Annotated in this window: 51 protein-coding genes and 1 tRNA gene (2 of these 52 cut by a window edge); 28 read left to right on the forward strand and 24 right to left on the reverse strand. The window is 65.6% G+C overall.

Features of this window, described 5'->3' with window-relative positions; translation table 11 throughout:
• From NUW51_RS08745 to NUW51_RS08765, 5 genes are all read left to right on the forward strand, one after another.
• Positions 1-291 carry the 3' portion of a peptide MFS transporter gene (locus NUW51_RS08745; RefSeq protein WP_265587138.1) on the forward strand. 1,143 nt of this gene lie to the left of the window's left edge, so only the last 291 of its 1,434 coding nucleotides appear in the window; its start codon lies beyond the left edge, outside the window; its stop codon occupies positions 289-291.
• A gap of 9 nt (positions 292-300) precedes the next feature.
• Complete coding sequence (locus NUW51_RS08750) at positions 301-747, forward strand: DUF3617 domain-containing protein (protein ID WP_265587139.1); 447 nt, start codon at positions 301-303, stop codon at positions 745-747.
• Positions 748-754: 7 nt separating this feature from the next.
• Complete coding sequence (locus tag NUW51_RS08755) at positions 755-1,054, forward strand: HNH endonuclease (RefSeq protein ID WP_265587140.1); 300 nt, start codon at positions 755-757, stop codon at positions 1,052-1,054.
• 85 nt (positions 1,055-1,139) lie between these two features.
• Positions 1,140-1,694, forward strand: coding sequence for a DUF3617 domain-containing protein (locus NUW51_RS08760; protein WP_265587141.1), 555 nt, complete (start codon positions 1,140-1,142; stop codon positions 1,692-1,694).
• Positions 1,695-1,735: 41 nt separating this feature from the next.
• Entirely contained in the window at positions 1,736-2,266 is a 531-nt protein-coding gene (locus tag NUW51_RS08765; protein ID WP_265587142.1) for a DUF3617 domain-containing protein, read from the forward strand.
• Between the two features lie 73 nt (positions 2,267-2,339).
• Here the strand turns inward: NUW51_RS08765 and NUW51_RS08770 are convergent, their stop codons facing one another.
• The 5 genes from NUW51_RS08770 to NUW51_RS08790 form a co-directional block, all read right to left on the reverse strand.
• Positions 2,340-3,077 carry a carbonic anhydrase gene (locus tag NUW51_RS08770; RefSeq protein ID WP_265587143.1) on the reverse strand — a complete coding sequence of 246 codons (738 nt, stop codon included), beginning with the start codon at positions 3,075-3,077 and terminating at the stop codon, positions 2,340-2,342.
• Entirely contained in the window at positions 3,074-4,120 is a 1,047-nt protein-coding gene (locus NUW51_RS08775; RefSeq protein ID WP_265587144.1) for a TerC family protein, read from the reverse strand. Before NUW51_RS08775 ends, NUW51_RS08770 begins: the two co-directional genes overlap by 4 nt.
• Positions 4,113-5,327 carry a Na+/H+ antiporter NhaA gene (gene nhaA / locus NUW51_RS08780; RefSeq protein ID WP_265587145.1) on the reverse strand — a complete coding sequence of 405 codons (1,215 nt, stop codon included), beginning with the start codon at positions 5,325-5,327 and terminating at the stop codon, positions 4,113-4,115. The genes NUW51_RS08775 and nhaA overlap by 8 nt, the downstream gene beginning before the upstream one ends.
• Before the next feature lie 114 nt (positions 5,328-5,441).
• Complete coding sequence (locus NUW51_RS08785; RefSeq protein WP_265587146.1) at positions 5,442-5,627, reverse strand: DUF465 domain-containing protein; 186 nt, start codon at positions 5,625-5,627, stop codon at positions 5,442-5,444.
• Positions 5,628-5,883: 256 nt separating this feature from the next.
• Positions 5,884-6,381 carry a YybH family protein gene (locus tag NUW51_RS08790; protein WP_265587147.1) on the reverse strand — a complete coding sequence of 166 codons (498 nt, stop codon included), beginning with the start codon at positions 6,379-6,381 and terminating at the stop codon, positions 5,884-5,886.
• 490 nt (positions 6,382-6,871) lie between these two features.
• On the opposite strand from NUW51_RS08790, the gene NUW51_RS08795 reads away from it, so the two are divergent.
• The 5 genes from NUW51_RS08795 to NUW51_RS08815 all read left to right on the forward strand — a co-directional run bounded on the left by NUW51_RS08795 (position 6,872) and on the right by NUW51_RS08815 (position 11,899).
• Positions 6,872-8,734 (forward strand): ribonucleoside-diphosphate reductase subunit alpha, encoded by a 1,863-nt coding sequence (locus NUW51_RS08795; protein WP_265587148.1) that lies wholly within the window; start codon positions 6,872-6,874, stop codon positions 8,732-8,734.
• A gap of 51 nt (positions 8,735-8,785) precedes the next feature.
• Entirely contained in the window at positions 8,786-9,826 is a 1,041-nt protein-coding gene (locus NUW51_RS08800) for a ribonucleotide-diphosphate reductase subunit beta (protein ID WP_265587149.1), read from the forward strand.
• 2 nt (positions 9,827-9,828) lie between these two features.
• Entirely contained in the window at positions 9,829-10,884 is a 1,056-nt protein-coding gene (locus NUW51_RS08805; protein ID WP_265587150.1) for a ParA family protein, read from the forward strand.
• A complete protein-coding gene (locus NUW51_RS08810; protein WP_265587151.1) occupies positions 10,885-11,541 on the forward strand; it encodes a hypothetical protein in 657 nt (218 codons plus the stop codon). It begins immediately after the preceding gene.
• Positions 11,542-11,677: 136 nt separating this feature from the next.
• Positions 11,678-11,899 (forward strand): DUF2188 domain-containing protein, encoded by a 222-nt coding sequence (locus tag NUW51_RS08815; protein WP_265587152.1) that lies wholly within the window; start codon positions 11,678-11,680, stop codon positions 11,897-11,899.
• Positions 11,900-11,921: 22 nt separating this feature from the next.
• Here NUW51_RS08815 and NUW51_RS08820 read toward each other — a convergent pair whose 3' ends face one another.
• Together NUW51_RS08820 and NUW51_RS08825 are read right to left on the reverse strand one after the other, a co-directional pair.
• Positions 11,922-13,277: a hypothetical protein gene (locus NUW51_RS08820; protein WP_265587153.1), complete on the reverse strand. Its 1,356-nt coding sequence runs from the start codon at positions 13,275-13,277 to the stop codon at positions 11,922-11,924.
• 231 nt (positions 13,278-13,508) lie between these two features.
• Positions 13,509-13,790: a hypothetical protein gene (locus NUW51_RS08825; protein ID WP_265587154.1), complete on the reverse strand. Its 282-nt coding sequence runs from the start codon at positions 13,788-13,790 to the stop codon at positions 13,509-13,511.
• Positions 13,791-14,013: 223 nt separating this feature from the next.
• Here NUW51_RS08825 and NUW51_RS08830 point away from each other — a divergent pair, with 223 nt between their 5' ends.
• The gene (locus NUW51_RS08830; protein WP_265587155.1) at positions 14,014-14,181 is read left to right on the forward strand and encodes a hypothetical protein; all 168 of its coding nucleotides are present in this window, start codon (positions 14,014-14,016) and stop codon (positions 14,179-14,181) included.
• On the opposite strand, the gene NUW51_RS08835 is transcribed toward NUW51_RS08830, so the two are convergent.
• The 3 genes from NUW51_RS08835 to ppk2 form a co-directional block, all read right to left on the reverse strand.
• The gene (locus tag NUW51_RS08835) at positions 14,178-14,480 is read right to left on the reverse strand and encodes a ribosomal L7/L12 family protein (RefSeq protein WP_265587156.1); all 303 of its coding nucleotides are present in this window, start codon (positions 14,478-14,480) and stop codon (positions 14,178-14,180) included. The two genes, NUW51_RS08830 and NUW51_RS08835, sit on opposite strands and share 4 nt — an antisense overlap.
• 49 nt (positions 14,481-14,529) lie before the next feature.
• Positions 14,530-15,330 carry a hypothetical protein gene (locus NUW51_RS08840; protein WP_265587157.1) on the reverse strand — a complete coding sequence of 267 codons (801 nt, stop codon included), beginning with the start codon at positions 15,328-15,330 and terminating at the stop codon, positions 14,530-14,532.
• An 86-nt stretch (positions 15,331-15,416) separates the two neighbouring features.
• On the reverse strand, positions 15,417-16,202 hold the full coding sequence (gene ppk2 / locus NUW51_RS08845) for a polyphosphate kinase 2 (protein WP_265587158.1): 786 nt from the start codon (positions 16,200-16,202) through the stop codon (positions 15,417-15,419).
• An 82-nt stretch (positions 16,203-16,284) separates the two neighbouring features.
• Between ppk2 and NUW51_RS08850 the strand changes: the two genes are divergently transcribed.
• The 3 genes from NUW51_RS08850 to NUW51_RS08860 all read left to right on the forward strand — a co-directional run bounded on the left by NUW51_RS08850 (position 16,285) and on the right by NUW51_RS08860 (position 17,567).
• On the forward strand, positions 16,285-16,794 hold the full coding sequence (locus NUW51_RS08850; RefSeq protein ID WP_265587159.1) for a nuclear transport factor 2 family protein: 510 nt from the start codon (positions 16,285-16,287) through the stop codon (positions 16,792-16,794).
• 3 nt (positions 16,795-16,797) lie between these two features.
• On the forward strand, positions 16,798-17,322 hold the full coding sequence (locus NUW51_RS08855; RefSeq protein WP_265587160.1) for a DsrE family protein: 525 nt from the start codon (positions 16,798-16,800) through the stop codon (positions 17,320-17,322).
• Positions 17,323-17,411: 89 nt separating this feature from the next.
• Positions 17,412-17,567, forward strand: coding sequence for a hypothetical protein (locus tag NUW51_RS08860; protein WP_265587161.1), 156 nt, complete (start codon positions 17,412-17,414; stop codon positions 17,565-17,567).
• A gap of 8 nt (positions 17,568-17,575) precedes the next feature.
• Here NUW51_RS08860 and NUW51_RS08865 read toward each other — a convergent pair whose 3' ends face one another.
• Entirely contained in the window at positions 17,576-17,998 is a 423-nt protein-coding gene (locus NUW51_RS08865; protein ID WP_265587162.1) for a thermonuclease family protein, read from the reverse strand.
• A 282-nt stretch (positions 17,999-18,280) separates the two neighbouring features.
• On the opposite strand from NUW51_RS08865, the gene NUW51_RS08870 reads away from it, so the two are divergent.
• The 3 genes from NUW51_RS08870 to pepN are packed head-to-tail and all read left to right on the forward strand — an operon-like array spanning position 18,281 to position 22,846.
• Positions 18,281-19,282, forward strand: a complete 1,002-nt coding sequence (locus NUW51_RS08870; RefSeq protein WP_265587163.1) for a threonine aldolase family protein — start codon at positions 18,281-18,283, stop codon at positions 19,280-19,282.
• Positions 19,279-20,214 (forward strand): DMT family transporter, encoded by a 936-nt coding sequence (locus NUW51_RS08875; RefSeq protein WP_265587164.1) that lies wholly within the window; start codon positions 19,279-19,281, stop codon positions 20,212-20,214. Before NUW51_RS08870 ends, NUW51_RS08875 begins: the two co-directional genes overlap by 4 nt.
• Positions 20,215-20,236: 22 nt before the next feature.
• Positions 20,237-22,846, forward strand: a complete 2,610-nt coding sequence (gene pepN / locus NUW51_RS08880) for an aminopeptidase N (protein WP_265587165.1) — start codon at positions 20,237-20,239, stop codon at positions 22,844-22,846.
• Between the two features lie 107 nt (positions 22,847-22,953).
• Here pepN and NUW51_RS08885 read toward each other — a convergent pair whose 3' ends face one another.
• From NUW51_RS08885 to NUW51_RS08900, 4 genes are read right to left on the reverse strand one after another with little or no spacing between them, the layout of a single operon-like run.
• Entirely contained in the window at positions 22,954-23,532 is a 579-nt protein-coding gene (locus tag NUW51_RS08885) for an ABC-type transport auxiliary lipoprotein family protein (RefSeq protein ID WP_265587166.1), read from the reverse strand.
• Positions 23,529-24,482: an MlaD family protein gene (locus NUW51_RS08890; protein WP_265587167.1), complete on the reverse strand. Its 954-nt coding sequence runs from the start codon at positions 24,480-24,482 to the stop codon at positions 23,529-23,531. The genes NUW51_RS08885 and NUW51_RS08890 overlap by 4 nt, the downstream gene beginning before the upstream one ends.
• 9 nt (positions 24,483-24,491) lie before the next feature.
• Positions 24,492-25,283 carry an ABC transporter ATP-binding protein gene (locus NUW51_RS08895; RefSeq protein ID WP_265587168.1) on the reverse strand — a complete coding sequence of 264 codons (792 nt, stop codon included), beginning with the start codon at positions 25,281-25,283 and terminating at the stop codon, positions 24,492-24,494.
• Positions 25,283-26,386, reverse strand: a complete 1,104-nt coding sequence (locus NUW51_RS08900; protein WP_265587169.1) for an MlaE family lipid ABC transporter permease subunit — start codon at positions 26,384-26,386, stop codon at positions 25,283-25,285. The genes NUW51_RS08895 and NUW51_RS08900 overlap by 1 nt, the downstream gene beginning before the upstream one ends.
• A gap of 95 nt (positions 26,387-26,481) precedes the next feature.
• Here NUW51_RS08900 and NUW51_RS08905 point away from each other — a divergent pair, with 95 nt between their 5' ends.
• Complete coding sequence (locus NUW51_RS08905) at positions 26,482-27,657, forward strand: CDP-alcohol phosphatidyltransferase family protein (RefSeq protein ID WP_265587170.1); 1,176 nt, start codon at positions 26,482-26,484, stop codon at positions 27,655-27,657.
• Positions 27,654-28,322: an HAD family hydrolase gene (locus tag NUW51_RS08910; RefSeq protein WP_265587171.1), complete on the forward strand. Its 669-nt coding sequence runs from the start codon at positions 27,654-27,656 to the stop codon at positions 28,320-28,322. Before NUW51_RS08905 ends, NUW51_RS08910 begins: the two co-directional genes overlap by 4 nt.
• A 131-nt stretch (positions 28,323-28,453) precedes the next feature.
• Here NUW51_RS08910 and NUW51_RS08915 read toward each other — a convergent pair whose 3' ends face one another.
• Genes NUW51_RS08915 through lgt form a run of 4 tightly spaced genes read right to left on the reverse strand, consistent with a single transcriptional unit; the run spans position 28,454 to position 32,456 of the window.
• A complete protein-coding gene (locus NUW51_RS08915) occupies positions 28,454-29,728 on the reverse strand; it encodes a cystathionine gamma-synthase family protein (RefSeq protein ID WP_265587172.1) in 1,275 nt (424 codons plus the stop codon).
• A gap of 33 nt (positions 29,729-29,761) precedes the next feature.
• Complete coding sequence (pgeF, locus tag NUW51_RS08920; RefSeq protein ID WP_265587173.1) at positions 29,762-30,538, reverse strand: peptidoglycan editing factor PgeF; 777 nt, start codon at positions 30,536-30,538, stop codon at positions 29,762-29,764.
• Positions 30,535-31,518: a class I SAM-dependent methyltransferase gene (locus tag NUW51_RS08925; protein ID WP_265587174.1), complete on the reverse strand. Its 984-nt coding sequence runs from the start codon at positions 31,516-31,518 to the stop codon at positions 30,535-30,537. Before NUW51_RS08925 ends, pgeF begins: the two co-directional genes overlap by 4 nt.
• Positions 31,515-32,456, reverse strand: a complete 942-nt coding sequence (lgt, locus tag NUW51_RS08930) for a prolipoprotein diacylglyceryl transferase (protein ID WP_265587175.1) — start codon at positions 32,454-32,456, stop codon at positions 31,515-31,517. Before lgt ends, NUW51_RS08925 begins: the two co-directional genes overlap by 4 nt.
• A gap of 66 nt (positions 32,457-32,522) precedes the next feature.
• On the opposite strand from lgt, the gene NUW51_RS08935 reads away from it, so the two are divergent.
• From NUW51_RS08935 to NUW51_RS08955, 5 genes are all read left to right on the forward strand, one after another.
• Positions 32,523-34,184 (forward strand): class I adenylate-forming enzyme family protein, encoded by a 1,662-nt coding sequence (locus NUW51_RS08935; RefSeq protein WP_265587176.1) that lies wholly within the window; start codon positions 32,523-32,525, stop codon positions 34,182-34,184.
• A gap of 24 nt (positions 34,185-34,208) precedes the next feature.
• The gene (locus NUW51_RS08940) at positions 34,209-36,323 is read left to right on the forward strand and encodes a molybdopterin cofactor-binding domain-containing protein (RefSeq protein ID WP_265587177.1); all 2,115 of its coding nucleotides are present in this window, start codon (positions 34,209-34,211) and stop codon (positions 36,321-36,323) included.
• A 4-nt stretch (positions 36,324-36,327) separates the two neighbouring features.
• A complete protein-coding gene (gene hemH / locus NUW51_RS08945) occupies positions 36,328-37,326 on the forward strand; it encodes a ferrochelatase (protein ID WP_265587178.1) in 999 nt (332 codons plus the stop codon).
• A gap of 19 nt (positions 37,327-37,345) precedes the next feature.
• Complete coding sequence (phbB, locus tag NUW51_RS08950; protein ID WP_265587179.1) at positions 37,346-38,071, forward strand: acetoacetyl-CoA reductase; 726 nt, start codon at positions 37,346-37,348, stop codon at positions 38,069-38,071.
• Positions 38,072-38,215: 144 nt separating this feature from the next.
• A complete protein-coding gene (locus NUW51_RS08955) occupies positions 38,216-38,467 on the forward strand; it encodes a ribbon-helix-helix domain-containing protein (protein ID WP_265587180.1) in 252 nt (83 codons plus the stop codon).
• 1 nt (position 38,468) lies between these two features.
• Here the strand turns inward: NUW51_RS08955 and NUW51_RS08960 are convergent, their stop codons facing one another.
• From NUW51_RS08960 to NUW51_RS08970, 3 genes are all read right to left on the reverse strand, one after another.
• A complete protein-coding gene (locus NUW51_RS08960; RefSeq protein WP_265587181.1) occupies positions 38,469-39,320 on the reverse strand; it encodes an ATP-grasp domain-containing protein in 852 nt (283 codons plus the stop codon).
• 8 nt (positions 39,321-39,328) lie between these two features.
• A complete protein-coding gene (locus tag NUW51_RS08965) occupies positions 39,329-43,972 on the reverse strand; it encodes an NAD-glutamate dehydrogenase (RefSeq protein WP_265587182.1) in 4,644 nt (1,547 codons plus the stop codon).
• 94 nt (positions 43,973-44,066) lie between these two features.
• Positions 44,067-46,625: a hypothetical protein gene (locus tag NUW51_RS08970; protein ID WP_265587183.1), complete on the reverse strand. Its 2,559-nt coding sequence runs from the start codon at positions 46,623-46,625 to the stop codon at positions 44,067-44,069.
• A gap of 167 nt (positions 46,626-46,792) precedes the next feature.
• On the opposite strand from NUW51_RS08970, the gene NUW51_RS08975 reads away from it, so the two are divergent.
• Positions 46,793-46,868, forward strand: a tRNA-Thr gene (locus NUW51_RS08975).
• Between the two features lie 136 nt (positions 46,869-47,004).
• Here NUW51_RS08975 and NUW51_RS08980 read toward each other — a convergent pair.
• Positions 47,005-50,217 (reverse strand): TonB-dependent receptor, encoded by a 3,213-nt coding sequence (locus NUW51_RS08980; protein ID WP_265587962.1) that lies wholly within the window; start codon positions 50,215-50,217, stop codon positions 47,005-47,007.
• A 230-nt stretch (positions 50,218-50,447) separates the two neighbouring features.
• On the opposite strand from NUW51_RS08980, the gene NUW51_RS08985 reads away from it, so the two are divergent.
• Positions 50,448-51,950 (forward strand): tryptophan halogenase family protein, encoded by a 1,503-nt coding sequence (locus NUW51_RS08985; protein WP_265587184.1) that lies wholly within the window; start codon positions 50,448-50,450, stop codon positions 51,948-51,950.
• 82 nt (positions 51,951-52,032) lie between these two features.
• Here the strand turns inward: NUW51_RS08985 and NUW51_RS08990 are convergent, their stop codons facing one another.
• A complete protein-coding gene (locus NUW51_RS08990; protein WP_265587185.1) occupies positions 52,033-54,414 on the reverse strand; it encodes a glycoside hydrolase family 3 protein in 2,382 nt (793 codons plus the stop codon).
• A gap of 272 nt (positions 54,415-54,686) precedes the next feature.
• On the opposite strand from NUW51_RS08990, the gene NUW51_RS08995 reads away from it, so the two are divergent.
• Both NUW51_RS08995 and NUW51_RS09000 read left to right on the forward strand, forming a co-directional pair.
• The gene (locus NUW51_RS08995) at positions 54,687-55,733 is read left to right on the forward strand and encodes a LacI family DNA-binding transcriptional regulator (protein ID WP_265587186.1); all 1,047 of its coding nucleotides are present in this window, start codon (positions 54,687-54,689) and stop codon (positions 55,731-55,733) included.
• On the forward strand, positions 55,730-56,112 hold the 5' end (the start) of the coding sequence (locus tag NUW51_RS09000; protein ID WP_265587187.1) for an MFS transporter. Its footprint extends 847 nt past the window's final position; the window shows 383 of its 1,230 coding nt (coding positions 1-383); the start codon lies at positions 55,730-55,732; its stop codon lies off the right edge, out of view. The genes NUW51_RS08995 and NUW51_RS09000 overlap by 4 nt, the downstream gene beginning before the upstream one ends.

Below are 56,112 nucleotides of genomic sequence, written 5' to 3' on the forward strand. Positions count from 1 at the left end.
CCGACGATGCTCGCGATGGTGTCGCGCCGCGCCCCCCGCGCCATCAATGCGCGGATGATGGCGGCGGCCTATCTCGTCGCCTTCGTCTCCAACATCGTCGCCGGTTTCCTCGCCCGCTTCTACGAGCCGCTCGGCCCCGCGGGCTTCTTTGCGATGATGGCGGTCATCTCGCTCACCGGCGCGCTGCTGGTCTTCCTCTTCGGACGCCGCATCGACCGACGCCTCGACGCGCTCGACGAGGAACAGGCCGCCGCCGCCGCTCAGCCCGCATTCAGCCCCGCCGCGCCATAACCATTACCCATGCGTACCCTACCCCTCCTTGCCGCCGCCGCGCTCGCCGCGCCGCTCGCTGCCGCCGCGCCCACGCCCCAGCCGGGCCTGTGGACGGTCGAGGCGCGCGTCGTCTCGGTCGACAGCCAGAACGTCCCCGCGCTCGTGCGCCGCATGGTCGAGGGCCGGGTCGAAACCTATGAACGCTGCCTCACGCCCGCGCAGGCCCGCGGCCAGTTCGAACGCCTCCTCGTCCAGGAAGAAGCCCGCTGCTCGTTCAGCGAGGCGCGCTTTGCGGGCGGCGCAATGCGCGTGAAGGGCCGCTGCACTTCCGACAAGGGCGACATGACGCTCGACCTGTCGGGCACCCATTCGGGCACCGGCTTTCGCGCCACCAACAAGATGACGCTCACGGGCCGCCTCGGCACCGTCGACGTCACCGCCGCCCATGTCGGCACCCGCAAGGGCCGCTGCTAGCGCGGCGATGCCCGCCTGCGACCTTTCGTCTGCCGCCTGCTGGCTGTGCGAACGCCCGCTCGGCGCCCGCGTCGAACAGCATCACCCCGTGCCCAAGTCGCGCGGTGGCAAGGAAACGCGCCCCGTCCACCCCATCTGCCACCGCTCGCTCCATGCCGCGCTCGACAATAAGGCGCTCGCGTTGATCGGCGACGACGCCCCCGCCCTGCGCGCGCATCCCGCCCTCGCCGCCTTCCTCGGCTGGATCGCAGGCAAGGACCCCGATTTCCACGCCCCCACGCGCCGCCCCGCCAGCCGCCGCCGCTAGGGAAAGCCGCCATCCGCCGCGCGCCCCCTTGCCAAGCGGCCCCGCCCCGTCCAACCTGCCTCTCCAATCACGGGGAGACCAGTCCATGCGTCACACGGCCCTTTTCACCCTTGTCCTCGTCGGCGGCCTCGCGGCCTGCGGCGGCAATGACGGCGAGGTGCGCGACACCGACGGCGACGGCAAGATTTCGGCCGAGGAGGTCGAGGCCCAGCTCGGCGACGCCATGACCGAGGGCAGCTTCATGAGCGCCGGCGAATGGCAGAGCCGCATCACCATCGAGGATGTGAAGATGCCCGGCATGACCGACGACATGGCCGCCATGATGCAGGACATGATGGGCAATCGCACCTTCTCCACCTGCCTCACGCCCGAGGACGTCGAACAGCCCGACGAACGCTTCTTCGCGGGCGAGGATAACGACTGCGCCTATGACCGCTTCTCGCTGAAGGGCGGCAAGATCGATGCGCAGATGACCTGCAACATGGACGGCGTCACCCAGGTCATGGAGATGACCGGCCAATATGGCGAGGACGCCTACGATCTCACCATGCGCGCCACGTCCGAGGACCAGGGCGGCATGACCATGACGATGAACGTCAGCGCCGAACGGGTCGGCGACTGCACCGGCGAGGCGGCGTGAAGCCACCCGCCAACCGACGGATCCAACAGGAGGGGACCATCATGAAAGCACGCATTCTCGCCACCAGCGCCCTCGCGCTCGGCCTCGTCGCCTGCGGCGGCGACGCCGCGCCCGAGGAAGAGGCCGCCGCGCCGGTCGACGCCATGCTCCCGGGCAATTTCGAGATCACCAGCGAAGTCACCGCGCTCAATTCCACCGACGGCACCGATCCCGCGACCAGCGCCGAGATGGGCAGCAAGACCACCGCCAACATCTGCGTCGGCGAGGACGGGCTGCTCCCCGCCGCCGCCTTCGGCGAGGATGGCGATGATTGCACCATCGAGAACCCCTATGTGCGCCGCGGCCGCATCAAGCAGGATCTCGTCTGCCAGCGCGAAGGCCAGGGCGGCCAGATCCGCGTCAACGTCGACGCCGAATTCACCGAGGAAGGCGTCGATGGCACCGTCTCGACCATCACCTATTTCTCGGGCGAGGGCGATTATTCGATGACCCGCACCCTCTCGGGCCGCCGCACCGGCGACTGCACCGAGGCCGAGGCCGATGCCGACCTCGAGGCCGAGGTCGCCGAATAAGCCGACGGTCGTGACAAGAAAGGGCGGCGCCTCCACCCGGAGACGCCGCCCTTCTTTTTTGCCTGAACCGGCCCTAGCGCAGCGGCTGCGTCACCAGTCGTCCGTTCTGCGGCTGGATCGAACGCGCGCTCGGCCCCAGCGCCGCTTCCATCGCCGCGATTTGCTCCGCGCTCGCCGTCAGCGGCACGTCGGCGACGTGCCAGTTGACGCCTTCCGAGCATGGCGGCGTCGTCAGCGAGCCCATGTAGCGATAGACGTGCAATTCCTCGGGCACCAAGGCACCGAGCTCGAGGCTCAGCCCCGCGCCCGACCCGCGCGCCACGCCATCGACGATCTTCTGCAACTCAGGGTTGGCCGGCCCTTCAGCGAACATCACGCCGAGCACGCCCAGCTTGCCATCGTCGGTCGCATGGACGAAATGCGCCACCAGCGGATAACGCGCTCCGTCGAAGGCATGTTCGGCGGGCGTGTGGAAATGCACCTGGAGGAGGTTGAGGCCGAGCTCGTGGCTCATCATCCCGAAACCCTGCCCGGGCGTGAAATCGACCTGTACCTTCTCCTCGCTCACCGCCATCGCGCCATTGGCGGTGCCGAAGTTGAGGTCCACCTTCACATGCGCCAGCGTATTCGCGCCGCCAAGGTCGATCGGCGACTGCATCATGCCCGCGTCGCACTGCGCATAATCGGTGCTGATCTGGCTCCAGCGCTCGGGGCTCACCCCGTCACCGAAATTCCAATCCTTGTCCTGCGCCATCGCCGGCGCGGCCATCATCGTGCAGGCGGCAAGCGCGCCCATGAACCTGATCGTCATACTTTGGTCTCCTGTTGAATGTTTGCATAGTCACGCCCCCCGGCGTCCGGTTCGGCTGGCCATTCGGGCTCGGGTTCGCCGTGGGTCTTCAACAGCGAATAGATGATACCCGCCGCGATCAGCCCGAAGGTCACCCCGAGGCTGATCCACGCCGGGATCTTGCCGCCGTCCATGAGGAAATCGGCGACGAAGATCTTGGACCCGATAAAGACCAGCACGGCGGCCAGCGCATATTTGAGATAATGGAAACGGTGGATCATCGCGGCGAGCGCGAAATAGAGCGCGCGCAAGCCCAGGATCGCGAAGATGTTGCTCGTATAGACGATGAACGTATCGGTCGTGATCGCGAAGATCGCCGGCACGCTGTCCAGCGCGAAGACGAGATCGGCAATGTTGATGACGACAAGCGCCAGCAACAGCGGCGTCGCCGCGCGCACCATCCGCCCCGTCTCCTCGTCCTTGACCTTCACGAGGAAGCGCTGCCCGTGCAGCTCCTTGGTGACCGGCATATGGGTCGAGATGAAGCGCACCACCGGATTGTTGGCGATGTCGGGCGCCTCGTCGCCCGCGAAGAACATTTTCACCCCCGTCACGATCAGGAAGGCGGCGAAGAGGTAGAGCACCCAATAGGCCTGGCTGAGCAGCGCCGCCCCGCCCGCGATCATCAGGCCGCGCAGCACGATCACCGCCATGATGCCCCACAACAGCGCGCGATACTGATATTTTCGGGGGATCGCGAAATAGCTGAAGATCAGGCTGATCACGAAGACATTGTCGATGGAAAGCGCCTTCTCGATGAAGAAGCCGGTGTAATATTCCATGCCGGCCTGCGCGCCGCGCGCCGTCCATACCCACGCGCCAAACAATATCGCCACGCCGATGTAGAACGCGCTGAGCTTGAGGCTTTCGCCGATGCCGAGCTCGCGATCTTCCTTGTGCAGCACACCGAGGTCGAACGCCGTCAGCACGATGACGATGAGCAGGAAGGCAGCCCAGAACCAGGCCGGGGTCCCGAGCCAGTCGGTCAAGAAGAATTCAACCATGCGCCGGGGCCTTTTTGCCTGCCGCGTCCTCGTCGGTGACGACCGCTTCCGGAAGGCTCGCCTTCAACAGCAGATAGCCCGCGACCGCCGCCACCAGCGAGCCCGACAGCACGCCCAGTTTCACCTGGTTGACCAGCGCCGCATCGGCAAAGGCGAGATTGCCGATGAACAGGCTCATCGTGAAGCCGATCGCGGCGAGCAGGCTCATCGCGTGCAGCTGGCGCCAGCTGAGCCCTTCGGGCAATTGCGTCATCCCGCTCTTCACCGCCAGCCAGCCGAAGCCGAAAATGCCGATCTGCTTGCCCAGCAGCAGCCCCAGCGCGATCCCGAGCGGCAGCGGGGCGACAAGATCGCTCAACGAGATGCCCGCAAGGCTCACCCCCGCATTGGCAAAACCGAAGAGGGGGATGATGAGGAAGGCGACATAATAATGGAGCGCATGCTCCATGCGGACGAGCGGTTCCTGCCCCCGCGCAGCCAGCGGTACCGTCATCGCGGCGGCCACGCCGGCGAGCGTCGCATGCACGCCGGACTTCAGCACGAAGACCCACAGGACGATGCTCAGCACGACATAGGGCCAGCTGTCGGCGACCCGCGCGCGGTTGAGCGCGATCAGGGCGCCCAGCGTGATGGCGGCACCGATCAGCATGTCGCTTGCCACGCTGTCGGTATAGAAAAGCGCGATCACCGCGATGGCACCGATATCGTCGATCACCGCGACCGCGAGCAACAAGGCTTTCAACGCCACCGGCACCCGGCTGCCCAAGAGCGCGAGCACGCCCAGCGCAAAGGCGATGTCGGTCGCCGCCGGGATCGCCCCGCCGCGCAGCGCCTGCGCATCGCCCCAGTTGATCGCGGCGAAAATGATCGCGGGCAGCGCCATGCCGCCCACCGCCATGATCAGCGGCAGGCTGGCCTTGCGCCAACTCGACAGCTGGCCGGTCAGTACTTCGCGCTTCACCTCGAGGCCGACGAGGAAAAAGAAGACCGCCATCAACCCGTCATTGATCCACAACAGCAACGGCTTGTCCATCACCGCGCCACCGATCCCGGCGACGACGGGCAGGGCCAGCCAATCGCGGTAAAGCGGGGCGAGCGGCGAATTGGCGACCACCACTGCCAGCGCGGCGGCAACCATCAACAGGATGCCGCCCGCGCTTTCTTTTTGCAGGAAGTCGCGCAGCGCCGGCGCGATGGTTGTGATCATGAATTTTTCCCTGTTGTGCGGTTCAATCGCGGGCGGGAGTGAAAGTTCACTCCCGCCCGCGAGAAAATGGTCCGCCGAGGCACCCGCAGATGCCCCGGCGGTGGCGCCGCTCGTTTAGCGCGACGTTTCGGAGCGCAATCCAAGATGCAGTCGGTACAGCATGTCCTTGGCGCGCAATTTCATTTTCTTGAGCTTCGAGATGGCCACCCCGTCGGGCACCTTGCGGCGCTGCTCGGCACGCAGATGCGCGTCGATCTTCTGGTGGATCTCGGTCAATCGATACATTCGGGCCGTCATCATCTTCTCCATTACGAGACGAAAAATGATCGAAAGAACCGATGCGCCGGGATGCGCCTATGGGGAGGGGAAGGAGAGGGGGCCCATCCTGACGCATCGGAATCTTCCGATACGGTCCGACATCACGCGCCCTTCCCGCTCGGGGGTCGGTCGAGGGCGCGCCAGAGGGGCCCGGTCCGTGGGTCTAAAATGGGTGGGCGCCCGAAAAGTTCAAGCGAATTGCGCCGTCATGGACCAAAAGATGTAGTCGCCTCTTGGCCTACCGCTCGAATGCCGCCCACATGTCCTCGGCCATGCGCCACTTCCCGTCCGCGCCCTTTTCCCAGACGATCAGGTAGCGCCCGCCCCAGCTCGCCTCCTCGCCCGATTCCACCCGCCGCGTCGTGCCGCGGTAGATGCCACGGTCGATCGCGATAGCGGGGCCACGCAATTCGAGCGCATCGGACACGGTTTCATGCGCGACCACCGCCACGGCCTCGTTGGGCTGCCAGAAGCGCGCGAGCGCCTCGCGCCCGACGAGCGGGTCGCGCCCGCCCGCCATCGCCACGCCGTCCAGCGTATAGAGATCGAGCAGCGCCTCCACGTCGCCCGCGACATAGGCTGCCGAAAAGGCCCGCGCCGCTGCCGCGATGGCCGCGCATTCCTGCGCCGCCTCCATATCTTCGCCGACACAGCCTACCGGCGCGGCCGGCGCGGGAGCGGGCGTGGCCGGATGGGCGGCAGCGAAAAGGGCGGCGGCGAGGGCAAAAGGCGTCACGACAAGTTCTCCTTGGAGCATGGTTTGACTGCTTCATGCCCGCCGCGTCCTCACGCCTCCACCTTTCTTCGACCAATGCATGGGCGGCTCCGTCGAAGGGGCGCCATCGGCGACTCATTTCGGGACAAAATCATCCACAGATTTTTTGGGGCGCGAAAAAGCCCGGAAGCCAGCCATTTGGTTGTTCAATTCGGATTAAACCGCGGCGCGGTCGAAAAAATGACTCTTGCGTTAAGCAGGCGGCTCGGACACTATCCCTTGTGTTGACCAACGGCACGCCCCGCAACATCTAGCGATTGGGGCCGGGAATCCCTATTTCCGGCATGGGGCGAGTTGTGGGTAGCGGGGATCATGGGGATAAGTCGCTGAACTGACTCTCTTTTGTCCTCTCGCGGCTTCCAACAGGGGGTTGGAACCGATATGAACGAAACAGGAACATCGGACCAGCCGAGTCGGTCCATGTCCGCTAAGGGGCCTTAGGGAGAAGATCATGGATCTCGCATCGAGCAGCGAAGTGAATGCCGACGACGTCACCGTCTCGGATTCGAAGAAGGTTCACGAGCGCCGTTTCCAGATCGAGACCGATCCCGCGCGCGATGCCAAGCTGACCGAGTTCGGCAAGGAAACGCTGCGCGATCGCTATCTCCTGCCCGGCGAGAGCTACCAGGACCTGTTCGCGCGCGTCGCCTCGGCCTATGCCGACGACCAGAAGCACGCCCAGCGCCTCTATGACGCTATCTCGAACCTCTGGTTCATGCCCGCCACCCCCGTTCTCTCGAACGGCGGCACCGGTCGCGGCCTGCCGATCAGCTGCTACTTGAACTCGGTCTCCGACAGCCTCGACGGCATTGTCGGCACGTGGAACGAGAATGTCTGGCTCGCCTCCAAGGGCGGCGGCATCGGCACCTATTGGGGCTCGGTCCGCGGCATCGGCGAACCCGTCGGCCTCAACGGCAAGACCTCGGGCATCATCCCCTTCGTGCGCGTGATGGACAGCCTCACCCTCGCCATTTCGCAGGGCTCGCTGCGCCGCGGCTCGGCCGCCTGCTACATCGACATCCACCACCCGGAAATCGAGGAATTCCTCGAGATCCGCAAACCCTCGGGCGACTTCAACCGCAAGGCATTGAACCTCCACCACGGCGTTCTCATCACCGACGAGTTCATGGAAGCGGTGCGCGACGGCGAGGAATTCGAGTTGAAGAGCCCGCGTGACGGCACCGTGCGCGGCAAGGTCAACGCCCGCAGCCTGTTCCAGAAGCTGGTCGAGACCCGTCTCGCCACGGGCGAACCCTATATCGTCTTCGCCGACACGGTGAACGACAACATGCCCAAGCATCATCGCGACCTCGGCCTTAAGGTTTCGACCTCCAACCTGTGCAGCGAGATCACTCTGCCTACCGGCCGCGATCACCTCGGCGCCGACCGCACTGCGGTCTGCTGCCTCTCCAGCCTCAACCTCGAGACCTGGGACGAATGGAACGGCAACCACCGTTTCATCGAGGACGTCATGCGCTTCCTCGACAACGTCCTTTCGGACTATATCGCCCGCGCCCCCGACGAGATGGCGCGCGCCAAATATAGCGCCGAGCGCGAGCGTTCGGTCGGCCTCGGCGTCATGGGCTTCCACAGCTTCCTCCAGGCCCGCGGCCTCCCCTTCGAGGGCGCCATGGCCAAGAGCTGGAACAACAAGATCTTCAAGCACATCCGCGCCCAGGCCGACGAAGCCTCGATGATGCTCGCCAAGGAACGCGGCCCCTGCCCCGATGCCGCCGACATGGGCGCCATGGAGCGTTTCTCGTGCAAGATGGCGATCGCCCCGACCGCGTCGATCAGCATCATCTGCGGCGGCACCAGCGCCTGCATCGAGCCCATCCCGGCCAACATCTACACCCACAAGACCTTGTCGGGCAGCTGGTCGGTCAAGAACCCGCACCTCGAAAAGCTCCTCACCGAAAAGTCCAAGAACTCGGACCAGGTGTGGAATTCGATCCTCGAGAAGGGCGGCAGCGTCCAGCACCTCGACTTCCTCTCGGACGACGAGAAGGCGACCTTCAAGACGAGCTTCGAGATCGACCAGCGCTGGCTCCTCGAGCTCGCCGGCGACCGCGCCCCGATGATCGACCAGGCGCAGAGCCTCAACCTCTTCATCCCCGCCGACGTCGACAAGTGGGACCTCTTGATGCTCCACTTCCGCGCCTGGGAGCTCGGCATCAAGTCGCTCTATTACCTGCGCTCCAAGTCCGTGCAGCGCGCCGGCTTCGCCGGGGGCGTCGAGGCCGACAACACCCCCGAGGCCGCCAAATACGAGCTGCCCAGCACCGACTATGACGAATGCCTGGCCTGCCAGTAGGCGCGTGATCACGCTGCCCGCACGCCCGACAGAAGAATAAGGAAGAGAACCATGTCCCTCCTCGAAGCCCGCAAGACCTACAAGCCCTTCGAATATCCCTGGGCCTACGACTTCTGGAAACGCCAGCAGCAGGTCCACTGGATGCCCGAAGAGGTGCCGCTGGGCGAGGATTGCCGCGACTGGGCGCAAAAGCTCACCGAGCATGAGCGCAACCTGCTCACCCAGATCTTCCGCTTCTTCACCCAGGCCGACGTCGAGGTGCAGGACTGCTACCACGAAAAATACGGCCGCGTGTTCAAGCCGACCGAAGTGAAGATGATGCTCGCCGCCTTCTCCAACATGGAGACGATCCACATCGCGGCCTATTCGCATCTCCTCGACACCATCGGCATGCCCGAGAGCGAATATAGCGCCTTCCTCCAGTATAAGGAGATGGCCGACAAGCACGACTATATGAACCAGTTCGGCGTCGAGAGCGACGAGGACATCGCCAAGACTCTCGCCATGTTCGGCGCCTTCACCGAGGGCCTCCAGCTGTTCGCCAGCTTCGCCATGCTGATGAACTTCCCGCGCTTCAACAAGATGAAGGGCATGGGCCAGATCGTCAGCTGGTCGGTGCGCGATGAAAGCCTCCACTGCGAGGGCATCATCCGCATGTTCCACGAATTCGTGAAGGAACGCGACTGCCTCACGCAGAGCGTCAAGGACGACATCGTCGACTGCTGCCAGAAGGTCGTGCGCCTCGAGGACGCCTTCATCGACCTCGCCTTCGAAATGGGCCCGGTCGAAGGCATGACTGCCAAGGACATCAAGAAGTACATCCGCTACATCGCCGACTGGCGGCTGGGTCAGCTCGGCTTCAAGCCCATCTACATGGTCGAGGAACACCCGCTTCCCTGGCTCGCGCCGCTCCTCAACGGCGTCGAACACGCCAACTTCTTCGAAACCCGCGCCACCGAATATTCGAAAGGCGCGACCCGCGGCGACTGGAAGGACGTGTGGGAGAATTTCGACACGCGGCAGAAGGCGAAGGCCGGCAAGGCCGAGAATGCGGCCGACGAGGGTGCGGGGCTGTTTGAGGGGGCTAAGTAGCCGTGGTCAAAATCGCGAGCCTCTATAACCACAAAGGTGGCGTTTCTAAAACAACGACGACGTTCAATCTTGCGCATAAGCTCCATGCGCGAGGCCATCGCGTCCTAGTCGTCGACGCCGACCCTCAGTGCAATCTTACAGAACTAATGCTTGCACAGCAAATAAGCAGCCTCGATGAGCTTTCTGAGCAAACCGGTGAAGAGCAAGAGCTGCCTGGAACAACTTTGCTAGAGGCTTTGAAGCCGCGAATCGAAGGCACCTCTTCGGAAGTAGACCTCGAAAAAGTTGAGCTTTTGCACATCACCGAAGGCCTCAGCCTTCTCCGCGGGGATGTTGCATTAAGCGATATAGAAGACTCGCTTTCCGAAGCGCATAGTCAAAGATTCTCTGATAAGATCCATGAAAAGAGAACATACGTTGCCATTGGCGACTTCTTGCACCGCATCGCAGAAGCGGAGAATATTGATTTCATTTTGATTGATGTCGGACCCAGCTCGGGAGCTATCACTAGGGCATGCTTCTTGGCTTGCGACGCTTTTTTCGTGCCAACCGTTCCTGATCGATTTAACGTACAAGCGCTTGGAACACTATCGACCATTTTTGATAGATGGCTCCGTGAGCATAGCCAAATCGTAGAAGATTTTAGGACATTAGGCCTCCCCGTTCGTGACGGTAAGCCAAAGTTTCTTGGCATTATTGTTCAGAACTTTAAGCGCCTTAGTGGCGAACCCAAGAAGGGTTATAAGTTTTGGATTAACAAACTTCCTGCACGATTCGCGAACAAGCTCCTTCCAGTGCTGAAGAAACATTCGGCGGAGGGTCGGGACTTATCAAATGGGTTCGATGATGAAAGTTGTGTTGTCGCACGAATCCCCGATTTCGTGAGTCTAGCTCCTTTGATGCAAGAATTAGGAAAACCTGTCTTTGCTATCGAACAGGCGGATTCCAAAGCTATCGGCCCGCAGTGGCAGGGAAATGTTTGGAAAGACAAGGTCGAACGGATGGAGGAGTTCAGCGTAGAGTTCGACAAGCTGGCCGCCTTGTTGGAAGAAGCGTAATTGCTAGAATATTATTTTGTCTCGTTCATAGACATTCTCGGATTTTCCGAGATGGTTCGAAAAGACTGCCATTCGGGAAGTGATGGTCCGAGATATCTTCCGCTGATCACCGAGACACTTAAAGAGGCACGTGCGCTAAAGACCGCAGACGCGGTTTCTATTAAGCAATTTTCTGACTCAATCATTATCTCGCAGAAATTTAGCCAAACCCCAGAGGACTTTTCAGCCTTCTGTAACCTCGTTGGCCAAGTACAAGCGCGATTCCTATTCAGAGGAATTATGTGCAGAGGCGGCGTCGCGTTCGGAAAGCACAGCGAGGAAGATGATATCATTTTTAGCCAAGCGCTCGTCGTGGCGTACGGTATCGAATCTAAGATATCTCAGAATCCTAGGATATTGGTCTCAAACGAGCTTGCCGAATTATTCAATCTTAATACGACCGGCTTCTGCCGCGATAAAGATGGCATGTATTTCGTAGATTTTTCGTCGCATTTCGAAGCTACCAATATACGCGCTGTGGTGGATCATGTTCTTACTGAATCGCCACTATACAACCATGTGGCAGCGTCGAAGTCTCGCTGGCTTGTCGATTACCTAGGAAAAGTTTTTCCTGATGAAGTGGGCGGACTGGCAGCGGAGATTGAATTCTTCGCGTAAGATTACGATTCTTCTCTTTCTGGCAAAATGCAGCCGCTCGGCGGCTTATCGACTCACCTCACCCCATTGCGCGCAACGCCGCGCCCCTCTCGCCCATTGGTCCGTCAACGAAACGAACCATAGAGGAGCGATCATCATGGCCGACAATATCTGGTGCACCCCCCACGCCGACGGCTGGCAGGTCAAGCGCGCGGGCGGGGAACGCGCCTCCAGCCTCCACGAGACGCAGGCCGAGGCCTGGGACGAAGCCCGCCGCATGGGCCGCGCCGACAAGGTCGAGGTCTTTCTTCAGGGCGAAGACGGCCAGATCCGCGAACGCCACAGCTACGGCAACGACCCCGAACGCTTCCCGGGCTAAGACAAAAGACTGGCAGGGCGCGCTAGAGGCCCGACGCCTCCGCCTCGGCATCCTGCGAAATGGCCGCCGGCGACACTTTCGCTACGCTGTCTCGATCGCGATCGACCCGAGGTGCGCGCGCCTGCCACGCTTTCAGATGCTGGCCGATGTCGTTGTAGAAATCGGCCACCGCAGCCTCTAGCGCGTCGATGAAGGGTTTTTGCGACCCGAAGCGGGCGCCGACGTCGGTCACCTCGATCACATCGAAGCCCCAGCATTGCATCTTGCCTTTGCCCTCGTCGATCAGCGCGGGGTCATTGCGCCACGTCTCGACCGTCTCCTGCGTTGCAGGCGAGGTCGTCGGCCACTTGCACCGCACGTGTACGTCATCGACACCTTTCTCGGGCAATTGCTTCATCAACCAGTTGAGCCGCGCCGTGTTGCGCACCCGGTCGCCCGGCGCCGCCAGCGACATCGACACCTGGATATTGCGCGTCAGCAAATCGGCGACGACGTCGATGTCCGCCGCCGCGTCGGGCACCACTAACGTGACCGCGAGCTGGTGATCCTCGAGGATGCCGCGCACATCGTCCTCGAACCGCTTGGCGGGATCGCTCGCTGCTGCCCGGCTCAATCGCTGCGTCACCTCGCATTTGAGCTGGCGTGACAGGATGAGGCACAGGTCGCGGCACTCCTGCTGCCACGCCTCGGCGGCTTCCTCGACCGCGCCGCTACGCGTCAACCGCCCGCCAGCTTGCACGTTTTGCACCAGCGACGTCCAACTCGACGGCATCCGGTCGAACCCACGCACCCCCGCGCTCTCATGCGTGATAAACCGCTTGAACTCACTCAGCAGCAGCGCCTGATCCTCATCGACCACCTCGCCATTCTCGGTCAGCAGTTCTGCTTCGGTAAGGATGTGCATCCACGACCAATGATATAGCTCGACCCCCTTGGTAGAACCGATATCCTTGGCGATCGGATGATGCTGCGGAAAGGCGCTGAACTGGTTCGAGATGGTGATGACCGCGTCGATCTTGTTCTTCTTGGCAAGCTGGAGGTAGCGCTTCACCTGTTCGGCGGTCAGCTCGGATTTGCCGACTTTTGCTTCGACCAGCGCGGTCCACTTGCGCCGCCCTGTATCGAGCACGATCAGCCCGTCAGGGCGGCCCAGGTCAGGCTCGCGCGGCCCGCAATCGAACGTGATCTCTGTCCAGGTGCCGATCCGCGACGTTTTGCCCGCGCGTTGGCCGACACTGCTCAAGAGCCGCGTGCCGAACTCGCGCACCGCGGTCATCGTTGCGAGGAAAATGGATGTCGTCCGCCCCTCCTTCGAGGTCTCGGACAGGATCGGAAACAGGCGCGCGCGCTCGCCTGACTTGACACACTCGGGCTTCATCACTTCCCCCAACTATTCCTTACCGAGCCGGAACAGTCTTCCCGATCAAGCTGGCAAAGTAAACTGGGTTAGTCATCGCTGTCCTACACGCGCCCTGTCTGTCATGGTGCGCATATGCCCGATCGCGCCCTCGTCCCGACGCTTCGCGACAGGCTCGATGCGGCCCCTCTCGGGCACCCCCCGACCCACCGTCAACTTTCTCAACTTGCAGAGGGGAAAACGTCCTACAGCCTACCGCCCCGCAACGCCCTCCGCCGCGCGCAACTCGTTCCATTCGGCCAGCCGCGTCGGCCCCTCGTGCCGCCCGCCCGCAAAGCCCCACCACAGCCCCAGCAGCATCGCCGCCGCGACCACCACGATCACCGCCCAGGCCAGCCGGTCGCCCGCCTCGCGCGGGCCCGGCGGCGGGCGCCAGCCCTCGCGCTCCAGCTGCCGCATCGCCTCGTCGCGCGCATGCTCGCCGATCCAGTCCCACAACGCCCCACCGGGCCCGATTTGCTCTTGTCGTGCCATGGGTGCATGGTTGACCACCAAGGTTCACGAGCCCTTGGCAAACAGGGTTAAGGCGAATGCAGCCGCGCCTGTCCGCTCGGGACACACGCCGATGCTGCCAATGGCCATGGTTAACGCGGCGCGGTGCGGCACCGTCTATTCTATTTACCGCGCGTTAAACGGAGTGAATTAAACGCAGAATTGAACCCAGCCATGACCGTTCGCTTCCGGGGGGAAAAGCGCCATGTCCATGTCGACCTATATGCTCATCATTCTCGTCATCGGCCCGATGTTGCTCGCACTCGCCGACCTGTTCGGGCTCCTGCCGCGCCGCCAGCGCCGCCGCGGTCCCGAGGCCAACGACAACCACCCGCGCGTCCGCTTCGCCCTGCCCTTTCGCCAGCGCCGCTAGCGCTCGATCGGATCCCCCGGCCGCGGCGCCTTTCGCCGGGCGTCATAGGCATCGACAAAGGCCTTGGCCTCCTTCAGCCCGCAGCCGGTGTCGATCCGCACCGTGCGGATCGCCCCGATCGTCTCGCCGCGCCGCAGCTGCTCCTCCATCGTCCGGCGCGCCGCCGGCGTGATGTCGCCGGGAATGCGCGCCGGCGCCGTCCGGTCCACCCCGGCAGGGTCGCCCGCCACCATGCTGCGCCGCCCGAGGTAGAAACCCAGCACCACGCTCGCCAGCATCAGGAAAATCGTCTTCAACATCGCCCGCCCCTTCAGCCCCTGCTTGCTGCGGAGTCTAGCGGGGATGCGCTCACGCCGCCAGCGCGCCCGTCCGCCCGAGCCCCTGCCGCTTGCCCGCCTGCCAGCCGAGCCAGCTCGACGCCGCACCGATCGCGAAGCCAATGCCGATCATGGTCGCGGTCGGCACCAGCGCCAACGCGCGCACCAGCCCGCCGCCAAAACCGCTCCCCACGCCCGCACCGTAATAGAGAGCAGCCATCAACAGCATCTGCGCACCGATGAACCCCGCGGCGACGAGGAAGGCGTTGGAGCGAGCGCGGGCCCGCCACCACAGCGCCAGCGCCAGCAGGACCATCAGCGCATCGCTGACAAGGATGCCGACCATCGCCTGGCCGACATGCTGCGGCCCCTCGATGAGGAACCCCGGCACGTGCAGGTTGAGCGCGCGTCCTGCCGGGCTCTCGAACAGGATCATCGGCGTGCCGAGCATATAGGCCGCATGCGACCACACCTTCCGCCGCTGGCTGAGCGCACGATAGTAGAGCGTGACATAGGCCGCCGCGGCGATGCCGAGTCCGAACAGGAAGGCGGGGCCGTAGGTCGGCAGGAGGAAACCTTCGCCCGCGTCATAGGCCTTGGCATTGATCGCCTCGACCGCGAACAGCCCGGCGATGAGGAAAGGGAAAAGCGTCAGGCTCGCCTTGCCCGCCATGCGATGCCAGCCCCACGACTTGCGATGCGCGGTCCAGCTCTGCGTCGCCACGAGGATCACCCACAGGCTCGACACGAGGCCATGGAAATGATGCTCCCAGCGCGCACTCGAAGCGACCGACCAATAGCTCGGCCAAAAACCGATGAGGATCACTCCCATGCAGGCCAGCACTCACCAATGCGCGTGACGATAAGGCATGATGTCCCCCTTCATCCAATCAGGACAAGGGTTAATATAAGTTGTCTTTAGTGGCGAGGCCCGGTGCCTTGATCGTCATGCTCGATCGGGCCGATCAGGCCGAAATCCTCTTCGAGCGGCGGATGGCCAAGCGCGGGCCAGTCGACAGCCTCTTCGGGCACCTTCGTGTCGGGCAAGCGGTCCAAGAGGTCGCGGATCAGCGTCAGTCGGCCCTGCTTCTGATCGTTGAAATCGACCACCGTCCACGGCGCATGGTCGCGATGCGTCTTGGCGAACATCGCCTCGCGCGCGGCGGTATAGTCGGCATAACGCGTGCGCGCGGCGACATCGATCGGCGACAGCTTCCAGCGCTTCAACGGGTCGGCGAGCCGCTCGGCAAAGCGCTCCTCCTGCTTCTCTTGGCTGGCCGACAGCCAATATTTGAACAGGCGGATACCGTCCTCGACGAGCATCTTCTCGAAGCGTGGGACGGCGTCGAGGAAGGCATCGACCTGTTCCTCGCTGGCAAAGCCCATCACCCGCTCGACCCCGGCGCGATTGTACCAGCTGCGGTCGAACAGCACGATCTCGCCGGCGCTGGGAAGGTGCGCGACGTAGCGCTGGAAATACCATTGGCTGCGCTCGTCCTCCGACGGCTTGCCGAGCGCGACGACACGGCACTGGCGCGGATTGATGTGACGGCTGATGGCGCGGATCGTGCCGCCCTTGCCCGCCGTGTCGCGCCCCTCGAGCAGCACGACGATGCGCTCGCCCGTGGCGGCGGCCCAATGCGCCATCTGCACGAGCTCATGCTCGAGCGGTTCGAGCGCGCGGCGATACTCCTTCCCCTTCATCGCGCCAGCCTAGGCTCGCGGCCCCACATTGCAACAGGCGCTCTTTCGTGTATCAGTCAAACAATACACCTAGGAGAAACGCATGTCGCTTACCCTTCTGCCCGCCGTCGCCCTGGCGCTCGCCGCTGCCCCGATGCCCGAGGGAGACGCGCTCACCAGCACGATCGAAACGCTCGACGCCAAATTGTTCTGGAACGCCTTCGAGGGCTGCGACCCCGATGCGGTCGCGCCACTGATCGATGCGGACTATCGCATGGTCCATGATCTCGTCGGTATCGCCGCCGACAATCGCGAGGACTTCATCGCGGGCATGCGCCGCAACTGCGAAGGTCGCGCGCCGGGGAGCGCCAATGCAGGCTATAAGAACCGCCGCCTCCTTACCCCGGGATCACGCACCATCACGCCCCTCGGCGACTGGGGCGCGCTCGAGGAGGCGCACCACCAATTCTACGAACGTCACGACGGCGAGTGGCAGTTGACGGGGGGCGGGCGCTACCTGCACATCTGGCGCTGGACCGGCGACACGTTCGTGCTCAACGAGACGCTGAGCCTCGATCACGGTCCCGCGCCCGCCTATCCGCCGCAGGAGTAGCAGATGCCGATCACCGCCCCCGCCTTGGGCCTCGCCCTCGTCCTCGCGCAGCCGACCGATTGGCCGACCGGGCCGATCATCGATGATTTCGGCCCGCATGCGGCCGTCGAGGGCGCGGCGCCGCTGCCGCCGGGCCTCATCCTCGCCCATGCGTTCGACAGCGCCGAGCTGGCCGAGGATCATCGCAATCGCACGTTGGGAAGTGTCGCGCGCTTCATCAACATGCATGGCGCCGCCGGCGTGCCCGCCGCCGATATCCGACCCGCCGTGGTGATCCACGGCGCGGCGGTCTTCTCGGTCGTGTCGGACGCGCGTTTCGAGGCGCAGCACGGCCATGAGGCGAACCCCAATCGCGCATTGGTCGAGGCGCTGCTCGGCGCGGGGACGCGGATCATCGTCTGCGGCCAGTCGGCAGCGGCGCAGGATGTCGATACGTCCGACCTCATGCCGGGGGTGGAGATGGCGCTGTCGGCGATGACCGCCCATGCACTGCTGCAACGCGAGGGCTACACGCTCAATCCCTTCTGATCAGCAGTCCATTTGACTCGCATTATTCGCGAAATGTTCATCATTTTGTGTTTACAGGAGAGTCAGCAAGACGAGAGGAGACCGGACCCATGAAGACGACTGCCACTGCCAGCCTGATCGCCGGAAGCGTCGCCTTCGTCCTGACCCGCGTCCTGCGCAGCGCGCTCGCGGCCCCGGATGCCCCGACCCGCTTTGCCGATGCCGAGGAAAGCCCTCACGTCCGCGCCGCCCGCGTGGTCGCCTGAAGCCGCGCTTACGCGCACCAATTCTCGCGCGTGCCGCCGTCATAGGGCCGCGCCAAGCCCTTGGCGATCAAGACCTCGCCGACATCCTCGCCGCCGCGTTCCAGCCGCGCCAACCGCCGTCCGTAGCGATCGCGCTGGTCGGCCTGGTAGACGATGTCGAAGGGGCCACTGTTGACCCAGCGCTGGAGTTCGGCGCGCGCCTGCACCGCAAGCTCGCGCTCGCGCTCGCACTGGGGCTGCCCGATTTCCGGCGTGTCATAGCCGATGACCCTGAGCGGGGCGCCGCCAGCCAGCCGAATGCTGTCCCCATCCGAGATGCAGGCCGTATCCGCGCCCGATTCCACGCATAGCGGAAAGCGTCCCGCCATGACGGGCCGGTCGCGATGATCCTCGATCACCCGGACCGGGTCGTGACTCAGCCATGCCGCCACCGCGAAGGCCCCTGAGAGAAGCAACAGCCGCCAAATTCCCGTGCGACGGCGCCGCCCCCGACGAACGGGTCTTTTTGGCTGACGAAATTTGACGATGCGGGCCATGGATACAGGAATCGTTAACCATCTTGCGGTAGAACAAGGAATTGAAAGCGACGGCTTTCTTCATGATGTTCCCTATGATCTCGGGGCTGGGTCGCCAAGCGATCCGGCCCCATTTTTTTGCCTCACTTGCGGGCAAGCTCGATTGACGTGCCCGGCAGGCCGAGTCATGCGATGCGCATGCGCTTTTTCTCCGACAATGCCGCCCCCGCCTGCCCTGCCGTGATGGAGGCCTTGGTCGCCGCCAACCGGCAGGACACGGCCTATGATGGCGATCAATGGTCGCAGAGGATGGACGCGGCCTTCTCGGAGGTTTTCGAGACCGACGTCGCCGCCATCTGGGTGTCGACCGGCACCGCCGCCAATTGCCTCGCGCTTGCCGCGCTGTGCCCGCCCTGGGGCTCGATCCTGACGCACCGCATGGCGCACATCGAACAGGACGAGGCAGGCGCACCGGGTTTCTTCACGCATGGCGCGAAGCTGCATCTGCTCGACGGTCCCGGTGCCAAGATTGCGCCCGAGGCGATCGACAGGGCGCTTGCAAGCATTCGTAAGGACGTCCATCAGGTCCAGCCCGCCTGCCTGTCGGTCACCAACGCCACCGAATATGGTCTCGCCTACGGCCGCGCCGAAATGGCGGCGCTGGGCGCCAAAGCCAGGGAGCATGGCCTCCGCTTTCATGTCGATGGGGCGCGCTTTGCCAATGCGGTCGTCTCGACCGGCTGCTCGCCCGCCGAGCTGACGTGGAAGGCGGGGGTCGATGCGCTGTCCTTCGGCTTCATCAAGAATGGCGGGATGAGCGCCGAGGCGCTGATCCTGTTCGACCCCGACCTTGCCGATGACATCAAGGTGATGAAGAAGCGGTCGGGGCATTTGCACAGCAAGGGCCGCTTTTCCGCCGCGCAGATCCTCGCGATGCTCGAGGATGAAATCTGGGTCGCCAATGCCCGCAATGCCAACAAGGCGGCGCAGATCCTCGCCGCGGCCTGCGGGGATCGCCTCGTCTATCCGGTCGAGGCCAATGAGCTGTTCGTGAAGATGACGCCCGAGGAGGCCGCCAGCCTGCGAGGCCAGGGCTTCGACTTCTACGACTGGGCGGCGGGCGAGGTGCGCTTCGTCACCAGCTGGGACCAGGACATGGACGCGGTGAAGACCTTCGCCGAGGCGATCGCGGCCCTATGAGCCTGCCCACCGATGGCCTCAGGCAGGTCGCGCTGCCCTTCACCATCTTCACGCTGATCTGGGGATCGACCTGGATCGTCATCAAGGACCAGTTGGGCGTGGTGCCCGCGCCCTGGTCGGTGACCTATCGCTTCGTCATCGCGGCCGCCGGCATGGCGCTGGTGGCGAAGTGGAAGGGCGAGAGCCTGAAACCCACGCCGGGCTTCCTCGGCGCCGCCGCGATCGTCGGGCTGAGCCAGTTCTGCTTCAACTTCAACGGCGTCTATGCCGCAGAGCATCACATCACCTCGGGGCTGGTGGCGACCGTCTTTGCGCTCCTCATGCTGCCCAACGCCCTGCTAGGCTGGTGGTGGCTCGGCCAGCGCCCCAATGCGCGCTTCCTCCTCGCCACGCTGGTCGCGGTGGGGGGGATCGGCCTCCTCTTCCTCCACGAACTGCGCGAGCGCCCCGACCTCACGCTCACGGCGTTGATGATCGGGGTCGGCTGGACCGTTTTCGCGCTGCTCGCTGCGGCGGTCAGCAACGTCTACCAGGCGCGCGAGGAAGTGAAACGCTTCCCCCTCTTTTCGCTGCTCGCCTGGGCGATGGCGATCGGCGCGGTGGCCGACGGGATCATCGCCTACGCCCTGCACGGCGCGCCGACGGTGGAATGGCGCTGGGGCTACCTCGCCGGGCTCCTGTGGCTCGCGCTGGCCGCCAGCGTCGTCTGCTTTTCGCTCTATTATCCCGTCGTGCGGCGGATCGGGCCGGGCAAGGCGGCCTATTCCTCCGCCATGGTGCCGATCGTCGCCATGGCACTCTCGACCCTGTTCGAGGGTTTCCGCTGGACAAGCCTGAGCCTTGCCGGCGCGGGGGTGGCGCTTTTGGGCCTCGTCCTCGCGCTTTGGTCGCGCCAGCGCCCGATGAAAGTGACTAACCCCGACGCGGGGTAAGATTAGAAACGGAGTTTCCACCATGGCCGATGCACGCATGAACCCCGAGGCGCCACCTGCGCCCGAGCATGCCGCGATCTATCGCAAGGATTATCAGCCGCCGGCATGGTGGGTTCGTCATGTCGATCTCGACATGGACCTTGAGCCGACGAAGGCACGCGTGCGCGCCACGCTCGATGTCGAGAATAACAGCGGCGGACCGCTCCGGCTCGCGGGCGATGGGTTGAAACCGCTCACCGTGCAGGTCGACGGGCAGGATGCTCGCTGGACACTCGATGGCGACGATCTGGTCGTCGAATTGTCCGGCGACAAGCATGAGGTCGTCACCACGGTCGAATTCGACCCCAGCGCCAATACGCAGCTGATGGGCCTCTACGCCTCGGGCGGCCTCCTGTGCACGCAGTGCGAGAGCGAGGGTTTTCGCCGCATCACCTTCCACCCCGACCGCCCCGACGTGCTGTCGACCTATTCGGTCACCATGCATGCCGATGCAAAGGCCTTCCCCATCCTGCTCGCCAACGGCAACAAGGTTGCAGAGGGCCAAGGCGAGGACGGGCGGCACTGGGCACGGTGGGAGGATCCGCATCCCAAGCCGAGCTATCTGTTCGCGATGGTGGCGGGCGACCTGTCGGCCAATTCGGACAGCTTCACGACGATGGGCGGGCGCAAGGTCGAATTGAACATCTGGGTGCGCGAGAAGGATTTGCCGCTCACGCAGCACGCCATGAAGGCATTGAAGGATTCGATGAAGTGGGACGAGGAGGTCTATGGCCGCGAATATGACCTCGACCTGTTCAACATCGTCGCCGTCGACGATTTCAACTTCGGCGCGATGGAGAATAAGGGTCTCAATATCTTCAACTCGCGCTACATCCTCGCCGATGCCGAGACCGCGACCGACGCGGATTTCGATGCCATCGCGGGCGTCGTTGCACACGAATATTTCCACAATTGGTCGGGCAATCGCGTCACCTGCCGCGACTGGTTCCAACTGTCGCTAAAGGAAGGCTTCACCGTCTTCCGCGATCAGTGCTTTTCGCAAGACATGAACTCGGAGGCCGTGAAGCGCATCGAGGACGTGCGCCTCTTGCGCGCCATCCAGTTCCCCGAGGACAATGGCCCGCTCGCCCATCCGGTGCGCCCCGAAAGCTATATCGAGATCACCAACTTTTACACCGCGACCGTCTACAACAAGGGCGCGGAGGTAATCCGGATGATGCGCACCATCCTCGGGCCCGACAAATTCCGCGCCGGCTCCGACCTTTATTTCGAGCGCCATGACGGCGAGGCCGCGACCTGCGAAGATTTCGTGAAGGCGATGGAAGACGCCAGCGGCGTCGACCTCAGCCAGTTCCGCTTGTGGTACAGCCAGGCCGGCACGCCGCGGGTCAGCGCGCATCTCAGCCATGACAAGGCCGCCGGGCGCTGCACGTTGAAGCTCCAGCAGGACATTCCCGACACGCCGGGCCAGAGCGACAAGCAGCCGATGGCCATTCCGATCAAATTCGCGCTGCTCGACCCGCAGAATGGGGCCGAGGTCGGCGGCGGCGAACAGCTGCTCATGCTGACCGAGGCCGAACAGACGGTGGACTATGACGCCATCGGCGATGCCTGCCCGATCCTGTCGATCAACCGCGATTTCTCGGCGCCGATCGTGCTCAAGTCGGATCGTACCGATGACGAGCTGGCAGCGCTCGCCCGCGTCGACGGCAATGCCTTCGCCCGCTACGAAGCGCTGCAGGAGCTCGCCCTTCGTGCGATGCTTCCCGCGATCGAACAGGATGCCGCGCTCGACCCCACGCCGGTCATCGCCGCCATCGAGGCGACGCTGGGCGACGAGGCGCTCGACACCGCCTTCAAGGCCGAGGCGATCATGTTGCCGTCCGAAAGCATGATCGGCGAACGGCTCGAGCTGATCGATCCGGACAAGGTGCACGAGGTGCGCCGCGGGCTCGCAAATGCGATCGGCAAGGCGCTCGGGGCCCAGCTCGAGAACATCATCGCAGGCGACCGTCCGGCGGGCGATGATCTCTCGGTCGAGGCCAAGGGCCGCCGCGCGCTGCGCAATATCGCTTTGGGCTATCTCGCCTCGGGCGACGCACGAAAGGGCGCCGAAGCCGCCAAGGCGCAATATGACAGCGCCACCGGCATGACCGAACGGCAGGCCGCCCTCGCGGTGCTCGCCAATCTGGACGCCCCCGAACGCGGGGCGGCGCTCGACGATTTCTACGCGCGCTACAAGGACAATAATCTCGTCCTTGACAAATGGTTCGGCATTCAGGCGCGGGCCGAGCGCGAGACGACGCTCGACGAAGTGGAGGCGCTGAAGGCGCACCCCGATTTCACGCTGAAGAATCCCAATCGCCTGCGCTCGCTGATGGGCAATTTCACCGCCAACCAGTGGGTTTTCCATCACGCCTCGGGGCGAGGCTATGCTATGCTCGCGGACATGATCATCGAGGCCGACAAGCTCAACCCGCAGGTCGCGGCGCGGCTGGTTCCCCCGCTCGGGCGCTGGAAGCGCTTCGAGCCCAAACGCGCCGAACAGATGCGCGCCGCGCTACGCCGCGTCGCCGACGCCGAGGGGTTGTCGAAGGACGTGTTCGAACAGGTGTCGAAGTCGCTGGGTTAGGACGTCAACAGCCTGGCAAAAACCACCGTCGCCCCAGCGAAGGCTGGGGCCCATGTCTTGGAGAATGTTCGGGGCGGCATAGATCCCAGCCTTCGCTGGGATGACGACTAGTTGCCCGTGATCCAGCCCGCCACGTCGGCGGCGACGCGGTTGGCGGCGCGATTGAGCGCGGGAGCGACGTCGTCGGCATATCCCATCGCATCCTCGCGCGCTTCGAAGCGGCGGCTGGCGACGCGGTCGCCGTCGGTCCACAGCGCCTCGTAGGCGACCACCACCTCGCTGGTGTCGGCATCGAAGCCAAAGCGATGCAGCGTGCCCGTGACCTTCAGCGCGGGGACCTGATCCTGCTGGCGCGGGTCGACCACGAGCAGGTCGGTCGAGCGATAGACGGTCTCCGAGACGAGCTGCTGGAAGAGGTTGTCGGGGCTGTCGACCAGCAACAGGTCGGGAATATAGGCGACCGCCGTGCCGCCGCGAAAAGCGGCGACGCGGGTGGTGGCGAGCGCCTCGGGGGTGAGCGGCACGGCAAAGGTGACCGCGCGGTCGCGCGCAATCGTGCCGGTCGGCTCGGGCACGTCCGAGGCGAGCGTGGTCAGATAGGGCGGCGGTTCTTCCCCGCCCAGCTTGGGCAGCCCGCAGGCACAAAGCGCCAGCGTCGCGGCGGCGATGGTGAAGGCGCGGGTCATCGGCTCTCTCCGGGGTCGTAATCGGGCAGTTTCTTGGGCCCCAGCGCACCGCCGATGCCGTCGCTGTCGAGGCGCGTCGAGAAGCGCTCGAGGCTCTGGGTGAGGGTGCGGAGGTCGCGCACGAGGCGGTCGGCCTCGGGCACGGTCGAATTGGAGAATTGCTGCAGCCCCGGGCGCGCGTCCTGCACCGCGGCATCGAGCGTCTCGGTCGCGGTCTTCATCGAACCGATGGCCTCCTGCAATTCGGCCATCGCCGGCCCCGCATTGTTCTTGAGGATCGCATCGGTCGTGTCGGCCACCGCGCCCCAGCGTTCCGCCGCGATCCCGGCGCGCTCGGCCGCCACGCTCGCTTGCGCGATGGCATCGGCAAGGTCGGGCGCGCGGGCGGCCAGCGTATCGGTCGACTTCTCGATATTCTCGAGGATATCGGAGATCGAATTCTGGTTCTCGTCCGAGAGCAGCTCGGCCATGCGCTCGGTCAGTCGCTGGATGCGGTCGATGAGTTCGGGCGCCGAGTTGAGCACGCTGTCGAGCACGCTCGCCGAGGAACGAATGACGGGGCAGCCTTGCGGCCCCACGTCGGTGACCGGCTGGGCACCCGTCTGCGCGCCCGTCAGCTGAATTTCGGAGACGCCGGTGAAGCCGACGCCCGAGATGGTCGCCTCGGTGCCCTGAAGCACCGGCGTGTCGGCATCGACGCTGATCCGCACCCAGACGAATTCGGGGCGCTGCGGCAACAGGCTGATGCCCTGGACCTCGCCCACCGGCACACCCGAAAAGGAGACGTTGGAGCCGCGATTGAGGCCGCCGACCCCGCCCGGGAAGTAGATGTCGTAGCATTTCTTCGCCGAGCCCGAGAGCCCCGCGATCCACACCGTGAAGACGAGCAGGCCCGCGAGCAGTGCAAGCACCACCGCGCCGACGAGGATATGGTTCGATCTGGTTTCCATGTCCCCCTCTTAGGCTTTCTCTCTGGGCGCTGCGGCCCGGCCGCGTGGCCCGTTGAAATACTCGTGAATCCAAGGGTGGTCCAGCGCGGTGAGTTCCGGGATCGTCCCCACCGCAATGACCTTCTTGTCGGCGATCACCGCTACCCGGTCGCAGATATGATAGAGCGTGTCGAGGTCGTGCGTGATCAGGAACACGGTCAGGTCGAGCTGCTTGGCCAATGACAGGATGAGCTCGTCGAACTTGGCCGCGCCGATCGGGTCGAGCCCGGCGGTGGGCTCGTCGAGGAACAGAAGTTCGGGATCCAAGGCCAGCGCGCGGGCGAGCGCGGCGCGCTTTCGCATGCCGCCCGACAGTTCGCTCGGATATTTGGGCCCCGCCTCGGGACCGAGCCCGCTCATGGCGATCTTGTAGGCCGCGATCTCGTCGAGCAGCGGCGGGCGGATGAAGGGAAAATATTCGCGCAGCGGCACCTGGACGTTCTCGGCCACGGTCAGGGTCGAGAAGAGCGCGCCATTCTGGAACAGGATGCCCCAGCGGCGGCGAATGTTCTTGGCCTCGTCCTCGTCGCGGCCGATCATTTCCTCGCCGAGCACGCGCACCGAACCGGCGGCCGGTTGCTGCAGCCCGATGATCGAGCGCATCAGCACGCTCTTGCCCGCGCCCGAGCCGCCGACGACCCCGATGATCTCGCCGCGGCACACGGTGAGGTCGAGATGTTCATGGACGACCTGGTCGCCGAACTGGTTCTTGAGGCCGCGCACCTCGATGATCGGGTCGCATCCGGGAGGCGTGTTGGTCATCAGATCCACCCGATCTGCGAAAAGAAGACCGCGAAGACCGCGTCGAGGACGATGACGAGGAAGATCGACTGCACCACCGCCGCAGTGGTGCGCAGCCCCACTTCCTCGCTATTGCCCTTGACCTGCATGCCCTGGAAACAGCCCGCGAGCGCGATGAGAAAGCCGAAGACGGGGGCCTTGATGAGACCGACCCACAGGTCGGTAATCGGCACGACTTCCTGCAGGCGCTGGACGAAGGTCAGCGGCGGGATCTCGAGCACCAGCCAACAGAACAGGCCGCCGCCGATGAGGCTCATCACCATCGCGAAGAAGGCGAGCAGCGGCATCATGATGACGGCGGCGAGGATGCGCGGGATGACAAGCGCCTCCACCGGCGACACGCCGATGGTGCGCATGGCATCGATTTCCTCGGTGATCTTCATGGTGCCCAATTGGGCCGCGAAGGCCGAACCCGAACGGCCCGCGACCATGATCGCGGTCATCAGCGTGCCCAGCTCGCGCACGGTGATGCGCCCGATGAGGTTGATGGTGAACACTTCGGCGCCGAATTGCGACAGCTGCACCGCGCCCTGCTGGCCGACCACGATGCCGATGAGGAAGCTCATCAACCCGATGATGCCGAGCGCGCGCACGCCGACGAGGTCGAAGCGCTGGACGACGGCGTTGAGGCGGAAGCGCCGGGGGTGGCGGATGAGGCTGGCAAAGCCGAGCAGCGTCGCGCCGAAGAAGCCCAACATGCCGAGCATCGTCTTCCAGAAATCATGTGCCCAGGCGCCGAGATCCTCGAGGAAGGCGAGCGGGCGGGGGCCGCGATCGGGGCGGACCTGCGCGCCTTCCTGGTCGGCTGCGGCGACCTGGTCGAGCAGCGCCTGCGCGCGCGGGCTGGCGTTTGCGAGCTGCGCGCCGCGATGCTTCTTCGTGCGGTAAAGAAGCCAGGCGCCGACCGTGTCCATCGTCTCGACCTGGGCAAGGTCGATGACGAGCGGGTCGGGCGCGGCGGCGATATCGCGCTCGAAGCTGCCGACGCGCGAGATGGTCAGCGCGCCGCTGGGCGCAAGCCGGTTCGCGCCTTCGCGGGCATCGGTGGTGGCGGGATCCCCCATAGATGCCCACAAATGGGGCAAAGCGCGCGCCCCCGCAAGCGACAAGCGCGCCAAAAGGCTTGGCGTTGGTGCACGGCCCCGTCTAGCAAGGGCGGATGAGCGGGCATTTTCCCCATGGCACCGAGCGGCCGATGCTCTTCGTGCCGCTCGGCGACGGCGCGATCAGCCCGTTCGGCCTCAAGCCGCGCATGCGCGCCTATCGCGTTGCCGCGATGATGGGGCTCGAGGCGGCGGGCGAGGATGCGCTGCGCGAGGATGGGGCCCGCCCGGTGATGATCCAGCATGGCGGCCATGCGGTCAGTCCCGGCTGGATCGACTATCTGCGCCGCCGTCCCGGTCATGTGCTGTGCTATCGCGGCACCGCCGTGCTCGCCCATGCCAGCCGACCCGGCGAGCGGATCGAGGCGCAGCGGCTGATCGGCGGCGAGGGTGGCAAGGCGTCGGTCATGACGCTGATCCAGGCCGAGGATGTCGACCTTGCCGCCATCGACCAGCGTCACCGTCCCTTCATCGCGCCATTGGGAGAGGAGGCCGATTGCGAGGCCATCGAGCGCGCGCTCTATGGCGCCGCGACCCCGCGCGTGTCCGATCTCATCAGCCTGACGGTCATGCGCCCGATCGGTTTCCAGCTGACCCGCGCCGCCGCACGTGCCGGCCTGACCGCCAATCGCGTCACCTTCCTTGCCGCGCTGTTCGCGCTGGCGGCGTTCGCATTTTTCTGGATCGGCAGCTTCGGCCTCGGGCTCCTCGCCGCCATCCTCTTCGCGCTTGCCGACACGATCGACGGCAAGCTCGCCAAGATCACCGGCACGTCCAATCGCTGGGGCCGTCGCCTCGATCATGCGATCGACATCGCCCATCCGCCCTTATGGTATATCGGCTGGATGAGCGGCCTCGAGCAGGGCGACAAGGCATTGGAGCCGGTTTATGCGCTGCTCCTCCTCGCCACCATCGTCGCCGCCTATGTCGCGATCCGGGGCAGCGAGATCTTGTTCGAGCGTCGTTTCCACTTCGCCATGCATTTGTGGAAGCCCTTCGACAGCCGTTTCCACGCCGTGGCCGCGCGGCGCAACATCAACATCGCGCTGCTGGCGCTGTCGGCCCTTTTGTTGAAGCCCGAATGGGGCATCCAGTGGGTCGCCTTCTGGAGCCTCGTCACCGCGATGATCCTCGGCGCCCGTCTTGCCGCCGCGCGAAGCGCGCTGTTCCGCCGCGAAAAAGTCACCAGCTGGCTCCTTCCCATTCCAGACGAAAGCGATGAGGGCGCATGACCACCGACCTTGCGATCTACGATATGGACAAGACGGTCACGCGCCGTCCGACCTACACGCCGTTTCTCCTGCACTGCGCGATGGAGCGGGCACCGTGGCGGCTCGCGCTGCTGCCGCTCGTCGCCTTGTCGCTGCTGGCTTATGGCGTGAAGGCGATCGACCGCGCGCGGCTGAAGGAAATCAACCACCGCCTCCTCATCGGCGCGGCGGTGAAGGAGCGCGACCTCGCGGCAGCGGTCGAGAGCTTTGCGAAGAAGACGCTGGCGAATAATTTGCGCCCCGGAGCGGTGAAAGCGATCGAGCGCGACAAAGCGGAGGGGCGCAAGGTCGTGATGGCGACCGCTAGCTATCGCTTCTATGCCGCCGCGATCGGCGAGGCGCTGGGCTTCGACCATGTCATCGGCACCGGCACGACGGGCGGGGTCGACGACATGATCCACGCCAAGATCGACGGCTACAACTGCTATGGCGCGGCCAAGCTGACGATGATCGAGCAGTGGCTCGAAGAGGCGGGCCTCACCCGCGCGCATGTGCGCTTCTATTCCGACCACAATAGCGACGCCTTCGCCTTCGAATGGTCGGACGAGGCGGTCGCGGTTAACCCCGACGAGGAGCTGATGCGCATCGCCGCGGTGCGGGGCTATTTGGTGGAGGATTGGGGGTAGCGCAAAGTGGGGTCGGGGCGGCCCGACCCCGTCGGTCCTGTCGCGCCGAAGCGCGCAGGCCGTCCGCGGCTGATCCTCTCTTCGACACAGGGCGGACGACGCTGGCGCGTCGCTCGCCCTGTGCTCGGGGATCAGACCTGGCTCAACGCATTTTCGAAGTCGGCGATGAGATCCTCGGCCTTCTCGATGCCGATCGAGATGCGCACGAGATTGTCGGTGATGTGGAGCTGCTTGCGCCGCTCCTCGGGCACCGACAGATGCGTCATCGCGGCGGGCGCGGAGGCGAGCGTCTCGGTGCCGCCGAGGCTGACCGCGAGCTTGGCGATCTTCAAGCCATCGAGGAAGGCGAATGCCTCCTTCTCGCCGCCCTTCAGGTAGAGCGAGAAGGTCGAGCCCGCGCCAAGTTCGTGGCGGTCGTAAATGTCGCGCTGGCGGCTGCCCTCTGGCAGAAAGCCGAGATAGCCGACGCGCTCGACCTTGGGGTGGTCGCGAAGGAAGGCGCACACCTTGGCGGCATTCTCGCCCGCGCGGCTCATGCGCAGTTCCAAGGTCTCGAGGCTGCGCATCAGCATCCAGGCGGTGTTGGCATCGCAGATGCCGCCCAGCGTGTTGCGCATCGGGCGGATCTGGTTGATCAGCGCCTGCTTGCCGGTGATGCCGCCCGCGACGAGGTCCGAATGGCCGCCGACATATTTGGTGAGGCTGTAGACGCTGAGGTCGGCGCCATGCGCCTGCGGCTTGGACCAGAGGGGCCCCAAGAAGGTGTTGTCGATCGCCACCGGGGGCTTGTCGTCGGCGCCGAAGGCCGCATCGACTGCGGCGCGAACCGCCTGCACGTCGACCAGCGCATTGGTCGGGTTGGCCGGGCTTTCGAGATAGACCATCGCGACCTTGCCGCCCTTGTCGGCCGCCATCGCCTTGGCTTTCTCGAGCGTGGCGTCGATTTCCTCGCGCGTGGCCGAGGCTTCGAAGTCGATATGCTGGACCCCGAACTGCGCCATGATCTTCATGATCACGCTTTCGGTTGCCGCATAGAGCGGACCCGACATGACGATCACGTCATTGGGGCGCGCGAAGGAGAACATCAGCAGCGCGATGGCGGTCATGCCCGAGGAGAAGACAAGCGCGTCGTCGGCATCTTCCCACAAAGCGAGGCGATCCTCGAGGATTTCCTGGTTGGGATTGTTGAAGCGCGCATAGACGAGCCCGTCCATCCCGCCGCCCGGACGCTTGCCGGTGATACCCTCGAAGAAATGCTTGCCGTCCGCGGCCTTGTTGAAGACGTAGGTCGAAGTGTGGAAGATCGGGGCCTTGAGGCTCTGTTCCGATAATTTGGGATCGAAGCCATAGCCCATCATGAGCGTGGCGGGGTCGAGCGGGTGGTTCCCGATCTTGCGGTCTTTCACTGGGGTCTCTCCTGAAGAAATCTTGGCGGCTGTCTAGCGGGCCTCGGGCGCGATGCCAATCAGGCTGATCTGGCGACCATAAGTGGGCGCGCCTTCGTGGGTGGCGCGACGGAAGCTGTAGAAGCGATCCGGCTGCGCATAAGTGTCCTCGCCCGCCAGCCAGACGGTCCCTACCCCCGCCCCTGCGAGCCGCGCGGCGACATAGGATTCGAGGTCGAAATGCGGCTTGCCGCTCGCGCCTTCGCGAAAGAAACGGGCGTTGGCGGGGTCTTCCTCAAGGAAGGGCGCCATGAAGTCCTCGCCCACCTCGTAATTCTTCTGCGCGATACAAGGACCGACAGCGGCGCGGATCCGGCGCGGCTCGGCGCCGAGCCGGATCATCGCGCCGATGGTCTTGTCTGTGACCCCGCCGATCGCCCCGCGCCAGCCGGCGTGGGCGGCGCCTACGACCCCGGCGTCGGTGTCGGAGAAAAGCACCGGCGCGCAGTCGGCGGTGACGATGCCCAGCAGCAAGCCCGGCGTGCGCGTCACCACCGCATCGCAGCGCGGACGCTCGCCCTGCGGCCACGCCTCGGTGGCCACGGCGACGTCGGGCGAATGCACCTGATAGGGCGCGGCGATGGCGGCGCCCTCGATCAGCGCGTCAGCGGCGCGGCGGCGGTTGGTCGTCACCGCCTGCGGATCGTCATCGGTGCCAAAGCCGCAGTTGAGCCCCTCGACCGGCGGCTGCGACACGCCGCCGCCACGCCCGAAAAAGCCGTGCGGCACGCCCGCTAGCGGCGGAGCGGTGACGATATCGAGGCTGCTCACTGGCCCAGCCCCGCGGGCACCGGCCAGCCGCGATGGTGGATCGCCATGACCTTGAACAGCGTGCCCATCTCCTCTTCGCCCGAGAGGCGGCGGCGTTGGCCCGCGATTTCCTCGGCGCGCTCGGGGTTCTGCCCCGCCAGCGTCATGGCGCGCGGCCCCAGCCCCAAGGTCTCGAGAAAGGTCCCCTGGCTGAAGACCCGGCTGGTGCGCGCGCCAGCCGCCTGTGCGGCTGCCGCGAGCGCAACGAAATCGACATGGGTGGTGAGGTCGGCCTCGCCCGGCGCGCTCAAGGGGTCGACCTTTTCATGGCGCTTGACCGCCTGCAACGTGTCGCGCTGCTCGCCGCCGGCATAGCCATAGTCGATGACGAGCGCGACTCCGCCGTGGCGGGCGAGATGATCACCGAGCGCCCCGGCAGCTTGGGTAATGGCGGGACTGTCCTCGCGCGTGACCTCTCCCTCGGGAGCGAAGGCCAGCGCGCCCGCCTCGTTCAACACGACGCGGCGTTCTTTCTCGCCGACCCATTGGCGGACCGGCAGGGCGTCGAAGAATTCATTGGTAACGCACAGGGTCGGGCGCGGCGGCAGTTGGTCGATCCGGTCGTGCCAGCGCGCGGTCGGATGGCGTTTTTCCTGCTCGGCGCGAAGCGCGGCGCTGGTCTCGACGAAATGCGGGGGACCTTTCAGCCCGACGCCGCGCAGCAGCCGCAGCGCGTCGGTTGCCAGCGTGCCGCGCCCCGGCCCCAATTCGGCATAGATCGCGTCGCCATTGCCGCCCGCGCGCAGGAACACATCGGCGAGGCAGGCCCCTACCATCTCGCCGAACATCTGCGAGATTTCGGGCGCCGTGGTAAAGTCGCCGCCTTTGCCCAAGGGATCGCGGCTGGCATAATAATGCGCGTTGGACGCCTCGATATAGTCGGCGACGCTCATCCCGCCCTCTGCGGCAATGCGCGCCTTCAGGTCGGCGGCAAAGCTCACGCCACGCTCGTCGACCCGGCGATCGGCTCGACCCGCTGGCGGCGGCCCTTGGCGGTCGCCATGAGATAGACCCCGCCGAGGATCATCGGCACGCTCAGCCACTGGCCCATCTGCAGTCCGGTCGCCAAGGCGAAGTCCGACAGATGCCGGTCGGCCTCGCGGACATATTCGATGCCGAAGCGGAAGATGCCGTAAAAGAAGATGAAGGCACCGACGAGCATGCCCGGATAATAGCGCGCCTTGGTCTTCCAGAACATTACCGCGAGAATGGCGAACAGAACCAGCCCCTCGAGCAGCGCTTCGTAGAGTTGGCTCGGGTGGCGCGGCGGGCCGAGGATGGCGACGCCGTTGACCACTTCGACGAAACGGATCGCCCAAGGCACGTCAGTCACCCCGCCCCACAATTCGCCGTTGACGAAATTGGCGAGCCGCCCAAGCCCCAGCCCGATCGGCACGCAGCAGGCGACATAATCATGCACGCGCAGCCACTGCAGCTTGTGCTTCCAGCTGTAGAGCATGATCGCGAGGCTGACCCCGATCACCCCGCCATGAAAACTCATCCCCCCGTCGCGCAGGTTGAGGATGCCGAAGGGCGCGGGCAGTTCGATCCCGAACATGGTCGTGCCCTGGCTGAGATAGAGCGGCAGGTTGTAGAAGAGGACATAGCCGAGGCGCCCGCCGAGAATGACGCCGAGCGCGGACCAGAAGACCAGATCGTCGACATGGCGCTCGGCCATCGGCGAGCCTGGCTGTCGAGCCAGCTTGCGGACATACCAATAGCCCGCGAAAATCCCGACGATATAGGCCAGGCTATACCATTTGAGTTCGTAGAAGCCGAAGTTCAGCGCGGTGTCCGACAGCCCGAGGTCGGGAAAGGCGGTGTACTGGTCGGCGTCGATCGTGTCGCTGATCGGCGGAGCGGGCGAAATCGCGGTCATACTGGCTTCCCTAAGGTGTTTTCGCCTCATAGAGTGGATGGGTCCAAAAAGGCAAAGGAGAGTTGGATGCCGAGCGTGCTCGATCAGAAATATGAAGCGGTCCTCGCCGCGGTTAGCGGGACGGGGGGACGCATCGTGATCGGGCAGGACGCCGAGGGGCGTGCGACGGTAGCCAATTTCCCGCCCACGCTGCCGATGTTCTTCATGATGTTCGCGCAGCTTTATGCCGACCACCCCTATGTCATCTCGGGCGATGAACGGCTGACGTACGCCGAGATGAACGCGCTGAGCGACCGCATGGCCAAGGGTCTCGTCGCGCGCGGCGTGACCAAGGGCGACCGCGTCGCCATCGCCATGCGCAACTGCACCAGCTGGATCGCCGCTTATATGGCGACGGTGAAGGCGGGCGGCGTGGCCACGTTGATCAACGGCTGGTGGCGCGAGGAGGAACTGGCGCATGCCTTCGAACTGACCGAGCCCAAGCTGATCATCGCCGACGCGCCGCGTGCGGCCATGGCGGAGAAGCTCGGCCATGGCGACATCACGCTCGACGTCGACATCGACCAGCCGGTCGCGGCCGCATTGGCTGCCTTGCTCGAGGCCCCCGAAGACACGGCGTTGCCGACTGTCACGCCCGAGGACGATGCCACCATCCTCTTCACCTCGGGCTCGACCGGCAAGGCCAAGGGCGCGCTGTCGACCCACGGGCAGGTGGTGCAGGGCACCTACACCTATGTCGTCTCGCTGATGGTGCTGCGCGGCATCCTCGAGAGCGAGGGCAATCCCGTGCCCGAGCAGATGCGCGCGCTGGTCAGCGTGCCGCTGTTCCACGTCACCGGCGAAGTGCCGGTCATGCTTACATCCTATGTCATCGACCGCGCGCTGGTGCTCATGCCCAAATGGGACGCCGAGCTGGCGATGCAGCTGATCGAGAAGGAGAAGGTCACCGTTTTCACCGGGGTGCCGACCATGGCCTTGGAGTTGATGACGCACCCCAAGAAGGGCGACTACGACCTTTCCAGCCTCGGCGACATCAATTCGGGCGGCGCGGCGCGGCCTGCCTCGCATTTGAAGCGGCAGGACGACGACCTACCCGGCACCCGCTCGATCCAGGGCTATGGCCTGACCGAAACCAATGCGGTCGGCTGCGGCAATTTCTGGCAGAATTACAAGGATCGCCCGACCAGCGTGGGCCGACCGCAAATGCCCTTCGTCGAGATCGGCATCTATGGCGATGACGGCAAGATGCTGCCCGCCGGCCAGAGCGGCGAGATCGCGATCCGCTCGGCCGCCACGATCAAGGGCTATTGGCGAGACGAGGAAGCCACCGAGGCTGCCTATACCGACGAGGGCTATTTTCGCACCGGCGACATCGGTTACCTCGACGAGGACGGCTACCTCTACATCGTCGACCGGATGAAGAATATCATCATCCGTGGCGGCGAGAATATCGCCGCGGCCGAGGTCGAGGAAGTGCTCCACACCCATCCCGCCGTAGCCGAGGCCGTCGTGCTCGCCAAGAAGGACGAACGATTGGGCGAAGTACCCTTCGCCATCGTGTCCTGCCCGCGCGGGGGCTGCGATGCCGAGGGCCTTCGCGTGCATTGCGCCGAGCGGCTCGCCGCCTTCAAGGTCCCCGAGGAGATCGTCATCGCCGACACCGCGCTGCCGCGATTGGGCACCGGCAAGATCGACCGCATCGCGCTTGCCAAGCAATATCGCGACTAGGCTGGTCTTGCGGGGGACAGGGTGATGCAGCTCGACCGGCGCTCCCTCCTGATCGGCGGCGGAATTGGCGTCGGGCTGCTCGTTGCCTGGCAACTGCTTCCCGGCGATGATGCGCGCGTCCCCGTCCCCGAGGGCGGCACCGCGATCGGCGGCATGGTCGCGCTCGACCCGCAGGGCGGTATCACGCTGCACAGCCCGCAAGTCGAATATGGGCAGGGCATCTGGACTGCCTTCGCGCAGGCCATCGCCGATGAAATGGGCGCGCGGATGGACAGCATCGCGGTCCAGCCGCTGCAGGCCGGATCGGGCTTTGCCAATCCGATGATCGATGAAGCGTTCGGCAGCGCGATCCGCATCACCGCCGCCGCCACCTCGGTCCGCGCCTTCACACTCGATATCCGCCGCGCCGCCGCGTCGATGCGCGAATTGCTGCGCGCCGAAGCGGCGGAGCGCGTCGGGCTCGATCCGGCCGGCCTCCTCATCGCCGAGGGCGAGGTGCGCGGGGGCGAGCGGCCGCTGTCCTTCGCCGAACTGGCCGAGGGGGCCGCGTCGCGCCGCGCGCGGGGGGCCGAGCTTCGTTCCTGGGCCGGTGGCGGGATCATCGGCACCAATGCCGCGCGCGTCGACACCCCGCCCAAGATGCGCGGGACCTTCGCTTTTGCCGCTGACGTGCGCCTGCCCGACATGGCCTATGCCGCCGTACGCGTGCCGCCGCCCGGCGGGCGCGTCACCGGGCTCGACCGCGCCGCCGCGAGCGCGCGGCAGGGCACGACGGAGATCATCGAGGACGAGCGCTTCGTGGCGGTCATCGGCGAGACGAGCTGGGCCGCGCAGGCAGGACTTGCCGCCGCCAAGGTGCGCGTCACCGGCGCCCGGCTCGACGATGCCGCCATCGAGGCTGCATTGGTCGCCGCGCTCGACGCCAAAGATGGGAAAGTCTGGGTCGACGTCGGCGATGCATCCGACGCCATCGCCGCCGCCGACGCGCCGCTGGCCGGCGAGTTTCGCGCCGCGCCGATGCTGCACCAGTCGCTCGAAGCGCCCGCCGCAGTGGCGCGGCCGCGCACCGACGGCGGGCTCGACGTTTGGGCCGCCACGCGCGCGCCCGATGCCACTCGCGCCGCCATCGCCGACGCCTGCGGCCTGTCACCCTCGCGCATTCAGCTCGTCCCCATGGGAGTCGGCGATCCCTCGGGCGCGCTCCTGGAAAATGATGCCGCTCCTGTCGCAGGCCGCCTCGCGCTTAGGCTCGGTCGCCCGGTGCAGGCGAGCCTGTCGCACCATGCCGCACGCCGCGTCGGCGCTGTCTCTCCCCCGATGGCGGCGCGGGTCGAGGTCGCGCTCGGGGGCGGTGGCATTCTCGGCTGGCGCGCCCATTATGCCGCCCCTGCGGGTCTGGGCGGCAGTCTTGCCCGTCTCGGCGGCAAGCGCGGGCCCAGTCGCCTTGGGGCCACTGGCCTGCCCTATGGCGTGCCGGCGCAGGAGATCACCACCACCACCATCGACCTGCCGCTGCGCACCGGCTGGATGCGCGGGGCCGAGGAGGCGTTCCACGCGCTCGCCACTGAGACGATGATCGACCGCGCCGCACGCGCCTTGGGCCGCGACCCCCTGTCCTTCCGCATCGGATTGCTTGGCGGCGACGTGCGCATGGCGCGCCTCCTCACCCGCCTCGCCGCCGAAGCGCGTTGGGACGGCGGCGGCGCGGGCAGCATGATGGGCGTAGCCTGCGCCCGGATGGACGGCAGCCGCATCGCGCTGGTCGCCGAAGCCAGCGGCAGCCCCGCCAGTTTCAAGGTCAGCCGCCTCGTCGCGGCAGTCGATTGCGGCGCGATGGTCAATCCTGCGCTCGTCGAGCAGCAGGTCGCGGGCGGCATGCTCGCCGCGCTCCAGCAACTGCGGTTCCCCGCCCCGCGGATCGTCGACGGGCTGCCCGAGCCTGCCGGTGCCGCCATCGGTCCGGCCCTCGACGCGCTGCCCGAGATCAGGGTGCTCACGACCCCCTCGGGCGAGCTTCCCGGCGGCGTGTCGAGCCTCGGCGCCGCCATCGCGCCCGCCGCCATCGCCAATGCGCTCGGCGCTGGCGGGGAGGACCAAGGACCGGTCTTGCGCACCCTGCCCTTTGCTTTAGGGGCCTGAAGCCATGGACAAGCCCGCCGATCATCCGACCTTCCCGCCGCGGCGCACTGCCGTTCTCCTGACCAATCTCGGCACCCCCGATGCGCCCGAGACCGGCGCGGTGAGGCGCTATCTCAAGCAATTCCTGTCGGACCGCCGCGTCATCGAGATCCCGCCCATCGCGTGGCAACCGATCCTGCGCGGCATCATCCTCAACACCCGCCCGAAAAAAAGCGCGGCGGCCTATCGCGAGGTGTGGACCGACGACGGCTCACCGCTGGCCGCCATTACCAAGCATCAGGCCGAAGCGCTCCAAAAGTGGCTTGGCGACGACGTGCTGGTCGACTGGGCAATGCGCTATGGCAATCCCTCGATCCCAGACGCGCTCGACCGCCTGTGGGACGCTGGCGCGCGGCGCATCCTCTTCGCCCCGCTCTATCCGCAATATTGCGCCGCGACGACCGCCAGCAGCATGGATGCGTTGTCGGACTGGCTGGCCCCGCGCCGGTGGCAGCCCGCGATCCGCACGCTGCCGCCTTATTATGACGCGCCCGCGCACATCGACGCGCTCGCCGCCGATCTCGGCGCGCAGTTGGGCGCACTCGATTTCAAGCCGCAAAAGCTGCTGCTCAGTTTCCACGGCATGCCCGAGCGCACGCTGCACAAGGGCGACCCCTATCACTGCCAGTGCCAGAAGACGGGGCGCCTGCTGGGCGAGAAGCTCGACCTGCCGACCGAAGTGACCTTCCAGTCGCGCTTCGGCCCGGCGCAATGGCTCACCCCCGCCACCGACGACCGGTTGAAGGCGCTACCGGGCGAAGGCGTCACCCGTCTCGCCATCGCCGCGCCGGGCTTTTCGGCCGACTGCCTCGAGACGATCGAGGAGCTCGGCATTCGCGGCAAAGAGGATTTCCTCGCCGCCGGTGGTGAACAATTCGCCCGTCTCGATTGTCTGAATGATCGTAAGGCGGGCATGGACATGCTCGAAACGCTCATCCGGCAGGAGCTTGGCGGCTGGGCCTGATCAACAGGGAGATGGATCAATGACGGAACGAGTTGCAGTAGTCACCGGGGGCACGCGCGGCATCGGCGAGGCGATCGCGGTCCATCTCCGGGACAAGGGCATGAAGGTCGCCGCGACCTATGCGGGCAATGAGGAAAAGGCCAAGGCCTTCACCGACCGCACCGGCATTCCCGCCTACAAGTTCGACGTCGCCGATTTCAACGGCTGCCAGGACGCCGTGACGAAGATCGAGGCCGACCTCGGCACGGTCGACGTGCTCGTCAACAATGCAGGCATCACGCGCGACAGCACCATGAAACGCCAGAGCCACGAGCAGTGGCAGGAAGTCATCGACACCAATTTGGGCGGCTGTTTCAACATGGCCAAGGCAGTGTTCGAAGGCATGTGCGAGCGCGGCTATGGCCGCATCGTCAACATCGGCTCGATCAACGGCCAGGCAGGCCAGTACGGCCAGGTCAACTATGCCGCCGCCAAGTCGGGCATCCACGGCTTCACCAAGGCGCTGGCGCAGGAAGGCGCGCGCTTCGGCGTCACCGTCAACGCCATCGCGCCGGGCTATATCGACACCGACATGGTCGCCGCCGTGCCCGACAATGTCCTCGAGAAGATCGTCGCGCGCATCCCGGTGGGGCGTCTCGGCAAGGCCGAGGAGATCGCCCGCGGCGTCGGCTTCCTCACCGACGAGGAAGGCGGCTTCATCACCGGCTCGACGCTGTCGATCAATGGTGGTCAGCATATGTATTAAGCCAGCGCAGCCGCAGAAGGGCGCGCCCCTTCTGTCGGCGGTTGCCCCCCGGGCAAGCGCGCAGCTCGGACGGCGGGTCGCGTCAGCGAACCCGACCGACGGCGTGGGGCCGCCCCCACGCCGCAGACGCAGAAAGATAGCCCCATGTCCTTTACCCCCGATCCCGTCGCCAAGCGCTCGGTCACCATCGGCGGCCACGAGACATCGATCAGCCTCGAACCCTTGTTTTGGGAAGCGCTGAAGGTCGCCGCCGCCGAACGCAATCTGCCGGTGAACGCGCTGGTCGCGCGGATCGACCTTACCCGGTTCGATGAAACCGGCGCGCCGCGCACGGGGCTGGCGAGTGCGATCCGGCAATGGCTGATGATCGAGGGCCCGATCGCCCGCGCGCGATAGATCAGGCGAGACGCTTCAGGACAGCATCGCGGAACGCCGCACCCTCGTCGGGGGCGTAGCGCAGGAACATGTCGGGCTCGATCAGCTCCAATTCCATTAGCAGCGGTCCCTGTTCGGTCATGACGAGGTCGACCCGCGCATAGGCGGGCGGCTGCGGTGCGCAGGCGAGCGCGGCCTCGGCGACCTTGCGCGCCTCGGGTGGTGCCTCGACCGCCTCTTCGGACCCGCCGAACTCGGGCTGGACCCGGAATTCACCCTCTTTGGCGCGCTTGACCGCGGCATGGCTGTAGCGACCGTCGAAATAAAGGAGGCTCATCTCGCCGCCCGTCAGGATTTCGGTGAGGAAGGGTTGGATGATAAGGCGCCTATCGCGCACATCCTCGGGCAGCGCATCGCTCGCGGATAGCGCATAGGTGCCCTCCCCGCTCGCCGAGAGGCGCGGTTTCACGACCAGCTTGTCTGACTTGAACGTCGCCGCCGCGCGCGCGAGCACGCCTTCCTCCTCGCCATGCGCCTCGATCGTCGGCACCACCGCGACGCCCTTGTCGGCGAGTTCGGAAAGATAGGCCTTGTCCGAATTCCACCGCAGGATGGCAGGGTGGTTGACGCAGGCGACCTTTCGGAAGGCGATGCGATCAATGAGGTCGAACCAACGCCCGCCGTCCAAGTGATAGCCCCAGGCGATGAGCGGCAGCACCGCATCCACGCCGCGCAGGAAGGTGTCGTCGGCCTCGTTCCAGCGCTGGTCGAGCACCTCATGCCCCGCGCCTTCGAACAGGGCGCGCTGGCGCTCCAGTTCGGCGGCATAAAATTGCGCCTCCCAGCGCGAGGGCGTGAGGATGGCGATCCGCATGAGGGTCCTTACCGTGCGAGCAGGATGCGCGCCTGGTTGGCGATCTGCGCGAGCATCGGAGTGGTCGAGCCGCCAGCGCGCTGCGCCCGGTCGACGAGGCGGCGGAATTGCTCGATGCGCGGCTCGTTGCGCGTGATCCACTGCTCGATCGCTTCCTCGACCTCGGCGCCGCCACGCAGCACCTTGGCGAGAAAATCGATGCGCAACTGCTCGAAATCGCGCGCGAGGCCGGCGACGAGCAAGCGTTCCCAATTGTCCTCGGGGACATAGCGGATGAGCTGCTGCTGCGCCCAGTCGAGCCCGAGCGCCTCGCCGAGGCGCGTATAGGCGGCGGTCAGCGACAGCACGTCGGTGCCCTTGCGTTTGCCCAGCGCGGCCAGCCCGAACACCCCGTCCATCTCGTAGAGGTGGATGAGCGCATCGACGAGTACGGGGTCGGCCCCCATGCCGGTCAGCCGCTCGCGCCGTGCCTGCGCCTCGTTGCGCACCTCGGCGCGGATGAGGCGTTCGGTGGCGGTCTCGACCGCCTGGAAACCGGGGCCGAACAGGTCGATGAGCTTCGACACGCGCATCTCCGCGCCCGCCGAGCGCAGGATGTCGGACAAGTGGCTGCGCACCGAGCGCGCGGCGACCGCGAACAGTTCGATGCGGGTGGCCTCGTCGACCTCGGCCGCTTCGATACGCGCCCACAGCGCCTTCAGCCCGAGCAACCGCTCGGCGACGAGGAACGCCACCGCAACCTGCCCCAGCGCGACGCCTTCCTCCTCGGTCATGTCGAGCGCGATCGAGGGTCCGAGGCGATTGACGAGGCGGTTGGCGACCTTGGTGGCGATGATCTCATTCTCGAGCCGGTGGGCGGCAACGGCCTCCTTGTGCTCGGCGATCATCTCGCGCGGGAAGGCGGCAAACAATTCGCCCTCGAGCGCCGGATCGCTGCCGAGGTCGAGCTTTTCCGCTGCGTCCTGCAACGCCATCTTCGACATCGACAGGACGACCGCCAGTTCGGGGCGGGTCATGCCGACATTGTCGAGCCCGCGGCGCATCAGCGCCTCCGAACTGGCCAGCCCCTCGACGCGGCGGTCGAGCCGGCCCGAGGCCTCGAGGATCTCGATGGTGCGGACAAAGCCCGGGAGACCCGCCGCGCCGCGTGCTTCGGCCACCGACAGCGCGAGCGCCTGCAGGCGATTGTCCTCGAGCACGAGCGCGCCGACCTCGTCGGTCATGCGCGCGAGCAGCGCGTTGCGCTCTTCGAGCCCTAAACGCCCCTCGCGCATCTCGCGATTGAGCGGGATCTTGATGTTGACCTCATTGTCCGAGCAATCGACGCCCGCACTATTGTCGATGAAGTCGGTATTGATGCGCCCGCCCGAAAGCGCGAATTCGATGCGCGCTTCCTGCGTGATGCCGAGGTTGGCGCCCTCGCCCACCGCCTTCACGCGCAGCTCATTGCCGTTGACGCGGATCGCGTCATTGGCCGGATCGCCGACATCGGCGTTACTCTGCGAGGAGGCCTTCACATAGGTCCCGATGCCGCCGAACCAGAGAAGGTCGGCAGGTGCCTTGAGGATGTAGGACAGGATCGCCTGCGGGGCGAGATCGTCTTCGGCGTCCTCGGGAATGCCGATGGCGGCGCGCGCCTCGGGCGTTAGCTTGATCGACTTTTGCCCGCGCGACACGATCATGCCGCCCTTGGACAGCTTGGCCTTGTCATAGTCCTGCCAGCTCGACCGGCCCATCTCGAACAGGCGCTTGCGCTCTTCCCAGCTCAAGGCGGGGACGGGCTCTGGGTCGATGAAGATGTCGCGATGGTCGAAGGCGGCGACGAGGCGGATCGCCTTGGACAAGAGCATGCCGTTGCCGAACACGTCGCCCGACATGTCGCCGACACCGACCACGTCGATGGGCTCGGACTGCACGTCGACGCCCATTTCGAGGAAGTGGCGCTGGACCGACACCCAGGCGCCCTTGGCGGTGATGCCCATCGCCTTATGGTCATAGCCGTTCGAGCCGCCGCTAGCGAAGGCATCGCCGAGCCAGAAGCCGCGTTCCAGCGCGATCGCATTAGCGACATCGGAGAAGGTCGCGGTGCCCTTGTCGGCGGCGACGACGAAATAGGGATCGTCACCGTCGTGGATCACGACATTGTCGGGATGAACGACACGATCATCGACGATATTGTCGGTGACCGACAGCAGCGAACGGATGAAGGTGCGATAGGCTTCGGTGCCTTCGGCGAACCAGGCCTCGCGGTCGGTCGGCGGGGGCAGCTGCTTGGCGAAGAAGCCGCCCTTGGCGCCGGTCGGCACGATGACGGCATTCTTGACCAGCTGCGCCTTGACGAGGCCCAAGACTTCGGTGCGGAAGTCGTCGCGGCGATCGGACCAGCGAAGGCCCCCGCGCGCGACCGGACCGCCGCGCAAATGGATGCCCTCGACGCGCGGGCCATAGACCCAGATTTCGCGATAGGGGACGGGCGCCGGAAGCCCCGGGATCTTGCCGCTGTCGAACTTGAAGGCGAGGCATTCGCCCTCCTTCAGCGCAAAGGCGTTGGTGCGCAGCGTCGCCATGACGAGCGCGCGGAAAAGGCGGAGGATGCGGTCGTCGTCGATCGACTGCACCATCGACAGCGCATCGTCGAAATTGCGCAGGGCGCGCTTGATCGAGGCGGCGCGATCATCCTCGGCATGAGGATCGTGCGCGGCGATGAACGCCTCGATCAGCGAGGCGGTCGCCATCGGCGCTTCCTGCAGCGTCTCGACCACGGTGGCGAGGCCGAAGGCGACGCCGATCTGGCGCATGTAGCGGAACCAGGCACGCAGCCACACGACCGAGCGCGGCTCGAGGCCGGCGAACAGGACGAGGCTGTTGAAGCCGTCATTTTCCGCCTCGCCCGCCATCACCTCGGCAATGGCTTCCTCGATCACCGAGGCGCGCTCCATGATCGAGTCCATGTCAGTGCCCTCGGGCAATTCGAGATGGAAGTCGTGGACATAGCCGAGCGCGCCGTCGGCGAGCGCGGTGGGGATTTCCTCGAGCACGTGGAAGCCGAAAAATTCGAGCACCGGGACGGCCTCGGACAAGGGAATGATCCCCTTGGCGCGATAGGTCTTGAGCCGCAGGCGGTTGGCGGCCTCGTGCGGCGCACGCACGAGACGCACGCTGCGTTCATCGAGGCTTTCGTCGAGCGCCGACATGCGCGCGATGTCGAGCGCCCCCTCGCGCGGGGTGGTGCGCGTACGATAGCTTTCGGGCATGCCCGGCAGGTAGGACAGCGCGAGGCGGGTGGCACGGCCAGCGCCGACCTCGTCGATCAACTCGGCCTCGACCGCGGGGGCCCAGCCGCGCACCATTTCGACCAGCGCCTTGTCGAGCGCATCGACATCGGGCAGCGGCATCGAGGGATCGGTCGCCATGGTATAGCGCAGCAGCGCCAATTCGCCGTCGCCCAATTCGACCGACCAGGAGGAAATCGGCGAGCCGACCTCGTCCTCGAGCATCATTGCCACCGCCATGCGGCGCGCGGTCGACAGCTCGTCGCGCGGCAGCCATACGAAGGCGTAGAGATGCCGCTGGAGCGCGCCCTGCAGCACGAGCAATGTCGGGCGCGGGCGGTCGGCGAGGCTCATCGCGGTCAGCGCGGCGAGCCGCACTTCCTCTTCCTCGAAGCTGATGACGAGGTCGTGCGGGAGCGTCGAGATGGCGTGGGTCAGCGCCTTGCCGCCGTGACTGGCGGGCGAGAAGCCCAATTCCTTGTCGAGCGCTTCCAACCGCTGGCGCAGGATCGGCACTTCGGCCGCCGGCGCACGCAAGGCTTCCGAGGTCCACAGGCCGGCGTGGATCGAGATGCCGTCGTCGCGGCGCACCATGATGACGTCGAGGGGTACACGGCGATGCACCGGCGACACCTGGTCGGCCTTGAGGATGAGATAGGAGCGTCCGCCGCTGGTCAGCGCCTCGATCGCGGCGGCGACCACGCTCTGGTCCCACAAATGGATACCGTCGCGCAGGATGCCGAGCCCCTCGCCCGGCGTCCCGTCCTCGCCGACGAGCAGATGGCCGAGCAGGGTGAAATTGTCGGCGACCAACCAGTCGAGGAACGCCGCCGCCTCGGGGCGCGGTTCGCGCAGCCGGTCGGCATCGCGCGCCATCTCGGCGAGCATGACCTTCCAGTCGCGCACCGCGGCGCGGACATGCTCGAGCACGTCGCGCAGGATGACCGACAGATCGTGGCGCCCGCGCGCATCGGCGCGGTCGAGTTCGATGAAGATGAGGCTTTCGGGCGTGCCGTCCTCGCCGCCCCAGCTGGTGATGCAGCCGTCCTTATCGCGCGCGACGCGGATGATGGGGTGGAGCAGGCGATAGACCGACAGGCCGCGCGCCGCGATCGCGCCCGCCACGCTGTCGACGAGAAAGGGCATGTCATTGTTGACGAGCGCGAGGCGCATGCGCCGCTGGCCCGCCTCGCCGCCCGAGCTTTCAAGCTCGAGATTGAGCTGGCCGTCCTTGCGCTGGCGCGCCGCCGCCGCGACGAAGCGCGCGGCATCCTCGAGGTCTTCGAGGCCATAGCCGTCCAGATCGCCGGGAAGCGCGCTCGCCTCCATGGCCTGTTCGAGCAGCTCCACCCACGCGGGATCGATCCCTTTATCCGACATGCCCTCTTCCCTGACGCATCCTGATTGGCGGCGGGCTATAGACCCGCGCCAAAGGGCACCACAAGGGGGAAACGGCCAGTGTTTGCGAGGCTTTTTAGCGGCTTGCCTTGACGATCGCGCGCTCGACCAATTTGTGATCGATCACACGGGCGATCGGGCGATGCGCGCCACTGTCGTCGCGGCGCACGAGCACCAGCGCGAACTCCTCGTTGGCACCGAGGCGTTCAAGGTCGATCGCATCGCGTTGACGAAGGCGCCGGGCCGCGGCTTCCACGGCGCGGCTCGGGCCGCCCGCGGCGGGCACCTCCTCGCCGCGCTTCAGGGCGCGTTCGGCGGCGACGAGCCCCTTGAGCCCGCCTTCGGCCTCGCTCACAAAGGCTTCGAATTCGCCCTGCGCGAGGCCCTCGCGGTGGCCATAGGACAAAGCGGCAGCGAATTCGGTGAGGCGCGTCTTGTCGTAATCCACCCCGAAGACAAGCTTGACGATCGGAGTCATGGGCGCGCGCGCCTGCACGGTCAGCTCGGCGGCCTCGAGGAGCGCGGCATAGTGATCGGGCTCCGCCTCGGCAACGAGGCTGAAATCATAGGCCTGACCGAGCGCGCGGTAGAGCGCGGAACGGCTGCGGCTGTCCGCGTCGTTGGACAGCGCGGCGGCCTCGCGCGCCGCCTCGAGCCATGTCTCGAGCTGCGAGGGTTCGTCGTCGGCTTCGGCGACGTCTTCGGCTTTGGCTTCGGCGACGTCTTCGGCCTTGGCGTCATCGGGTTCGTCGACTTCGTCGAGCGCGGCAACTGGCTCGGGCTCGGCTTCCACGTCGGCCACGCCGTCTTCGAACTCGGGGTCGGCCTCGACCGCTTCCACGCGTTCGAACGCCGCTTCGATCTCGGCCGGCTGTTCGGTCATCTCATCGAGCGTCTCGTCCGTAGCGACAGGCTCGTCTGGCACGACCTGCTCGGACGCGGTATCCTCGCCATCGCACGCCGCTTCCTCGACTTCGGCCGGTGCGGAGGCGTCTGCATCGACATCGGTCTCGTCGACTAACTCATCTTCCACGGCGAGGTCGAGCGGGTCGTCCTCGACCGGTTCGGACAGATCTGCCTCTTCGGACAGCAGGAGTTCGTCGTCGTCTTCATCGTCCCAAGCCTCCGCCTCGACTTCAGGTGCTGAGTCATCGTCGGAGACGACGTTGGTTTCGGCGGCCTCTTCGACGTCGACCTCGCTGTCCACCTCCTCATCCGCTGTCGCTTCGGCCGCATCGTCAGCCTCGGCCGCGGGGCGCGGCGCAAAGGAGGCTTCCTCCTCCTCCGGCATGGCGGGAGCGAAGGAAATCACGCCGTCTTCGGACAAAGCGGGACCCTCGTCCTCGGCGTCCGACTCGAGCATTTCGGCATCGCCCAAGTCGAGCGGTTCCTCTTCCTCGGACATCACCGCATTGTCGTGATCGAGCGGCGCTTCCTCGGTGAGGTCCTGGGCTTCGGCCGGCGCATCATCGCCGAGCGCAAAGGGATCGTCGACGTCGTCTTCCAACCCCATGTCGGCGAGCGGGTCGGGCCGTTCCATCTTCTCGTAGCGACCGGTCAGTTCGGCATAGCCGCTCTCGTCGCCGATCTCGTCATGTTCGCCCTCATCGCCCATGTCGTCGGGCAGGTCGACCGCGGCCAGCGCGGCATAATCGGCACCGTCGGCGGCGCGCTCTTCTTCCTCGGGCTCGACCGGGTCGAAGGCCACCATGCCGGGCGCCGCTTCGTCTTCGGCGACCTTGGCAATCGCGTCATCGTCCTGCGCGTCATCGGCCACCGGCCCGTCGAGCGTGAGCGGTTCGACCTCGTCCGACAGCACCATCGGCTCATCAGCGACAGGCGTGCCCTCTTCGGCGTGGACGACCTCTTCCTCGATGTCGCCTGCCGCGTCGGCGCAGACTTCAGCAGCGATCTGGTCGTCCTCGGGTGCGGCGGCGATCGTCTCGGCAAGCGCTTCCTCGGCAGCGGCGAGAATCTCGCCGACCCCGGCGGCGGCGGCAGCGTCGTCGCCCGCCGCATCGCTCGCCGTCTCTTCCTCGGGCGCCTCGGCCTGCGGGCCGTCGCCCTGCGGCACCGGCGCGGGCGCGTCGAGATCTTCCATCTCGCCTGCCGCTTCTTCCTCGGCGCGGGCCTTGGCCTCGGCCTCTTCTTTGCGCTGCTCGGCGGTCTTCCAGTTGATCACCGCGTAGACGAAGTCGATGGTCTTGTCGTCGGACGAGAAGGGCATGAGGATGCCGCGATAGAGCGGGCCGTCGCCGACTTCCTCGGCACTGCCGCTCTCGAACCCGACGGGGGCGCGGCATTCCATCAAACGCTCATAATGTTCGGCAACGAGGCCGAGCATCGAATCGGCGGGCACCTGGCTCAGCCGTTCGATCGATTCGCCGATGTCGCATTGGTTGCGGATCGCCTGACCCACATAAGGGAGCGCAGGGTCCTCGGCGCCATTGGTGAAGTCCATCAGCACGCTGTTGACGGCGAAATTCTGCAAATCGGCAGGTTTCAGATCGTCGATCGAGGGAAAGTCGCGGCCATCGAGCAACGAATACCAATAATTATAGGCGCGCACCTGCATGCGCCGGTCGGCGATCGCGGCCTGGCTGCCATTGTCGAACTGCTTCTGATCCGCGTGCATCTGGGCCCACCCCGACTCTCATTGACGTCAGCGTGGGAGCATGGGGATGCGGGCTGAAAAAAGCGTTAAGGACCGATCAACCAGTCGCTTGTCGCCAAGGCTTGCAGTGGCCATCGCACCTTGGTAGAGGCGCGCATCCGCGTGGCCCTTCCCGGGCCGACCGCGATGCCGCAGTAGCTCAGCTGGTAGAGCACGTCATTCGTAATGATGGGGTCGGGGGTTCGAGTCCCTTCTGCGGCACCACTTCCTTCCATTCATGCGTACAAGCCGCGCCGATGCGTGTTGTCATGCGCATCCTTGCCTGTCGGCGATGGCAACGAAAAGGGGCCCCGGACGAACCGGGACCCCTTCTTGTCGGATCGCTGACCCGCGGGTTCGACTAGAAGTCGAAGCGCGCGAGGAACGAGAAGCGACGATCGTTGCGGAACGCCGAACGCGTGATCCGCGAGCCGTCGTAATCGATCAGCTGCGACGTCCGGGTCACCTCGTCGAGGAGGTTCACACCCTGGACCCCGACCTTGATGTTGTCGGTCAGCGCATAGAAGACCGACGCGTCGAGCTGGCCCGTCGCCTCGCCGTAGATCGGCGAGAAGGGGAAGATCACGTCGCGCGGGGTCTGCAGGAACTCCGAGCGCCAATTGTAGGCGGCACGGGCCGACAGGCCACCATATTCGTAGAACACCGTCGCATTGACCGTATGCTCCGAAATGCCGGCAAGCGGGAGACCCTGCGCCAGCGGGCTCTGCCCACCGGGGTTGTCGTTGAAGAACTCGCCGCCATCGACATAGGTGTAGGTGACCTGTGAGCCGAGACCCGCAAGCGGTCCGGGCAGGAAGTCGTACACCTGCTGGTAGGCGACTTCGACACCCTTCAGGCGACCGCTTTCGAGGTTCTGCGGACCGGTAACGATGACCTCGTAGGTCTCGCCATTGTCGGTATTGACCAGTTCCTCGATCACGGCACCGTTGATGATGACGTCGTCGATGTCCTTCATGAAGGCGGTCAGGGTCAGCGAGCCGACCGTGTCCCAATACCATTCGAACGACACGTCGTAGTTCCATGCCTGGATCGGCCGCACAAACGGGTTGCCCGCGTTGAAGCCAAAGAGCGGGCCCGAGGCTTCGGTACCGGCAGAGACGAGGTTGTTGATATTGTCGCCGAGCACGCCGCCGACACCCGCCGCGGCGAGGTCCGGACGCGTCATCGCCTTCGACACGGCGGCACGCAGGATCATGCCATTATTCATGTCGAGACGCGCATTGAAGCTCGGCAGCCAATTGTCATAGGTCTGGCCGGTGCCGATGTCGGTGCGCGCACCGTTCAGCGCCGACACAAATTCACCGAGACGCTCTTCGGGCAGCGAGCAATAGCTGGCGAAGGTCGCCCCCGGGGGCACGTTGGCACAACGGTTCTCGAGATCCGAGATTTCCGCCACGCCGTCACCGTCGCCGCCGTAGTTCACCCCGGCCACCTCGTTGGGCGCGTCGATGATGCTGGCATCGGGGAAGCTCAGGATGCCGTCCGAACGCACGCTGGTGTCGGCGTAACGCACGCCGAAGTTGCCATCGAGCACCCAGCCGTTGTCGAACTCCATCTCGTAATCGGCACGGGCGTAGAGGCCGAGCGTCGATTCGCCGATACGCTGAATGTTGGCGGGCGCGAAGATCGGCTCGCCATTCTCGTCGAGCGCGATGAGATCGCGCGCCTGATCCGAACGGGTGAAGTCCTGGATCGGCTGGAATTCGCCTTCGAGGGTGCCAGCGAGATACTTTTCGAGCAGGTCGTCGCCGCCGTAGAAGAAGCCCGCGCCGGCCGGAGTCGGCACGTTGCCGCGCTGGAAATTGTCGCCATAGGGGTCGTACAGCGACGCCTGGCTCGGGAAGTCGACGACATAGGCGCCGCCACCGTTGCCGTAGAAACGATCGGGATCGTTCTGCGACCAGTTCCAGTCGCCGTTACGCGTCGACCAGGTATCGCCGAAGTTCGACCACACCTGATAGTAAGCACCACGGCTGATCTGGTTGCGCTCGGCCCAACGGGCGCCGAAACGCACGCGCTCGATCGGACCGGCCTCGAGATCATATTCAAGGTCGGCCTTGAAGCTGTTGAGGTTCGCATTGTTGCGACCGCGACCGTCGAGGTGGAACCAGAAGAGGGTGCCTTCGGGATCCTGGTTGGCGGTCAGCGGCGTGCCGCTGCCACCCGAACCGGCCTCGAGGAACTGCACGACCGGGGTTTCGCCCGAATTGTCGAAATACAGGTCGCTGAAGGTCTTCATCGCGGTGATGATGCCGTCGAGGCTGCGATCCGAATTCAGATACTGATATTCGACATTACCACGCAGGCGATCGGTCAGCGCGAAGTCGACGTCGACCGAGAAATCCTCGGTCATCGCTTCGTCCTGCTGGCGGAAACGCACGTTCTCGGTCGGAATACCCACGATGTCGAATTCGCTCAGCTGGGTATAGGTCGCCGATACGAGCTGGTTGCCGATGACAACCGGGTTGGTGCCCGGCGCGATGACCGGCACGTAGCGATCGTCGTTGACGAGCGCGAGCGTGGCGAATTCCTCGAGGCTGCCCTCGGTCTCGGCGCGCATATATTCGGCGGTGATGAGCAGCTCGCCGCCCGCGCTTTCGAACTGGGCGACACCCGAATAGGCGTTGCGGTCGCGGGTCAGCGTGGTGGTGCGGACACCGGCGCCCTTGGGCGCGATGACGAGGCCGCTGGGGTCGAATTCGTCGGGGCCGAGCGGATCGCCGCTCAGACCGCCGCTGCCCGCATCAATGGTGCGGTAGCACAGGTCGTCGGCGCCAAGATCGGGATCACGATAGCAAGGGTCGGTGATCTGGCTCGCATCGGTGCGAGTCACCAGTTCCTGCTGGGCGTAAGCCACCTGGAGGCCGATGGTGCCGGCTTCGAAGTCCCAGGTGTTTGCCGCCAGCAGCGAGAAGCCGGGCGACCATTCCTCGGCGAGATCGCCGACGTTCGCCTCGACCGTGCCGGCCAGCTTGAAGCCGGGGTTGTCGAGCGGCTTGCGGGTGACGAGGTTGACCGTCCCCGAGATGCCGCCCTCGACCATGTCGGCGGTGAGGTTCTTGTAGACTTCGACGCGGCCCAGCAGTTCGGGCGAAACGTCGTTGAAGCCGAGGTTACGGCCACCATTGGCCGAGAAGATGTCGCGTCCGTTGAGTTCCGACCGGACGTAGGGAAGGCCGCGGATGATGACACCCGAACCCTCGACGCTGAAGCGATCGGGGTCGTCGCGCTGGGCAAAGCGGCTGATGTTGACGCCCGGGACGCGCTGCAGCGATTCGGCGACCGAACGGTCGGGAAGCGCGCCGATGTCCTCGGCGGTGATGACGTCGACGAAGGTGTCGGCGTCGCGCTTGATGTCCTGCGCGGTGTTGAGGCTCTTGAGGAAGCCGGTGATGACGACAGTATCGTCCTCTTCGATCACCGGTGCATCGGTGCCCTCGAGTTCCTCGGGTTCGTTCTCGGCCTGCGCCGGATCGCTCGCGTCCTGCGCATAAGCGGGCTGCGACAAGGCCATGACCATCGCGAAGCTCGACGCGGTGCCGAGCATACGCATGCTAAACAAGTTCTTCTCTTCGGTAGCCAAAAGATCCTCCCCGATTTATTGGCGAAGCGCTGGAATCGCGCGAATTTTGACGGTTCAGGTTTAATGTTGGCTGTGATCGTTCACAAGCAAAAGATGAACGTTCACAATTTGCCTCTTTTCCGTTATTTCGTGCGGACTTAAGCCAGTTTGCGTAAAGGAAGTGTTGCGCTCGGGTTACAGGTGGAGAGGACGGTAGGTTCATGGGTATCAGGAAGATCGTCATCGTCGGTGGCGGCACCGCGGGATGGATGACCGCGGCAGCATTGTCGCGGCTCGCCCAGGCGCGCGCGGTGGAAATCGTGCTGGTCGAGAGCGAACTCATCGGCACGGTCGGGGTCGGCGAGGCGACCATCCCCCCGTTCATCAACTTCCAGGACCGCCTCGGCATCGATGAAGCCGAGATGCTCGCCGCCGTCCAGGGCAGCTTCAAACTGGGTATCCATTTCGTCGATTGGGAGCGCCAAGGCGACAGCTATTTCCACCCCTTCGGCAACTATGGCTATGCCGTCGACAGCGTGTCCTTTCACGAGATCTGGATGCGCTATCGCATGGCCGGCGACGAGCGCCCACTGCACCATTTCAGCCCCGAGACCATGATGGCGATGCACCGCCGCTTCATGCACCAGGCCGAGGGCGAGGACCTGCCCGCGATCAACTATGCCTATCATATCGACGCGACCGCCTACGCGCGCTTCCTGCGCCGCTATGCCGAGGGGCGCGGCGTGGTGCGCAAGGAAGGCAAGATCGTCAGCTCCGACCTGCATGGCGAGAGCGGCTTCGTGCGCTCCGTCACGCTCGACGACGGGACCGAGATCGCGGGCGATTTCTTCGTCGACTGCTCGGGCTTTCGTGGCCTTCTCATCGAAAATGCGCTCGAGACGGGCTATGAGGAATGGACGCACTGGCTGCCGTGCGATCGCGCGGTGGCAATCCCGTCGGCTGGCGATGGCACGGTGCTCCCTTACACCCGCGCGACCGCGCACAGCGCGGGCTGGCAATGGCGCGTGCCGCTACAGACGCGAAACGGCAACGGCCATGTCTATTGCTCGCAATTCATGGAGGCCGACGAGGCCACCGACATCCTGCTGAAAAATATCGACGGCGAAGCGCTCGCCGATCCCAACCACCTGCGTTTCGTCACCGGGCGCCGCAAGAAATTCTGGAACAAGAATGTCGTGGCGATCGGCCTGTCGGGTGGCTTCATGGAGCCGCTGGAATCGACTTCGATCCACCTCATCCAGTCGGCGATCAGCAAGCTCGCCGGCATGCTCAGCCTCGATGGCATCACCGAGGCCCAACAGGACACGTTCAACCGCCTCCTGGGCAAGGAATTCTCGCGCATCCGCGACTTCCTCATCCTGCATTACAAGGCGACGAGCCGCGACGATTCCGAATTCTGGAATTATTGCCGCACGATGAGCATCCCCGACACGTTGGAGGAAAAGATCGAGATGTTCCGCCTCAACGGCCAGGTCTTCCGCGAGGAGGACGAGCTGTTTGCGGAAACGAGCTGGGTCGCAGTCATGATGGGGCAGGGCATCGTGCCCAGCCGCCCGAGCGCCATGGCGCACACCCTCGACCTCGGCAAGCTCAGGTCGGAATATGAGGGCATGGACCAGTCGATCAAATATCTCGTTTCCAAGGCCAAGCCGCACGACCAGTATCTCGCCGATTATTGCCCCACCGCGATAGCCGCCGAATAGGCTCCTGCACCCAACTTACATGAAAAAGGCCCGCTCCCCTTACCGGGGGGCGGGCCTTTTCATCTTTCGCAGAGGCCGCGCGTCAGAAGGAGCAGGCGGCGTCCTCGGGCATGTCCTTGCGCTCGATCTCGGCCAGTTCGAGCGTCATCGGCGCAGCGCTGCGGATGGCGATGGTGTCGCCGAGGTCGGCGAGGCAATCGGGGGTCAGGAGCATCTCGCGCCACCCCTTGCCCGCGCTGACGGTCAGTCCCTGCGTCACGTCGACCCGGCTCTCGCCGCTCGTCACCGTAACGGTGCCCGCGGGCGCCGTGTCGAGCTTGTAGAGCAGGCGGTAGCCGCCCTCGCCTGCGCCCGACAGGCTGAGCGTCGCGCCCGGCCCGAAGGTGATGCGGCGCGCATCCTCCTGCCGGTTGCGATCGAGCCCGCGTGCGACGATCCCGCCGCTCTCGCCGATGAGGTTGGGGAGCAGCGCGGTGCCCTCGCCGCCGCGCGCGGTCACCGAGGCGGCAAGCCGTCCGTCGGCATACCAGCTCGCGATCGCGCCGCCGAGATAGTCGCAGGCTTCGTCGAGGGCTCCGAGCGGGCTGGTATCGCCCAGATCGCGGCCATAGCCGACATTGAACAGCGCGCCCTCGGTACCATTGACGGGAGCCCCGCCACAGCCGGCGGGCCAGCTGAACGACAGCCGCCCGGTCGCGGGCATCTTGCCATAAAGAACATCGGCCACGCCCGCGCCCTCGCCGCCCGGCAGCCAGCTCGCGACGAAAGCGTCGGCGGCATTGAGTTCGCGGTTCATCCAAAGCGGACGCCCCGAGAGGAACACGGCGACCGCGGGGATCCCTTCGGCCTCATATTTCTTGAGGAGCGCGAGGCCTTCCTCGTCGCCGAAGACCATCGTCTTGCGATCGCCCGCGAACTCGGCATAGGGCGCTTCGCCGAAGACGACGACGGCGACGTCGGGACGGCTGGTGTAGCTGCCGTCCGCCGACAGCGTGGCGCTGCCGCCAGCCTCCTGCGCGGCGGCTTCGAGACCGGCCCAGATCGAGGTTGCGCCGGGGAACATGTCATTAGCGAGCTCGGTCCCGCCCTGCCAGGTCAGCGTCCAGCCGCCCGCGGCCTGCGCGATGCTGTCGGCCGCGCTACCCGCGACGAGAATGTCCGCGCCGGCGCGAAGCGGCAGCACGCCGTCATTCTTGAGGATGACTTGGCTCTTGGCCACCGCCTCGCGCGCCACCGCGCGGTGCGAGGCCATGCCGAGCTTGTCATAGTCGCCCGCATTGACCCGCGCCGACGGGCGCTTGGCGTCGGGACCGAGGATGCCCGCGCGCAGCTTCAGCCGCAGCACGCGCCCGGCTGCCTCGTCGAGTCGCGCCATCGGGATGGTGCCGTCGTTCACCTGCGCGACGAGGCTGTCCATCAGCCCCTTCCAGTCGTCGGGGACCATGTAGATGTCGAGCCCGGCGAGCAGCGACTGCGGACAGTCGGTGACGGTGCAGCCCGCGACCTGGCCATGGCCGTTCCAGTCGCCCACGACGAGGCCGTCGAAGCCCAGTTCGCCGCGCAGCACGTCGGTCAGCAGCGCTTCGTTACCGTGCATCTTCCTGCCGTTGATCGAATTGAAGCTCGCCATGATCGTTTCGACGCCCGCCGCGATGGTCGCGGGATAGGGCACGGCGTGGATCGACTTGAGCGCATCGATGTCGCCGTTGACGTCGCCCTGGTCGACGCCCTGTTCGGTGCCGCCGTCGCCGAAGAAATGCTTGGCGGTGGCGATCACCCGTCCTTGGCCGAGCCGGTCCTCGGTGCCGAGGCGGCCTTGCAGCCCCTCGACCAGCGCCGCGCCCATCGCGGCGACGAGGCGCGGATCTTCGGAATAGCTTTCATAGGTACGGCCCCAGCGATCATCGCGCGCCACCGCGACGGTGGGCGAGAAGTTCCAGTCGATGCCGGTCACCTCGATCTCGGTCGCGGTGGCCGCGCCGATCATGCGCACGAGGTCGGGATCGCGCGTCGCGCCCAATCCGATATTGTGCGGGAAGATGGTGGCGCCGATGACATTGGTGTGGCCGTGCACCGCGTCGGTGCCCCACATGGTCGGGATGACCGGCTCGTCGCCCTCGAGAGGCTGGACCGAGGCGTCATACATCTCGTCGGCATAGCGCAGCCATTCGCTGGCGGGCGCATATTCATCGCCATAGGGTCCGCCATTGCCGCCATTGAGATAGCTGCCGAAGCGATAGCGCTCCATGTCCTCGGGCGTGAAGCTATTGATCTGCGGCTGGATCAGCTGCGCGACCTTGCGCTCGACGCTCATGCGCGAGAGGAGGTCGGCGACGATCGCATCCTCGTCCATCGCGGGCTCGGTCGTGGCGGTCGCGGGTGCCTGTCCGGCCATCGGCGCGGTGCAAGCGGAAAGGGCGGTGGCGGCCATCAAAAGGCCGAGCGAAGGCGCGAGATGGCGCATCTTGTCACTCCTGTTGCGGCAGGGTCGGTGATGGCGGGACAGCGTGTGACGCCTGTAGCCCGTTCCCTCGTCCCTGCGATGTATCTCTCTCCCGACGAACGATCCGATGCATCGCCGGACCGTTCGCAACAGCGGTAGGTCTATCACATATGTGAGCGTTCACAAGGGCAAAGCGCGTGGCGATCGCCCCGGCGGCGTGAACGATCACGCTTTGCCATCGGCGTGCCAGATGGTAACGACAGTGACGTGCACCGGGGGAAACGGGAAGTTCGATGATCAAGAAGCGTTCGGTGACGATCGAGGATGTCGCACGCGTCGCCAATGTGTCGCGCCAGACGGTGAGCCGGGTGATCAACCGCCTGCCCTCGGTCAGTGCCGATGCCAAGTCTCGCGTCGAGGAGGCCATTGCCGAATTGGGCTATGTGCCCAACCTTGCCGCGCGCCGCATGGGCGGGGCGAGAAGCTTCCTCATCATGGCGATCAACGACCGCGTTCGCACGATCGAGAATTGGTCGGCGGGGCGCGGCAACGACTGGGTCGACCAGATGCTCTACGGCGGCATGCTCGCCTGCGAAGAGCGCGGCTATCACATGCTGTTCGAACTGGTCGACACCGAGCCCGCGCTCGCCACCGGCCAGATGCAACGCATCCTCACCAGCCTCCAGCCCGACGGCTTCATCCTCACGCAGCCGCACAGCGAGAACCCCGCGCTGGCCGAGCAATTGAAGGAGCGTGGCCGCCCCTTCGTGCGCATCGGCCTGCCCAATGCCGACATCCCGGCGATGAGCGTGCACATGGACGAGGCGGGCGCGGCGCGCGCGGCGGTCGAGCATCTCGCCGAGTTCGGCCATGAACGGATCGCGCTGCTCGCGGGCGATGCGCAATATGCCGGCAGCCTCGCCCGGCGCGAAGGCTATGCCGCCGCGATGCAGGACGCCGGCCTCGCGCCGCGCGTCGAGGAGGGTGGCTTCTCCTATGACAAGGCCGCCGCCATTGCCGCCGACTGGTTCGACGGCGACGACTGCCCGAGCGCGATCATCGCCGAAAATGACGAGATGGCCTTCGCGGTGCTGCGCGAAGCCGGACGCCGCGACATCAAGGTGCCCGAGGCGCTCTCGCTCCTCTCTTTCGAGGACACGCCCGGCGTGCGTTTCTCGGTGCCGCCGCTGACCGCGATTCGCCAGCCGACCGCCAAGATGATCGCTACCGCCTGCGACCTGTTGATGGACCGCGCCGAGGGCAAGGAGCCGGGCGAGGACGTCCATGTCCTGCCGTTCGAACTGATCGTGCGCGAGACTACCGGCCCGGCGCCGCGATGACCCCGACGCGCGCGGCGCTGTCGGGCTTCGAGACGCGGCTCGTCCTTGCCACGCTCGGCGCCTTCACCGCTTTCATGCCGCTGCTGGTGCTGCTGCTTCCCCGCCGGGTCGAGCAGATCGCGCCGGGCGCCGCGCTCGAGCCGCTGTCGCTCCTCCTCCTCGTTGGCGGGCTGGTCGCCAGCGGCGCGCATATCCTCGGCGGCTGGTGGAGCGACCGCTGGATGGCGCGGGTCGGCTCGCGCCGCACCCAGATCGGCATCGGCCTCTTCGCCGTCCTCGCCAGCCTGCTCGCCTTCGGCCATGCCCGCCACTTGCCCGCGCTGATGGGGGCGATGATCGCCTTCCAGTTCAGCTTCAACATCCTGTTCGCACCCCTGAA

Origin of the sequence: Sphingomicrobium arenosum (assembly GCF_026157085.1) — a bacterium.
In the GTDB taxonomy this organism is placed as follows: domain Bacteria; phylum Pseudomonadota; class Alphaproteobacteria; order Sphingomonadales; family Sphingomonadaceae; genus Sphingomicrobium; species Sphingomicrobium arenosum.

What these genes read in the sequence shown, in the direction of transcription:
- NUW51_RS08935 (WP_265587176.1), top strand. Translation starts at nt 32,523, where the DNA reads ATGCCGAGCGTGCTCGATCAGAAATATGAAGCGGTCCTCGCCGCGGTT.
- NUW51_RS08870 (WP_265587163.1), top strand. Translation starts at nt 18,281, where the DNA reads ATGCGCTTTTTCTCCGACAATGCCGCCCCCGCCTGCCCTGCCGTGATG.
- NUW51_RS08910 (WP_265587171.1), top strand. Translation starts at nt 27,654, where the DNA reads ATGACCACCGACCTTGCGATCTACGATATGGACAAGACGGTCACGCGC.
- NUW51_RS08970 (WP_265587183.1), bottom strand. Translation starts at nt 46,625, where the DNA reads ATGCACGCGGATCAGAAGCAGTTCGACAATGGCAGCCAGGCCGCGATC.
- NUW51_RS08885 (WP_265587166.1), bottom strand. Translation starts at nt 23,532, where the DNA reads ATGACCCGCGCCTTCACCATCGCCGCCGCGACGCTGGCGCTTTGTGCC.
- NUW51_RS08750 (WP_265587139.1), top strand. Translation starts at nt 301, where the DNA reads ATGCGTACCCTACCCCTCCTTGCCGCCGCCGCGCTCGCCGCGCCGCTC.
- NUW51_RS08770 (WP_265587143.1), bottom strand. Translation starts at nt 3,077, where the DNA reads ATGACGATCAGGTTCATGGGCGCGCTTGCCGCCTGCACGATGATGGCC.
- ppk2 (WP_265587158.1), bottom strand. Translation starts at nt 16,202, where the DNA reads ATGAAGGGGAAGGAGTATCGCCGCGCGCTCGAACCGCTCGAGCATGAG.
- NUW51_RS08965 (WP_265587182.1), bottom strand. Translation starts at nt 43,972, where the DNA reads ATGTCGGATAAAGGGATCGATCCCGCGTGGGTGGAGCTGCTCGAACAG.
- hemH (WP_265587178.1), top strand. Translation starts at nt 36,328, where the DNA reads ATGGACAAGCCCGCCGATCATCCGACCTTCCCGCCGCGGCGCACTGCC.
- NUW51_RS08850 (WP_265587159.1), top strand. Translation starts at nt 16,285, where the DNA reads ATGTCGCTTACCCTTCTGCCCGCCGTCGCCCTGGCGCTCGCCGCTGCC.
- NUW51_RS08820 (WP_265587153.1), bottom strand. Translation starts at nt 13,277, where the DNA reads ATGAAGCCCGAGTGTGTCAAGTCAGGCGAGCGCGCGCGCCTGTTTCCG.
- NUW51_RS08995 (WP_265587186.1), top strand. Translation starts at nt 54,687, where the DNA reads ATGATCAAGAAGCGTTCGGTGACGATCGAGGATGTCGCACGCGTCGCC.
- NUW51_RS08900 (WP_265587169.1), bottom strand. Translation starts at nt 26,386, where the DNA reads ATGGGGGATCCCGCCACCACCGATGCCCGCGAAGGCGCGAACCGGCTT.
- NUW51_RS08800 (WP_265587149.1), top strand. Translation starts at nt 8,786, where the DNA reads ATGTCCCTCCTCGAAGCCCGCAAGACCTACAAGCCCTTCGAATATCCC.
- pepN (WP_265587165.1), top strand. Translation starts at nt 20,237, where the DNA reads ATGGCCGATGCACGCATGAACCCCGAGGCGCCACCTGCGCCCGAGCAT.
- NUW51_RS08890 (WP_265587167.1), bottom strand. Translation starts at nt 24,482, where the DNA reads ATGGAAACCAGATCGAACCATATCCTCGTCGGCGCGGTGGTGCTTGCA.
- NUW51_RS08895 (WP_265587168.1), bottom strand. Translation starts at nt 25,283, where the DNA reads ATGACCAACACGCCTCCCGGATGCGACCCGATCATCGAGGTGCGCGGC.
- NUW51_RS08990 (WP_265587185.1), bottom strand. Translation starts at nt 54,414, where the DNA reads ATGCGCCATCTCGCGCCTTCGCTCGGCCTTTTGATGGCCGCCACCGCC.
- NUW51_RS08795 (WP_265587148.1), top strand. Translation starts at nt 6,872, where the DNA reads ATGGATCTCGCATCGAGCAGCGAAGTGAATGCCGACGACGTCACCGTC.
- NUW51_RS08875 (WP_265587164.1), top strand. Translation starts at nt 19,279, where the DNA reads ATGAGCCTGCCCACCGATGGCCTCAGGCAGGTCGCGCTGCCCTTCACC.
- NUW51_RS08825 (WP_265587154.1), bottom strand. Translation starts at nt 13,790, where the DNA reads ATGGCACGACAAGAGCAAATCGGGCCCGGTGGGGCGTTGTGGGACTGG.
- nhaA (WP_265587145.1), bottom strand. Translation starts at nt 5,327, where the DNA reads ATGATCACAACCATCGCGCCGGCGCTGCGCGACTTCCTGCAAAAAGAA.
- phbB (WP_265587179.1), top strand. Translation starts at nt 37,346, where the DNA reads ATGACGGAACGAGTTGCAGTAGTCACCGGGGGCACGCGCGGCATCGGC.
- NUW51_RS08840 (WP_265587157.1), bottom strand. Translation starts at nt 15,330, where the DNA reads ATGGGAGTGATCCTCATCGGTTTTTGGCCGAGCTATTGGTCGGTCGCT.
- NUW51_RS08765 (WP_265587142.1), top strand. Translation starts at nt 1,736, where the DNA reads ATGAAAGCACGCATTCTCGCCACCAGCGCCCTCGCGCTCGGCCTCGTC.
- NUW51_RS08785 (WP_265587146.1), bottom strand. Translation starts at nt 5,627, where the DNA reads ATGATGACGGCCCGAATGTATCGATTGACCGAGATCCACCAGAAGATC.
- NUW51_RS08755 (WP_265587140.1), top strand. Translation starts at nt 755, where the DNA reads ATGCCCGCCTGCGACCTTTCGTCTGCCGCCTGCTGGCTGTGCGAACGC.
- NUW51_RS08980 (WP_265587962.1), bottom strand. Translation starts at nt 50,217, where the DNA reads ATGCGTATGCTCGGCACCGCGTCGAGCTTCGCGATGGTCATGGCCTTG.
- NUW51_RS08985 (WP_265587184.1), top strand. Translation starts at nt 50,448, where the DNA reads ATGGGTATCAGGAAGATCGTCATCGTCGGTGGCGGCACCGCGGGATGG.
- NUW51_RS08775 (WP_265587144.1), bottom strand. Translation starts at nt 4,120, where the DNA reads ATGGTTGAATTCTTCTTGACCGACTGGCTCGGGACCCCGGCCTGGTTC.
- NUW51_RS08955 (WP_265587180.1), top strand. Translation starts at nt 38,216, where the DNA reads ATGTCCTTTACCCCCGATCCCGTCGCCAAGCGCTCGGTCACCATCGGC.
- NUW51_RS08855 (WP_265587160.1), top strand. Translation starts at nt 16,798, where the DNA reads ATGCCGATCACCGCCCCCGCCTTGGGCCTCGCCCTCGTCCTCGCGCAG.
- NUW51_RS08905 (WP_265587170.1), top strand. Translation starts at nt 26,482, where the DNA reads ATGAGCGGGCATTTTCCCCATGGCACCGAGCGGCCGATGCTCTTCGTG.
- NUW51_RS08940 (WP_265587177.1), top strand. Translation starts at nt 34,209, where the DNA reads ATGCAGCTCGACCGGCGCTCCCTCCTGATCGGCGGCGGAATTGGCGTC.
- NUW51_RS08760 (WP_265587141.1), top strand. Translation starts at nt 1,140, where the DNA reads ATGCGTCACACGGCCCTTTTCACCCTTGTCCTCGTCGGCGGCCTCGCG.
- NUW51_RS08960 (WP_265587181.1), bottom strand. Translation starts at nt 39,320, where the DNA reads ATGCGGATCGCCATCCTCACGCCCTCGCGCTGGGAGGCGCAATTTTAT.
- NUW51_RS08835 (WP_265587156.1), bottom strand. Translation starts at nt 14,480, where the DNA reads ATGTTGAAGACGATTTTCCTGATGCTGGCGAGCGTGGTGCTGGGTTTC.
- NUW51_RS08860 (WP_265587161.1), top strand. Translation starts at nt 17,412, where the DNA reads ATGAAGACGACTGCCACTGCCAGCCTGATCGCCGGAAGCGTCGCCTTC.
- NUW51_RS08830 (WP_265587155.1), top strand. Translation starts at nt 14,014, where the DNA reads ATGTCCATGTCGACCTATATGCTCATCATTCTCGTCATCGGCCCGATG.
- lgt (WP_265587175.1), bottom strand. Translation starts at nt 32,456, where the DNA reads ATGACCGCGATTTCGCCCGCTCCGCCGATCAGCGACACGATCGACGCC.
- NUW51_RS08815 (WP_265587152.1), top strand. Translation starts at nt 11,678, where the DNA reads ATGGCCGACAATATCTGGTGCACCCCCCACGCCGACGGCTGGCAGGTC.